Origin of the sequence: Streptomyces sp. CCM_MD2014 (assembly GCF_000772045.1) — a bacterium.
GTDB lineage: Bacteria > Actinomycetota > Actinomycetes > Streptomycetales > Streptomycetaceae > Streptomyces > Streptomyces salinarius.
Window position 1 is genome coordinate 2,171,952 of the sequence record NZ_CP009754.1, and the last position, 57,671, is coordinate 2,229,622.

The 57,671-nt window shown below is 71.1% G+C and carries 44 protein-coding genes and 1 pseudogene (2 of these 45 cut by a window edge); 17 read left to right on the top strand and 28 right to left on the bottom strand.

All coding sequences use genetic code 11. The features are described from left to right. Positions 1 to 2,037: the 3' portion of a GH92 family glycosyl hydrolase gene (locus tag NI25_RS09410; protein WP_061442022.1), read on the top strand. It extends 1,770 nt beyond the left edge of the window; 2,037 of the gene's 3,807 nt are visible here — the last part of the coding sequence; its start codon lies off the left edge, out of view; its stop codon occupies positions 2,035 to 2,037. A gap of 602 nt (positions 2,038 to 2,639) precedes the next feature. Then, positions 2,640 to 3,569, top strand: a complete 930-nt coding sequence (locus NI25_RS09415; protein WP_233520706.1) for an FG-GAP repeat domain-containing protein — start codon at positions 2,640 to 2,642, stop codon at positions 3,567 to 3,569. A gap of 91 nt (positions 3,570 to 3,660) precedes the next feature. Here NI25_RS09415 and acnA read toward each other — a convergent pair whose 3' ends face one another. Then, on the bottom strand, positions 3,661 to 6,378 hold the full coding sequence (gene acnA, locus NI25_RS09420; RefSeq protein ID WP_061442024.1) for an aconitate hydratase AcnA: 2,718 nt from the start codon (positions 6,376 to 6,378) through the stop codon (positions 3,661 to 3,663). Between the two features lie 295 nt (positions 6,379 to 6,673). Here acnA and NI25_RS37435 point away from each other — a divergent pair, with 295 nt between their 5' ends. Together NI25_RS37435 and NI25_RS09425 are read left to right on the top strand one after the other, a co-directional pair. Continuing rightward, the gene (locus tag NI25_RS37435) at positions 6,674 to 6,871 is read left to right on the top strand and encodes a DUF4236 domain-containing protein (RefSeq protein WP_076976921.1); all 198 of its coding nucleotides are present in this window, start codon (positions 6,674 to 6,676) and stop codon (positions 6,869 to 6,871) included. A gap of 86 nt (positions 6,872 to 6,957) precedes the next feature. Next, positions 6,958 to 8,487 (top strand): helix-turn-helix domain-containing protein, encoded by a 1,530-nt coding sequence (locus tag NI25_RS09425; RefSeq protein ID WP_061442025.1) that lies wholly within the window; start codon positions 6,958 to 6,960, stop codon positions 8,485 to 8,487. Between the two features lie 595 nt (positions 8,488 to 9,082). Here NI25_RS09425 and NI25_RS09435 read toward each other — a convergent pair. Continuing rightward, positions 9,083 to 9,832 (bottom strand): SDR family oxidoreductase, encoded by a 750-nt coding sequence (locus tag NI25_RS09435; RefSeq protein WP_061442027.1) that lies wholly within the window; start codon positions 9,830 to 9,832, stop codon positions 9,083 to 9,085. A gap of 14 nt (positions 9,833 to 9,846) precedes the next feature. Beyond that, positions 9,847 to 10,596, bottom strand: coding sequence for an SDR family NAD(P)-dependent oxidoreductase (locus NI25_RS09440; RefSeq protein WP_061442028.1), 750 nt, complete (start codon positions 10,594 to 10,596; stop codon positions 9,847 to 9,849). A gap of 118 nt (positions 10,597 to 10,714) precedes the next feature. On the opposite strand from NI25_RS09440, the gene NI25_RS09445 reads away from it, so the two are divergent. Both NI25_RS09445 and NI25_RS40100 read left to right on the top strand, forming a co-directional pair. Then, entirely contained in the window at positions 10,715 to 11,314 is a 600-nt protein-coding gene (locus tag NI25_RS09445; protein WP_061442029.1) for a TetR/AcrR family transcriptional regulator, read from the top strand. Positions 11,315 to 11,586: 272 nt separating this feature from the next. After that, positions 11,587 to 11,856: a hypothetical protein gene (locus NI25_RS40100; RefSeq protein ID WP_061442030.1), complete on the top strand. Its 270-nt coding sequence runs from the start codon at positions 11,587 to 11,589 to the stop codon at positions 11,854 to 11,856. Between the two features lie 325 nt (positions 11,857 to 12,181). On the opposite strand, the gene NI25_RS09455 is transcribed toward NI25_RS40100, so the two are convergent. After that, positions 12,182 to 12,499 (bottom strand): hypothetical protein, encoded by a 318-nt coding sequence (locus tag NI25_RS09455; protein WP_061442031.1) that lies wholly within the window; start codon positions 12,497 to 12,499, stop codon positions 12,182 to 12,184. A gap of 94 nt (positions 12,500 to 12,593) precedes the next feature. Between NI25_RS09455 and NI25_RS09460 the strand changes: the two genes are divergently transcribed. After that, the gene (locus NI25_RS09460; protein WP_061442032.1) at positions 12,594 to 13,451 is read left to right on the top strand and encodes a LysR family transcriptional regulator; all 858 of its coding nucleotides are present in this window, start codon (positions 12,594 to 12,596) and stop codon (positions 13,449 to 13,451) included. Positions 13,452 to 14,130: 679 nt separating this feature from the next. On the opposite strand, the gene NI25_RS09470 is transcribed toward NI25_RS09460, so the two are convergent. After that, on the bottom strand, positions 14,131 to 14,676 hold the full coding sequence (locus NI25_RS09470; RefSeq protein WP_061442033.1) for a hypothetical protein: 546 nt from the start codon (positions 14,674 to 14,676) through the stop codon (positions 14,131 to 14,133). A 650-nt stretch (positions 14,677 to 15,326) separates the two neighbouring features. Then, a pseudogene (locus NI25_RS09475) lies at positions 15,327 to 23,243 on the bottom strand (DNRLRE domain-containing protein); the annotation flags it as partial. 305 nt (positions 23,244 to 23,548) lie between these two features. On the opposite strand from NI25_RS09475, the gene NI25_RS09480 reads away from it, so the two are divergent. Both NI25_RS09480 and NI25_RS39660 read left to right on the top strand, forming a co-directional pair. After that, positions 23,549 to 24,061 carry an MmpS family transport accessory protein gene (locus NI25_RS09480; protein WP_078884572.1) on the top strand — a complete coding sequence of 171 codons (513 nt, stop codon included), beginning with the start codon at positions 23,549 to 23,551 and terminating at the stop codon, positions 24,059 to 24,061. Between the two features lie 243 nt (positions 24,062 to 24,304). Beyond that, on the top strand, positions 24,305 to 24,664 hold the full coding sequence (locus NI25_RS39660; RefSeq protein ID WP_061442034.1) for a hypothetical protein: 360 nt from the start codon (positions 24,305 to 24,307) through the stop codon (positions 24,662 to 24,664). Positions 24,665 to 24,699: 35 nt separating this feature from the next. Here the strand turns inward: NI25_RS39660 and NI25_RS09490 are convergent, their stop codons facing one another. The 5 genes from NI25_RS09490 to NI25_RS09510 all read right to left on the bottom strand — a co-directional run bounded on the left by NI25_RS09490 (position 24,700) and on the right by NI25_RS09510 (position 28,037). Beyond that, entirely contained in the window at positions 24,700 to 25,002 is a 303-nt protein-coding gene (locus NI25_RS09490; RefSeq protein ID WP_148315117.1) for a hypothetical protein, read from the bottom strand. 354 nt (positions 25,003 to 25,356) lie between these two features. After that, positions 25,357 to 26,202: a cytochrome c biogenesis CcdA family protein gene (locus NI25_RS09495; protein ID WP_061442036.1), complete on the bottom strand. Its 846-nt coding sequence runs from the start codon at positions 26,200 to 26,202 to the stop codon at positions 25,357 to 25,359. After that, positions 26,199 to 26,966 (bottom strand): DsbA family protein, encoded by a 768-nt coding sequence (locus tag NI25_RS09500; protein ID WP_061442037.1) that lies wholly within the window; start codon positions 26,964 to 26,966, stop codon positions 26,199 to 26,201. The genes NI25_RS09495 and NI25_RS09500 overlap by 4 nt, the downstream gene beginning before the upstream one ends. A 58-nt stretch (positions 26,967 to 27,024) precedes the next feature. After that, positions 27,025 to 27,534: a hypothetical protein gene (locus NI25_RS09505; protein ID WP_061442038.1), complete on the bottom strand. Its 510-nt coding sequence runs from the start codon at positions 27,532 to 27,534 to the stop codon at positions 27,025 to 27,027. A 50-nt stretch (positions 27,535 to 27,584) separates the two neighbouring features. After that, positions 27,585 to 28,037 (bottom strand): hypothetical protein, encoded by a 453-nt coding sequence (locus tag NI25_RS09510; protein ID WP_061442039.1) that lies wholly within the window; start codon positions 28,035 to 28,037, stop codon positions 27,585 to 27,587. A 547-nt stretch (positions 28,038 to 28,584) separates the two neighbouring features. On the opposite strand from NI25_RS09510, the gene NI25_RS09520 reads away from it, so the two are divergent. Then, positions 28,585 to 29,436, top strand: coding sequence for a DUF2637 domain-containing protein (locus NI25_RS09520; protein WP_061442041.1), 852 nt, complete (start codon positions 28,585 to 28,587; stop codon positions 29,434 to 29,436). A 145-nt stretch (positions 29,437 to 29,581) separates the two neighbouring features. Here the strand turns inward: NI25_RS09520 and NI25_RS09525 are convergent, their stop codons facing one another. Beyond that, entirely contained in the window at positions 29,582 to 30,025 is a 444-nt protein-coding gene (locus NI25_RS09525) for a DUF6299 family protein (protein ID WP_061442042.1), read from the bottom strand. Positions 30,026 to 30,266: 241 nt separating this feature from the next. On the opposite strand from NI25_RS09525, the gene NI25_RS09530 reads away from it, so the two are divergent. Further along, positions 30,267 to 30,458, top strand: coding sequence for a DUF5999 family protein (locus tag NI25_RS09530; RefSeq protein ID WP_061442043.1), 192 nt, complete (start codon positions 30,267 to 30,269; stop codon positions 30,456 to 30,458). 75 nt (positions 30,459 to 30,533) lie between these two features. Here NI25_RS09530 and NI25_RS09535 read toward each other — a convergent pair whose 3' ends face one another. Genes NI25_RS09535 through NI25_RS09545 form a run of 3 tightly spaced genes read right to left on the bottom strand, consistent with a single transcriptional unit; the run spans position 30,534 to position 32,962 of the window. Beyond that, on the bottom strand, positions 30,534 to 31,361 hold the full coding sequence (locus NI25_RS09535) for an alpha/beta fold hydrolase (protein ID WP_061442044.1): 828 nt from the start codon (positions 31,359 to 31,361) through the stop codon (positions 30,534 to 30,536). A gap of 27 nt (positions 31,362 to 31,388) precedes the next feature. Beyond that, positions 31,389 to 31,787, bottom strand: a complete 399-nt coding sequence (locus NI25_RS09540) for a RidA family protein (RefSeq protein ID WP_061442045.1) — start codon at positions 31,785 to 31,787, stop codon at positions 31,389 to 31,391. Then, positions 31,784 to 32,962 (bottom strand): acyl-CoA dehydrogenase family protein, encoded by a 1,179-nt coding sequence (locus tag NI25_RS09545; protein ID WP_061442046.1) that lies wholly within the window; start codon positions 32,960 to 32,962, stop codon positions 31,784 to 31,786. The genes NI25_RS09540 and NI25_RS09545 overlap by 4 nt, the downstream gene beginning before the upstream one ends. 162 nt (positions 32,963 to 33,124) lie before the next feature. On the opposite strand from NI25_RS09545, the gene NI25_RS09550 reads away from it, so the two are divergent. The 3 genes from NI25_RS09550 (at position 33,125) to NI25_RS09560 (ending at position 36,657) form a co-directional block, all read left to right on the top strand. Further along, positions 33,125 to 34,801, top strand: a complete 1,677-nt coding sequence (locus tag NI25_RS09550; RefSeq protein WP_061442047.1) for an AMP-binding protein — start codon at positions 33,125 to 33,127, stop codon at positions 34,799 to 34,801. Between the two features lie 15 nt (positions 34,802 to 34,816). Continuing rightward, on the top strand, positions 34,817 to 35,674 hold the full coding sequence (locus NI25_RS09555; protein ID WP_061442048.1) for a PaaX family transcriptional regulator C-terminal domain-containing protein: 858 nt from the start codon (positions 34,817 to 34,819) through the stop codon (positions 35,672 to 35,674). Positions 35,675 to 35,757: 83 nt separating this feature from the next. Then, on the top strand, positions 35,758 to 36,657 hold the full coding sequence (locus NI25_RS09560; RefSeq protein WP_061442049.1) for a sulfotransferase family protein: 900 nt from the start codon (positions 35,758 to 35,760) through the stop codon (positions 36,655 to 36,657). Here NI25_RS09560 and NI25_RS09565 read toward each other — a convergent pair. Continuing rightward, on the bottom strand, positions 36,645 to 39,050 hold the full coding sequence (locus NI25_RS09565; RefSeq protein WP_061442050.1) for a bifunctional salicylyl-CoA 5-hydroxylase/oxidoreductase: 2,406 nt from the start codon (positions 39,048 to 39,050) through the stop codon (positions 36,645 to 36,647). The two genes, NI25_RS09560 and NI25_RS09565, sit on opposite strands and share 13 nt — an antisense overlap. 4 nt (positions 39,051 to 39,054) lie before the next feature. After that, positions 39,055 to 39,882: an enoyl-CoA hydratase family protein gene (locus NI25_RS09570; RefSeq protein WP_061442051.1), complete on the bottom strand. Its 828-nt coding sequence runs from the start codon at positions 39,880 to 39,882 to the stop codon at positions 39,055 to 39,057. Between the two features lie 193 nt (positions 39,883 to 40,075). Between NI25_RS09570 and NI25_RS09575 the strand changes: the two genes are divergently transcribed. After that, entirely contained in the window at positions 40,076 to 40,516 is a 441-nt protein-coding gene (locus NI25_RS09575; protein ID WP_199560871.1) for an ATP-binding protein, read from the top strand. Here the strand turns inward: NI25_RS09575 and NI25_RS09580 are convergent. The 3 genes from NI25_RS09580 to NI25_RS09590 form a co-directional block, all read right to left on the bottom strand. Then, complete coding sequence (locus tag NI25_RS09580) at positions 40,476 to 41,915, bottom strand: amino acid permease (RefSeq protein WP_061442052.1); 1,440 nt, start codon at positions 41,913 to 41,915, stop codon at positions 40,476 to 40,478. The two genes, NI25_RS09575 and NI25_RS09580, sit on opposite strands and share 41 nt — an antisense overlap. A 128-nt stretch (positions 41,916 to 42,043) precedes the next feature. Continuing rightward, positions 42,044 to 43,051 carry an ornithine carbamoyltransferase gene (gene argF, locus NI25_RS09585; RefSeq protein WP_061442053.1) on the bottom strand — a complete coding sequence of 336 codons (1,008 nt, stop codon included), beginning with the start codon at positions 43,049 to 43,051 and terminating at the stop codon, positions 42,044 to 42,046. A 92-nt stretch (positions 43,052 to 43,143) separates the two neighbouring features. Then, positions 43,144 to 44,367, bottom strand: coding sequence for an arginine deiminase (locus tag NI25_RS09590; protein WP_061442054.1), 1,224 nt, complete (start codon positions 44,365 to 44,367; stop codon positions 43,144 to 43,146). Between the two features lie 229 nt (positions 44,368 to 44,596). Between NI25_RS09590 and NI25_RS09595 the strand changes: the two genes are divergently transcribed. After that, positions 44,597 to 45,856 carry a cation:proton antiporter gene (locus NI25_RS09595; protein WP_233520707.1) on the top strand — a complete coding sequence of 420 codons (1,260 nt, stop codon included), beginning with the start codon at positions 44,597 to 44,599 and terminating at the stop codon, positions 45,854 to 45,856. A 53-nt stretch (positions 45,857 to 45,909) separates the two neighbouring features. On the opposite strand, the gene NI25_RS09600 is transcribed toward NI25_RS09595, so the two are convergent. From NI25_RS09600 to NI25_RS09630, 7 genes are all read right to left on the bottom strand, one after another. Further along, positions 45,910 to 48,483 carry a polynucleotide kinase-phosphatase gene (locus tag NI25_RS09600; protein WP_061442055.1) on the bottom strand — a complete coding sequence of 858 codons (2,574 nt, stop codon included), beginning with the start codon at positions 48,481 to 48,483 and terminating at the stop codon, positions 45,910 to 45,912. Beyond that, entirely contained in the window at positions 48,480 to 49,961 is a 1,482-nt protein-coding gene (locus NI25_RS09605) for a 3' terminal RNA ribose 2'-O-methyltransferase Hen1 (RefSeq protein WP_061442056.1), read from the bottom strand. The genes NI25_RS09600 and NI25_RS09605 overlap by 4 nt, the downstream gene beginning before the upstream one ends. A gap of 164 nt (positions 49,962 to 50,125) precedes the next feature. After that, a complete protein-coding gene (locus NI25_RS09610) occupies positions 50,126 to 51,049 on the bottom strand; it encodes an LLM class F420-dependent oxidoreductase (RefSeq protein ID WP_061442057.1) in 924 nt (307 codons plus the stop codon). Positions 51,050 to 51,130: 81 nt separating this feature from the next. Further along, positions 51,131 to 51,601, bottom strand: coding sequence for a DUF6099 family protein (locus tag NI25_RS09615; RefSeq protein ID WP_061442058.1), 471 nt, complete (start codon positions 51,599 to 51,601; stop codon positions 51,131 to 51,133). A gap of 196 nt (positions 51,602 to 51,797) precedes the next feature. Next, the gene (locus NI25_RS09620; RefSeq protein ID WP_061442059.1) at positions 51,798 to 52,160 is read right to left on the bottom strand and encodes a nucleotide pyrophosphohydrolase; all 363 of its coding nucleotides are present in this window, start codon (positions 52,158 to 52,160) and stop codon (positions 51,798 to 51,800) included. Next, positions 52,157 to 53,407 (bottom strand): ATP-binding protein, encoded by a 1,251-nt coding sequence (locus NI25_RS09625; protein ID WP_061442060.1) that lies wholly within the window; start codon positions 53,405 to 53,407, stop codon positions 52,157 to 52,159. Before NI25_RS09625 ends, NI25_RS09620 begins: the two co-directional genes overlap by 4 nt. A 176-nt stretch (positions 53,408 to 53,583) precedes the next feature. Further along, positions 53,584 to 53,976: a cell division protein SepF gene (locus tag NI25_RS09630; RefSeq protein WP_164412024.1), complete on the bottom strand. Its 393-nt coding sequence runs from the start codon at positions 53,974 to 53,976 to the stop codon at positions 53,584 to 53,586. A 209-nt stretch (positions 53,977 to 54,185) separates the two neighbouring features. Here NI25_RS09630 and NI25_RS09635 point away from each other — a divergent pair, with 209 nt between their 5' ends. Then, entirely contained in the window at positions 54,186 to 57,317 is a 3,132-nt protein-coding gene (locus NI25_RS09635) for an FAD-binding and (Fe-S)-binding domain-containing protein (protein WP_061442062.1), read from the top strand. A gap of 142 nt (positions 57,318 to 57,459) precedes the next feature. Here NI25_RS09635 and NI25_RS09640 read toward each other — a convergent pair whose 3' ends face one another. Next, on the bottom strand, positions 57,460 to 57,671 hold the end of the coding sequence (locus NI25_RS09640; protein WP_061442063.1) for a DUF7144 family membrane protein. The gene runs 253 nt beyond the window's last position; 212 of the gene's 465 nt are visible here — the last part of the coding sequence; its start codon lies beyond the right edge, outside the window; its stop codon occupies positions 57,460 to 57,462.

Genomic DNA, 57,671 nt, shown 5'->3' on the forward strand with positions numbered 1-57,671 from the left:
TTCGACAGCAAGGTGACCGGCGGCGACTCCAACGGCGTCAAGGGCCACCTGCGCTTCGACGCCGGCCGGGACCGCACCGTGACGCTGCGCATCGCGACCTCGCTGATCGGCGTGGACCAGGCGAAGGACAACCTGCGCCAGGAGATCCCGAAGCGCGCCTCCTTCGACAAGGTCAAGCGCGCCGCCCAGAAGCAGTGGGACCGGATCCTCGGCAAGGTCGAGGTCGAGGGCGCCACGCGGGACCAGCTGACCACGCTGTACTCCAGCCTCTACCGCCTGTACCTGTACCCGAACGCGGGCCACGAGAAGGTCGACGGGAAGTACAGGTACGCCTCCCCGTTCTCCAAGGCGGTCAAGGAGGACACGCCGACCGAGACCGGCTCGAAGATCGTGGACGGCAAGGTCTACGTCAACAACGGCTTCTGGGACACGTACCGGACCACCTGGCCCGCGTACTCCTTCCTCACCCCCTCCCAGGCCGGTGAGCTGGTCGACGGCTTCGTGCAGCACTACAAGGACGGCGGCTGGACCTCGCGCTGGTCCTCCCCCGGCTACGCGGACCTGATGACCGGCACCTCCTCCGACGTGGCCTTCGCCGACGCCTACGTCAAGGGCGTCGACTTCGACGCGAAGGCGGCGTACGACGCGGCCCTCAAGAACGCCACCGTCGTGCCCCCGTCCTCCGGTGTGGGCCGCAAGGGCATGGAGACCTCGCCCTTCCTCGGTTACACCGGCACCGAGACCCACGAGGGCCTGTCGTGGGCGCTGGAGGGCTACCTCAACGACTACGGCATCGCCAAGATGGGCGAGAAGCTCTACAAGGAGACCGGCGAGAAGCACTACAAGGAGGAGTCCGCCTACTTCCTCAACCGCGCCCAGGACTACGTCAACCTCTTCGACGCGAAGGCCGGCTTCTTCCAGGGCAAGGACGCCGAGGGCAACTGGCGCGTGGACTCCGAGAAGTACGACCCGCGCGTGTGGGGCTACGACTACACGGAGACCAACGGCTGGGGCTACGCCTTCACCGCCCCGCAGGACAGCCGGGGCCTCGCCAACCTGTACGGCGGACGCAAGGGCCTCGGCGACAAGCTCGACGAGTACCTGTCGACCCCGGAGACGGCCTCCCCCGAGCTGAAGGGCTCCTACGGCGGGGTCATCCACGAGATGGTCGAGGCGCGCGACGTCCGCATGGGCATGTACGGGCACTCCAACCAGGTCGCCCACCACGCCCTGTACATGTACGACGCGGCCGGGCAGCCGTACAAGACGCAGAAGAACATCCGCGAGGTGCTCCAGCGGCTGTACACCGGCAGCGACATCGGCCAGGGCTACCACGGGGACGAGGACAACGGCGAGCAGTCGGCCTGGTTCCTCTTCTCCTCGCTCGGCTTCTACCCGCTGGTGATGGGCAGCGGCGAGTACGCCGTCGGGTCCCCCCTGTTCACGAAGGCCACGGTGCACCTGGAGAACGGCCGCGAGCTGGTCGTCAAGGCGCCGAAGAACAGCACGAAGAACGTCTACGTGCAGGGTCTGAAGGTCAACGGCAAGCGCTGGAACTCCACTTCGCTCCCCCACTCGCTGCTCGCCAAGGGCGGCGTGCTGGAGTTCGACATGGGCGCCAAGCCGTCCTCGTGGGGCACCGGGGAGAACGCCGCGCCGCCGTCGATCACCGAGGACGACGAGGTGGCGACGCCGCGCGCCGACGCGATCACGGGTGAGGGTGCCCTGTTCGACAACACGTCGGGGACGGACGCGAGCGTGACGTCCGTGGACCTGCCCGTGCCCGGCAAGGGCGCCGAGGCGGTCCAGTACACACTCACCTCGTCGGCGGACCGCACCAAGGCCCCGACCGGCTGGAAGCTCCAGGGCTCGGCCGACGGCACCACCTGGAAGACGCTGGACGAGCGCTCGGGCGAGTCCTTCGCCTGGGACCGGCAGACGCGGGCGTTCTCGGTGAAGTCGCCGGGCTCGTACGCCGAGTACCGGCTCGTCCTGGACGGCGAGCACACGCTGGCGGAGGTGGAGCTGCTGGCGTAGGCGCGGTACGCGCGGGACGGGCGGCGGGTTCGGGCTTCGGCCGGAACCCGCCGCTCGCTCGTGCCGGCCCATTCCCCCTGGGCGTGCACGTGGCACAGAACGCACGGGCACGGTCGGCGGCCGCCGAGACCGCGTCACGCATCGTCAGGGGAACGCTGTGCGGCCATCCGTCGGCAAACGCGTCACCGGCGGGGCGGTCGCCTGACGGCACGGGCGATGCCCTCGGCCACGACCGCGTGCGGTCGTACGGCAGGCGGCTCGCGGCCTGCGGGATCAACGCGCTCTGCGTCAACACGTCAACGTCCACGAGACCGAGGCGCATCTGCTCACCGGCCGGATCGGCGAGGTCGCCCCTTCAACGGGCACGAGGGCGGGGACGCGGTGCGCGTGCGGCGCCAACTGGCTTGGCCGGCGGGGGTGTGGGGGTCCGACTGAGGCGGCTTCGGTGCCCTTTCCGCGCGTTTGCGGTGGCTTCCCGTGTCAATTTCATCTAATCCGATTGACATGTAAAAGCCATGTGTAAGGATCACGGAGTTATCGGGATCATGCTGTGCCCTACCCCGGCACCCGATCCCTTCGGCATGACCATATGGAGGACCCACGTGGCCAAAAGCTCCGGCCTGAACACGCGTCGCGCCCTGGCGCGTGCCACGGCTGCGGCGCTCACCGCCGCACTGGTGGCGACCGGTGCGGGCAGCGCCGTCGCCGCGGACGGCCCTGGACGTTCCGCGTCGAAGGCTCCCGTCGACGTGAAGGCGTCCGACGCCTCGAAGTTCAGCACCTCCGCCGAGGAGGACTACGCACCGATCAACGGCCTGTACGGCGTGGACTCGGCCGGCGACATGTGGGCCTACGTGCCCAACGGCGAAGGCGGCCTGGACTCCCGCCTCTACAACGGCTACGGCTGGGAGAACTCCCGCTTCATCACCCAGGTCGACCACGACGCCGACGGCTTCTCGGACGGTATCTGGGACGTCACCGGCAGTCAGCTCTACTACACCGAGTGGGGCACCGACCAGCAGCTCTTCGTTGGCAACGGCTGGAACATCTACGACCGGCTCCTCTCGACCGGCAACCTCGGTGGCGCCGCCGCCGACGACCTGCTGGCCCGGGACAAGTCCGGTGTGCTGTACCTGTACCTCGGCTACGGCAACGGCAAGCTGACCCAGCGCTACCGGGTCGGCGGCGGGTGGAACGCCTACACCCACATCGCCGGACAGGGAGACCTGACCGGTGACGGCAAGAACGACATCGTCGCCAAGGACTCGTCCGGCGTGCTGTGGCTCTACAAGGGCACCGGCGACTACAAGGCGCCGTTCACGTCCCGCACCCGCATCGGCGGGGGCTGGAACACCTACAACAACGTCGTCTCCGTCGGCGACATCGACATCGACGGCATCACCGACCTGGTCGCGCGCGACAAGAACGGCGCGCTGTACCTGTACAAGGGCACCGGCAACGCCGCTTCCCCGTACAAGTCCCGGGTGAAGATCGGCAGCGGCGGCTGGAACACGTACCGCCTGATGTTCTAAAGCCGTACGCGACGCCTCTGCGAGGCGGGCAAGCGCGAGGGCCGCACCCCCGTCACCGGGGATGCGGCCCTCAACCGTTGTGCGCCGCCGCCTACTTGCGGATCAGGCTGCGCAGCACGTACTGCAGGATGCCACCGTTGCGGTAGTAGTCCGCCTCACCCGGGGTGTCGATGCGGACGACCGCGTCGAACTCGACGCCGGTGTCGGTGGTGACCTTCACCGTGCGCGGGGTGGTGCCCTCGTTCAGCTCGGTCACGCCGGAGACGGAGAAGGACTCCTCGCCGGTCAGGCCGAGGGTGTCGGCGGTCTGGCCCTCCGGGAACTGCAGCGGCAGCACGCCCATGCCGATGAGGTTCGAGCGGTGGATGCGCTCGTACGACTCGGCGATGACGGCCTTGACGCCGAGGAGCGCGGTGCCCTTGGCGGCCCAGTCGCGGGACGAGCCGGAGCCGTACTCCTTGCCGGCCAGGACGACGAGCGGGATGTTCCGCTCGATGTAGTTGCGGGAGGCGTCGTAGATGAACGACACCGGACCGCCGTCCTGGGTGAAGTCGCGGGTGTAGCCGCCCTCGGTGCCCGGCGCGATCTGGTTGCGCAGGCGGATGTTGGCGAAGGTGCCGCGGATCATGATCTCGTGGTTGCCGCGGCGCGAGCCGTAGCTGTTGAAGTCGCGGCGCTCGACGCCGTGCTCCGTCAGGTACTTGCCGGCCGGGGTGTCGGCCTTGATCGCACCGGCGGGCGAGATGTGGTCCGTCGTCACCGAGTCGCCCAGCTTGGCGAGCACGCGGGCGCCGGAGATGTCCTCGACCGGGGCCGGCTCCATGCCCATGCCCTCGAAGTACGGGGGCTTGCGCACGTAGGTGGACTCGGCGTCCCACTCGAAGGTGTCGCCGGTCGGGATCGGCAGCGCCTGCCACTGGGCGTCGCCCGCGAAGACGTCGCTGTAGGACTTGGAGAACATGTCCTCGCCGATGGCGTTGGCGACGACGTCGTTGACCTCGGCCTCCGAGGGCCAGATGTCCTTGAGGAAGACCGGGTTGCCGTCCTGGTCGGTGCCCAGGGCCTCCTTGGTGATGTCCACCTTCATGGAGCCCGCGAGCGCGTAGGCGACGACCAGCGGCGGGGACGCCAGGTAGTTCATCTTGACGTCGGGGTTGATCCGGCCCTCGAAGTTGCGGTTGCCGGAGAGCACCGAGGTGACGGCGAGGTCGTGCTCGTTGACGGCCTTGGAGACCTCCTCCGGCAGCGGGCCGGAGTTGCCGATGCAGGTGGTGCAGCCGTAGCCGACGAGGTTGAAGCCGACCTTGTCGAGGTAGGGGGTCAGGCCCGCCTTCTCGAAGTAGTCGGTGACGACCTTGGAGCCCGGGGCGAGGGTGGTCTTGACCCACGGCTTGCGGGTCAGGCCCTTCTCGACCGCCTTCTTGGCCACCAGGGCGGCGGCGACCATGACGTACGGGTTGGAGGTGTTGGTGCAGGAGGTGATGGCCGCGACCGTCACCGCACCGTGGTCCAGCTCGTACGAGGTGCCGTCGGGGGCGGTCACGCGGACCGGGTTGGACGGGGTGCCGTTCGGGGCGACGGCCGGGGAGTCGGAGGCCGGGAAGGACTCCTTGCCCGCCTCGTCCACGACGTCCACGTAGTTGAGGACGTCGGTCTTGAACTGCTGGGCGGCGTTCGCGAGGACGATGCGGTCCTGCGGGCGCTTCGGGCCGGCGATGGAGGGGACGACCGTGGAGAGGTCGAGCTCCAGCTTCTCGGAGAAGTCCGGCTCGGCCTTCGGGTCCAGCCAGAGGCCCTGCTCCTTGGCGTACGCCTCGACGAGCGCGACCTGCTGCTCGCTGCGGCCGGTCAGGCGCATGTAGTTCAGCGTCTCGCCGTCGACCGGGAAGATCGCAGCGGTGGAGCCGAACTCCGGCGACATGTTGCCGATGGTGGCGCGGTTGGCGAGGCTGGTGGCGGCCACGCCCTCGCCGTAGAACTCGACGAACTTGCCGACGACACCGTGCTTGCGCAGCATCTCGGTGATGGTCAGCACCAGGTCGGTGGCGGTGGTGCCGGGGGTGAGCTCGCCGGTCAGCTTGAAGCCGACGACGCGCGGGATGAGCATGGAGACCGGCTGGCCGAGCATCGCGGCCTCGGCCTCGATGCCGCCGACGCCCCAGCCGAGGACGCCGAGGCCGTTGACCATGGTGGTGTGCGAGTCGGTGCCGACCAGGGTGTCGGGGTAGGCCTTGCCGTCGCGGGTCATGACGACGCGGGCCAGGTGCTCGATGTTCACCTGGTGGACGATGCCGGTGCCCGGCGGGACGACCTTGAAGTCGTCGAAGGCGGTCTGGCCCCAGCGCAGGAACTGGTAGCGCTCGCGGTTGCGGCCGTACTCCAGGTCGACGTTCTGCTTGAAGGCGTCGTTGGTGCCGAACTTGTCGGCGATGACGGAGTGGTCGATGACCATCTCGGCCGGGGAGAGCGGGTTGATCTTGTTCGGGTCGCCGCCCAGCTCCTTGACGGCCTCACGCATGGTGGCGAGGTCGACGACACAGGGCACGCCGGTGAAGTCCTGCATGATCACGCGGGCCGGCGTGAACTGGATCTCCTGCGACGGCTGGGCCTGCGAGTCCCAGCTGCCGAGGGCGCGGATGTGGTCGGCGGTGATGTTCGCGCCGTCCTCGGTACGGAGCAGGTTCTCCAGCAGCACCTTCAGGCTGTAGGGAAGGCGCGCGGAGCCCTCGACCTTGTCCAGCCGGAAGATCTCGTACGACTCGTCGCCCACCTGCAGCGTGCTGCGGGCGTCGAAGCTGTTCGCCGACACGACAGTCTCCTTCATTCATGTGCGCGTACCACCGCATCCTGCCGCCACGCCCCCTGGCCGATCCGCTAAGGTAGGGCTAAGTTAGGTAACCCTTACCAGGGTGGTGGCTGCGGTACGCCTCGGCAGATATCTCGATGTCGAGATAACTCTAGTACATGGGGGCGGCCCGGTCATGTCCGGGCACCGTGTGGCGTGCGCCCCATCCCGGGTGACCCGCGCGGCCATCAGTACGCCGGACGGGGGTATCCGACTTGCGCCGGGAGTGCCGGCCCGGCACGACTCGGAAGGAGGCGCGATGCCACTCACGTTCCGCAAGAGCTTCCGGATCCTCCCGGGAGTGCGGCTGAACATCAACAAACGCTCGTGGTCCATCACGACCGGAGGCCGGAACGGCCCGCGCCACACCCGCAGCAGTACCGGACGTCGTACGACATCGATGGATTTGCCGGGACCTTTCGGGTGGCGTCGCACGACGACGAGCAGGCGCCGCTGAGCCGCGACCGGGGGTTTCTTGACGTGACGTCACCCGAACAGACCCCCCGAGAGGCGCGATCTCATATCTGAGATAGCCTCAACCTCATGGCAGACGACTACCTCGTACGCATCGGCAGGCTCATCCGTGACGCCCGGCAGCACCGCGGCTGGACGCAGTCACAGCTTGCGGAGGCGCTCAACACCAGTCAGAGCGCCGTCAACCGCATCGAGCGCGGCAACCAGAACATCAGCCTTGAGATGATCGCCCGGATCGGCGAAGCGCTGGACAGCGAGATCGTCTCCCTGGGGTACGCGGGCCCGATGCACCTGCGTGTGGTCGGCGGCCGTCGCCTGTCCGGCGCCATCGACGTCAAGACCAGCAAGAACGCGTGCGTGGCCCTGCTGTGCGCCTCGCTGCTCAACAAGGGGCGCACGGTGCTGCGCCGGGTCGCCCGCATCGAGGAGGTCTACCGCCTCCTGGAGGTGCTCAACTCCATCGGCGTGCGCACCCGCTGGGTCAACGACGGCACCGACCTGGAGATCGTGCCGCCCGCCGAGCTGGACATGGAGGCCATCGACGCGGAGGCGGCCGTCCGCACCCGCTCCATCATCATGTTCCTCGGCCCCCTGCTGCACCGCATGGACCGCTTCCGCCTGCCCTACGCCGGCGGCTGCGACCTCGGCACCCGCACCATCGAGCCACACATGATCGCGCTGCGCCGCTTCGGCCTGGACGTCGCCGCGACCGAGGGCCACTACCACGCGGTGGTCGACCGCACGGTGCGACCGGACCGTCCGATCGTCCTGACCGAGCGGGGCGACACCGTCACGGAGAACGCGCTGCTGGCCGCCGCCCGCCACGACGGCGTCACCGTCATCCGCAACGCCTCCTCCAACTACATGGTCCAGGACCTCTGCTTCTTCCTCGAAGCCCTGGGCGTCCGCGTCGAGGGCATCGGCACCACCACCCTCACCGTGCACGGCATGCCGGTCATCGACGCCGACGTGGACTACTCCCCCTCCGAGGACCCGGTCGAGGCGATGAGCCTGCTGGCCGCCGCGGTGGTCACGGAGTCGGAGCTGACGGTGCGCCGGGTCCCGATCGAGTTCCTGGAGATCGAGCTGGCGGTCCTGGAGGAGATGGGCCTCGACCACGACCGCACCCCGGAGTACTTCGCCGACAACGGCCGCACCCGCCTGGTGGACCTGACGGTGCGCCCGTCGAAACTCGAAGCGCCGATCGACAAGATCCACCCCATGCCCTTCCCGGGCCTGAACATCGACAACGTCCCCTTCTTCGCGGCCATCGCGGCCTCCGCCCAGGGCCAGACCCTCATCCACGACTGGGTCTACGACAACCGCGCCATCTACCTCACCGACCTGAACCGCCTCGGCGGCCGCCTCCAGCTCCTGGACCCCCACCGCGTCCTGGTCGAGGGCCCCACCCGCTGGCGCGCCGCCGAGATGATGTGCCCGCCGGCCCTGCGCCCCGCGGTCGTCGTCCTCCTGGCGATGATGGCCGCCGAGGGCACGTCGGTGCTGCGCAACGTGTACGTCATCAACCGCGGTTACGAGGACCTGGCGGAACGGCTGAACTCGATCGGGGCACAGATCGAGATCTTCCGGGACATCTGAAGGCTCTGCGGGACAACGGCGCGAGACCCCTTCTGACCTGCGCGGTGCGGGGCAGGAGGGGCTCGCAGTTTCCTACGCCAAGGAGCAGAAGTCGCGCATGTGCAGCTGACCGCCGCGGTGGTGACGGAGCTGGGCTGTCGCGGCCCCCTGGCACTCGCCGAGCAACTTGCCACCCTCGCGGACGGGGCGGCCAGCCGCGTCATGGTGCTGAACGAGACGCACTACGGTCGGCACGCGCGGGCGGCGGCGGAGATCCTGCTCGCCGAGGCTCTGCCAGGAGGAAGGGAGCAGGGCTGCCGAGACAGACGCCGTCGCAGCGCTGCGGACCCACGAGACCTTCGGCGGCCACACTGTTCCTCGACCACGGGATCACCACCAGGTCGGCGGGTGGCCCGACGGACGGAATCCCGAACACGCCGACCGCGATCGCGGCGGGCACGCTGAGGGGCCCGCGCACCCACGCTCTGGAGCGACGCCTTCAGCGGCCGGGGCCCCTTCGGAGCCAACACCCCCGAAGAGGCCGAACTCATGGTGGCGGCCGGGAAGTCCGCCAAGTCACCTCGCCGCCCAGGGCGAGGGCCTCGATGGTCAGTTGTCAGTAGGCGAGTTGCCCGATGCCTCCGTCGACCCGCAGTACGGTGCCTGCGGTGTAGGCGGATTCGTCCGAGGCGAGGTAGACCGCCGCCTTCGCCAGTTCGGTGGCGCTTCCCAAACGATGGAGAGGCACGGTCTGCCGGAGTTCCTCGTAGAGGGCGGCCTGGCGCTCGGGGCCGAGGGGCGCGAAGGCATTGGTGATCGTCGGACCGGGACTCAGTCCGTTGACTCGGATGCCGCGGTCCTTCAGCTCGTGGGTGAGCCCGCGCGCGTAGGAGAGCAGGCCTGCCTTGGCCGCGCCGTAGACCGTCGCGTTCTCGTGTCCGATGTACGCGGAGACGGAGCCGACGAGGATGACCGAGGACTGGTCCGAGAAGAGCGGCAGCAGGTCCCTGATCAGGAAGAAGGGTGACTTGAGGTTGGTCGTGAGGAGCCTGTCGAACGCCTCCTCGGTCCATGCCTCGATCGGGAGGTGGGTGACGTCGGCGGCGTTGCTCATCAGGATGTCGAGCTTCGGCCATTCCTCCCTGAGCCGCGCCGCGAGCGCCGCTTGGCCGGGTACGTCGCCGGCGTCACTGGCGATGGCGAGCAGCGGGCCGTCCAGTTGCCGGGCCGCCGCGTCCAGCTTTTCCTGCGAGCGGCCGGTGATGGCGACAGTCGCTCCCTCGGCGAGGAACTCGCGGGCCGTTTCCAGGCCGATGCCGCTCGTCCCCCCGGTGATCAGTGCGTGCTTTCCTGCAAGGCGATCCATTGTTCCGCCTCCCTTCAGATCGCGGTGCGGCCACCGTCGGCGGCGACGATCGCCCCGGTCATGTAACTGGCCCGGTCACTGGCGAGAAAGGCGACCACGTGGGCCACCTCGGCCGGGTCGGAGGTGCGCCCGAGTGCGGTGGCCAGGCCCATGCCGCCCATGTCCGGCCCCATGGCCGCGACCACCTTCGAGGTGCGCATCGGGCCCGGCGCGACGGCGTTGACCCGCACGTTCGACTTGGCGAATTCCGCCGCCCAGGTACGGGTCAGCGATTCGAGCGCCGCCTTGGTGGCGCCGTAGACGGCCATGCCCGGCATGCCGAGGCCGGCTGCGGTGGAGCTGACATTGACGATGCTGCCGCCGCCGCTCGCGGCCATCCTCTGCGCGAGCAGGGCGGTGAGCAGGAACGGGGCCCGCACATTGACCGCGAAGGCGGCATCGAAATCGGCGAGATCCTGCTCGGCGGTCGGGGCGAACGTCATGACGCTCGCGTTGTTGATCAGGATGTCGACGGCCCCGGCGTCCTCGACCAGCTGGCGCACGCCCGCCGCGTCGGACACGTCGGCCGCGACGAAGCGCACCGTCCCGGCGGACTCGCCACCGGCTGCGCGAAGGTCTTCCACCACCTGGGCGCCGCGCCTTGGATCGGTGCCGGTGAGGATCAGGTTGGCGCCGCCCGCGGCCAACGCCTTGGCCGTCGCGTGCCCAAGTCCGCCGATCGCACCGGACCCGGTGACCAGCGCCGTCCTGCCTGCGAATTGCATAGCTCAGCCCTTCGTGTCGACCGGCACGCGGCCGACTTCTGTGCGTCCGTTCAAGAACTCCTTCAACGGAAGCTACGACTTCTTGAACACGCAGTCAAGAAGTCGTAGTATCGAGCACGTGGCACGAACCGGACGCCCCCGCGAGTTCGACAGGGAACAGACGCTGGAGCGCGCACTCGAACTGTTCTGGTCCCGGGGGTACGGGGCGACGTCGATCCAGGACCTGGTCGACGCACTGGGCATCGAACGCGGCAGCCTCTACGGAGCGTTCGGCGACAAGCGCCGCTTTTACCTGGAAGCCGTCAGGCTCTACTGGGAGGTGTACGAGCGGCACCTGATCGCCGCGCTCGACACCGGCCCGCTCCTGCCCGCCCTGCGTGAGATCCTGACCCATCCCGCGCGGCTGGACGAACTGATCTCCGACGTGGGTGTCCCGCAGGGCTGCCTGGTCGGCAACACGACCGCCGAACTCGTCCCCCATGACAGTGAAGCCACGGAGATCGTCACCCGCTCATACCGCCGGTTCACCGACATCCTGTCCGGCGCGCTCCGCCGCGCACAGGCCGCCGGAGAGGTCACGGACGCCCACTCCCCCGAGGCCCAGGCGCAGCTCCTGCTCTATGTCGTCCAGGGCCTCTCGCTCGTATCCAGGGCGGGTCTCGACAAGGCGGCAGCCCTGGCAGCGATCAACACGACCGTGGACGGACTGAGGGCGTAACCGCCCCCTCCCCGGCGAGCGAGGATTCCTTCGCCGTCCACGTCCACCGGTCGTCCCGCCGCCCACTTGCCGTGCGGCGACCAGGGCGGGGGCAGCACGACGGAGTGTCGCTCCAGCATCCGCGTTGCCGCCACCGACCGAGTATGGACACCGATGTCAGTGCCGGGCCCTGGTTTGGTCGCGTGACCTCCGAAAAGCTACGCGAGCGACTGGCCCGTTTCCGCGATGGAGCGGTCCAACTGGACATCCCGGCCGACGAGGTTGACCGGTGGATGGACATGGTATGGCCCTGCGCGGTCCTGTCGACGCGCGACGACGGCCCGGTCGCCGCCCGGTTCGGCGGCCCCGTCCTGCTGCCGGTCGGCACCCCGCCCCCCCCGTTCCCGTACGTCGCGTCCATCGACCTCGCGGCGCTGCCGCAGGCCTCGACCGATCTGCCCCCGCCGGACGACGGCCGCCTACTCCTCTTCGCCTGGCCGCGCGGTGTCCGAAAACGTCGGGGACTGGGTTCTGCTCGCGAGCTGGAGCCCCGGCCTCGGTGACGTGCCGGCCGGATCCAGCGTCCACTGGGCGATCCAGCGCAAGGACCTGGAGGCCGGACGCTTCGACCGGACGTTCACCGACGTGTACTGGAACCCCTGAGCCGGCCGGTTGGGGGGGCGGCGGCGCCCGTCAGCCTGGCCGGTGTACGGGGCTGGAGTCTGGCAGCGGCGGTGAGGGCCGGTCCACCCCCACCGCCGCCGTTCCCCTCACTCGACGGCCTCGGTCGAGCACGGCGACCGCGGTCCCGCGTCGGGAGAACTCAACGCGGCGCGCCCGATCCCATGCCGGCGCCGGTGACCGGGCCGGCTTTGCCGACGTGGCCGCTCACGCCAGCGGCTCGTGGTTGACCCAGATCGCCTTGTACGGATGGCGGCTCTGCCAGCGCTTGATGAGGTCGACCGCCCCGGGCATGCTGAAGATCGCGTTCAAGGCGTCGAGGTCGCGCACGCGCAGTTGCAGGATGGCGCTGGCGATGGCCACCGGGGCGTGGTCGTCGCCCGGGACGCGGATGTGATGGCGGGTAGCGACCGACTCGACCAGACCGGATCCCTTGGCGAGCCCCTCGAACTCCATGAGGTACTGGTCCAGCTCGCTCGCGGGAATCGGTTGGTCGAACGCAACGATCATCGTGTGGTGAATCATGCCCCCACCGAACAGGAATTTTCCGGATCGGTCCAAGATCTATTCGTTCACATTTCATGCCTGCCAGGAATGGAACGGCCGATAGTCTTGTGCCATGGCCGAGCTGGAAACCCGCGAACTGGAGTACTTCATCGCCGTCGCCGAGGAACTGCACTTCGGCCGCGCCGCGGCCTGCCTGGCGATCGCGCAGCCGGCCCTGTCCAAAGCGATCCGGCGCTTGGAATCCCGGCTCGGAGTGAAGCTCCTGGAACGCTCGAGCAGGCATGTCGCGCTCACCCCCGCCGGCGAAGCTTTGCTGCACCACGGCAGGCACGCCCTGAACGCTGTCAGCGCGGCTGCCGAGAAGGCACGCCGGGCCGGTGACCAGCAAGCCCGTCTGCGCCTGGTGATCAAACCCGGCGGTGATGCGAACCTTCTGTCCGGAATCCTGGCCGCCTACGCCGGTCGGCCCGACGCCCGACAGGTGGACATCCTCTTCGGCGGAGCCACCGACCGAGCCGACTACGTCCGCGACGGCCGCGCCGATGTCGCCCTGCTGTACGCGCCCTTCGACGACATGACCGGCCTTGACCACGAAACCCTGACGGTCGAAGGACGTGTCGCGATCCTGCCGCCGGACCACCGGCTCGCCTCTCGCCCGGAGATCACTCTCGCCGACCTCGCCCAGGAGACACTGCCGCGCTGGAAGGGCGTGCACTGGACCGGAGTACCCGAGGCCAGGCCGGGGCCCGAGGTCACGGACGCGGTCGAAGCCATGCAGATGATCAGGCTGGGACGCGCAGTCGCGGTCCTGCCGCGCTCGCTGGCCCAGCCCATGCACCCCGACCTCGTCCACCGCCCCGTCATCGATGCCCCCAACAGTGAACTCGTCCTCGCGTGGTCCCAGGACGACTGCCGCAGCATGGTCGCCTCCTTCGTCGCTGCCGCTGTGGATGCCGCAAGGGCGACCTGAGGAGGCGGGTGCGAAGTGGCCGCCGCGGATCGTCGGCATGACCTCATGGTCTTCGAGGCCGACCTGATGTCCCGGGGTGCCTTCAGGACCTGGGGGGGGCTGTTCCGCACTCGGCCCGGACGGCCTTGCCGGGGCCGAGGCGGTCGCGTACGCACCAGTCGCCGGGCGAGTGCGTCGACGAGGAGCAGGCCCCGACCGCCGTTCTCGTCCGTACCGGGGTCTGCCGCGTCGGCTGAGCAGGGTGAGTGTCGGTCACCTCGACCCGGATGACGCGTCGGCCGTGGTCGTGGGACAGGAAGGGCGACGTCCCGCCCGGGGACGCGGCCGTACAGGGCCCCGTTCGCCGCGAGTTTTCGGCAACGACGAGGACGACGGTGTCGTGCGCCCCGGTGCCGTGCGGGTGGCCCCACTCGGTGAGTTGGTGCGCGGTGAGCAGCCGGGCGAGTGACGCGTCTGCGGCCACTACGAGCCCCGGGCTCCTCGCCGGTCACCCACCCATTGGCGCGCCAGGTGCGTCCGGCGTGGGAGACGGTCTCTCCGCCGGTGCAGACGTTCCCGGCGCTCCAGGTGACGCATTCAGGATGAGACCGCCGACGGCGGCACCACACGCGGTGGCCGGCCGCACTCGAGGACATCGAGTGCGGCCGGCCAGGGCACGTCGGTGGTGAGGCCGGCCCTCCTAGCGGTTCGTCACGAGGTAAACCCGTGCACTATTGCTCGAGTCCTCCACGACGGCGACCTTCTTGTCGGTCTCGGGCCCTGATTCCGGCACCGGAATCCAAGCCCCGGACAACGCGTCCGACACCGCGATGTCCCAGCCCGCTTCCCGGAGCTCGTGAGAATTGAAGGGACTCCATCCCCGTGTCAGATCCGAGGGACTCCCGCCGAGGGCACTCAGCCAATTCCGGGCGTTCGGATCCGGCACCCGCATTCGCACATAGAGCGTCCCGCCGGACCGCGGCAGAACCTCCCGGTAACGGACCCCTGTCGCGCCCTCCGGAAGCACCACGCCGTACTCCTTCAGGAGTGCAGCAGGCGGCCGTCCCGTACGCTCCGGAGAAATCGACGTGGTTTTCACGCGCCCGGTGGCACCGTCGGCCCCGGCGCTCCCGAGCTCCTGGGCGGTGCCCCCGCCGGACTCCGTCGTGCCGCACGCGGCAAGTGCCAAGGCCAGGACTGCCGCCGCACCCACCGCACGGCGCCTCACCCGTGTCACAGTCGTCATGGCATGCCTCTCATGGTGGCGGAACCATATACGTCGAAGTCCTGGGCGAGCCCGACGGTATGGAGGTGTGCCACCTCTGCCTGCTGTACATCGATGTCGACCCACAGGAAGCTCTGTTTCAGGTCGTTGCGCTTCTCGCTCGGTACACCCCAGTCGTACCGCTTCCGCACCTGGACGGTGTACGTCATCCCGTACTTCCGCTGATTGCTCCCTGTGACCCTGAACTGGAAATTGTTCAGGGCGTAGTACCAGTCGAGACTCGACTCGCCGTCCTCCTCGTCCGCTCGAGTCCTCAACCAGCCCGAGTCGAAGGTGGCGTTTCCTTCAATCCGCTCCTTTTGGAGATACTTCGTCACATCCTCCCTGAAACGCGGGATATCACGCAGCATGGCCTCGGGATCAACCTCGTACGCATCGCCGGAGTTCCCGAGCCAGTGGGACAGCAGGTCGTATGCGTTGTCCCAGTCCTGGACCCACGTGCCGAGCTTCACCCAGTACATCTGGTTCAGGACGTCCCGGTCGCGGTCTGTTGGTTCTTCCTTGTCGTAGACCCGGTCCTCAGTACTGGCCAGCGGCGACGGCTCCTTGTAGTCGACATCCCAGCCACCGGCAGAGTTCATGCTGCAGGTGTACCCGGGCTCATCGCACTCGGCGAGACGATGCCCGTCGAGTTCGGTGAAGGTGGTGGGGTTGCCGCCGGTGAAGGCGTACCGGTTGCCCGTGAACGGGTCGGTTCCCAGGCCCATGTCCGCGAGGGCGCCGTTGTACATGTCCCGGGTGGTGAAGCGGTTGAGACCCGGGCTGTAGTCGCGGAAGCCCATGTCGTAGGTGCCGGACTGGGCGTCCCAGCGCTTGGCGTTGTAGCGGTAGGGGTTGTACGCCTCCTTGGTCGGGTCGCCCGCGTCGGGCTTGTCGATGCCGGTGAACTCGGACTCGTCGTCGGAGCCGTAGGCGGTGTAGCCGTAGGTGGCCTTGGTGTCGCCGTTGTCGTCGGTCAGGGTTTCGACGTCGGTGTGGCTGTTGTAGCCGTAGTAGCCGTCCTCGGTCGTCCCGTCGGTGTTGTGCTTGATCTGCGACAGGCGCTCGCCCCACGGGCTGTACTGGTAGGACTTGGTCAGCTCGCCGGCGACTTCCTCGTTCAGCACTTCGGTGGACAGGCCGAGATAGGTGAAGTCGGTGGTCTTGCCGTCCGCCGTCTTCGAGGCGGTGCGGTCCAGCGGGTCGAAGGTGTACGTGGTGGACTTCATCGCGCCGGTGTCGTCCATCTTCTGGGACTCCACGACGTGGTCGAAGCCGTCGTACACGCTCCGGGAGATGACCTGCCCCTGCGACGTCACCGACTGCTGGCGGCCGAAGGGGTCGTAGGTGTAGTCGGCCGTGACGCCGGAGGCCGTCGCGGTCAGGAGGCGGTTGCGGTCGTAGTGGTAGGCGGTCGTCGTGCCCTTGACCGTCTGGCTGACGACGTTGGCGTTGTCGTCGTGGACGTAGGTTTCCGTGCCCGCGCCGTTGCCCGTCTTGACGGACGTGGTGAGCCGGTCCGCCGGGTCGTAGGAGTAGTCGGTCGTGGAGTCGAGGTACGCCGCGTGGTTGTCGGCGTTCATCTTCTTCGCGACGTCCTGCGCCTTGTTGCCGTTGGGGTCGTAGGCGTAGGTGTGGGAGGCGACCAGCGTGGTGCCGTCCGCCTTCTTCTCCGTCGTCGACCTCAGGGCGCCGTCGAGGTAATAGGTGTAGTCGACGGTGTTGTCGTTGGCCTTGGTCTCCTTCAGTTTCTGGCCACGGGCCGTGTACGTGTACGACGTCACCTTCGGGTCGGTGTCCGTCGCCGTCTTGCCGACCGACACGGTCTTCACCAGTTCGCGCAGGTCGTAGGTGTACTGGGAGAACTGGCTGGGGTGGGTGACCGTCTCCGGCTGCCCGTTTGCGTCGTACGTGTACGACGTCGCCTTCTTCTCCGTGCCGGACAGGGACTCCGTGACCTTCTGGACCTGGTTGAGGCCCGTGTAGGCGACCGTGTAGGCATCGGTCCGCGCCCCGGACGACGTGTCGTCGATCGAGGTCAGGTTGCCGTTGACGTCGTAGCCGTAGGTGAACGTCTTCTGTTCGGTGTCCGTGTCGGCGGAGTTGTCACGGACCAGCTTGACCGCGTCGGCCACCGCGGTGCCGGTGCTGCTCTGTTCCAGCTTCAGTTCGGTGTCCTCGCCCCGCTTGAGGGCGTAGTCACCGAGGGCGACCCAGGTACCGGGGCCGGTCGTCTGGTTCTTGGTGACGGCAGGTTCGGTGGTCGTGCCGTGGGTGAGGGTGTACTCGGCGGCCGTGGCGGCGCCGGTCACCTCCGGGTACTTCACGTACGCGGTGTACGTGCCGTCCTCGGGGATGTCCAGCGTCCACGTGAAGGCGTCCGTGCCCGTGCCGGCGGCGTGGGTGCGGTGGTCGTAGCCGTGCTGGCCGGCGCCGTCCCCCTGCGTCCAGGTGCCGGTGGCGGCGGTGCTCTGGGTGTCGGAGTTGTCCACCAGGACCACCGACCTGCCCACCGGGACACCGTCGTCGGAGCGGGACTCGAGCTTGCCGTCGGGGTAGTACGACCACGACATCGTGCGGTTGGAGGAACCGCCCGCCGATGTGAGGGTGCGGGCCGTCTGCTGGCCCAGGTCGTTGTAGTCGTAGGTGGTGGCGATGGACCACGGGTCCGTGGAGGACCTCACCCAGCCGTTGTCGAAGTAGTCGAACACCGTGGTGTTGCGGACCGTCTGTCCCTCGGAGGGCGGCAGTGAGGTCTTCGCCACCCGGCCGACCTTGTCGTACACGGTCTCGGTGTAGACGTTCGGGTCGTTGTGGCGGGCGTCCGCCGGATCGTAGGGCTGGTACTGCTTGACGGGCCGGTTCAGCGCGTCGTATTCGGTGCGGGCGGTGAAGGCCGTGGTCGTGTCCGCCGCGACGGCCCGCGGGGTGATCACCTTGGTGGTGTTGCCGACCTCGTCGTACTCGTACCGGGTCGTGCGGTAGGTGACCGTCGTGGTGCCGCTGTGCGGAACCTTGACCTCTGCGGTCTTGCCGCGCTCGTCGTAGGTGATGAGCGTGGTGTTGTTCTCCGCGTCCGTGGTCGAGGTGACCAGGGAGTCCTTGTCGTAGGCCCGCTTGGTGGTGTTGCCCGCGGCGTCCGTGACCGAGGTGACGCGGTGGTTCAGGTCGTAGGCGGTCTTGGTGGTGTAGTCGGTGGTGTCGGCCGTGGCGTTCTTCTTCGGGTCGACGACCCTGGTGGTGTTGCCGACGTCGTCGTACCCGAAACTGATCGTGTCGCCGTCCGCGTTGACCACGGAGGTGAGCTGGTAGATCTCGTCGTAGTGGTTCGTCGTGACGTAGTCGGCCGGGTCCGACGCGGTCAGCGTGCCCTTGGGCTCGGTGGTCGTGGTGAGGTGGCCGGCCTTGTCGTAGGTGTAGGTGGTCCTGCGTTCGTCCGAGGTGGTGGTGTCCTTCGGCGCGGTCGCCGAGGTGATCTGGTCCGCGGCGTCGTACACGGCGGTGGACACCGCTCCGTTGGGCGCCGTCGACGTGGTGACGTTGTCGTTGGCGTCGTACTCGGGGGCGGGCGTGGTGATCAGGTCGCCCTCGTCCTGGTCCTTCGGCACCGTGCCGACCAGGGGCCGGCCGAAGGTGTCGTACGTCTGCGTGGTCACCTTGTCGTAGGCGTCGGTCACCTTGGTGACCTGGCCGCGCTCGTCGTAGACGAACTCCGTGGTGTGGGCCAGCGCGTCGGTGATCGTCTCCGGATAGCCGGTCGCGTCGAAGGCCCCGTACGTCGTCGGGTTGCCGTTGGCGTCGACGGCCTTGGTCAGCTGTCCGTAGGCGTCGTAGTCGTAGGTCGTCGTGTAGTCGCCGGCGGTGGCCGTCGCGACGCCCTTGGGGTCGGTGACCGTCTTCAGGTTGCCGAAGGTGTCGTAGCCGAACTGCCAGGCGCGGCCCTCGGGCGAGGTCTTGCGCCACAGGTCGGCGGCGAAGCCGTCGGCGCGGGTCTGGTAGTCGTACGTGACCGCGTTCGCCGGGTGGGTGCCGGGGGCGCAGTCCGTGGCCGGCGGGACGCCGTTCTTGTTGTTCTCGGCGTCACGTGACCAGAGGGGGTAGCCGGTCTTCTGGTCGTAGCAGTAGGCGGTCTTCGCGCCGTTGGCCTCCTCCAGGTAGGTGACGTTGTTGTCCGCGTCCCAGCTCGTCTTCGTGGTCTGGGACTTGGCGTTGGTGGTCTGGACGGGGCGGCCGTAGTCGTCGGTGACGTACTTCGTCGCGTGACTCTCGGCGTCCGTCACGGTGGCGTCCGTGAACTTGGGGTTCGCCGTGTTCGCCGCGTAGGTGAAGCCCGTGTCACCGCCGAGGCGGTCGGTGAGGGTCTTCGTCCACCAGTGGTACTTCGGGTCGTCGCCGGTCTGCGGCGCGTAGTACGCCAGGCCCGTGCCGTTGCCGCGCGGGTCGGTGGCGGTGACGAGCTTGACGTTCTTGTTGCCCTGGGTGGCGTCGTAGGTGAAGGCGAACACCTTCGGCTGGGCGGAGCCCGCGCCGTCGGTCAGCCTGGTCAGCAGCGCCTTGTCCGAGTACTCGAAGGCCAGCTTGCGGCCCGAGACGTCGGTCATGGACCGGACGTGGTCCGCGACCTTCGGGAACGGCGCGTCGGCCTTGTCGTAGTAGTCGACGGTGAGAGAGGTCCGGCCCGCGGGGTCGGTGATGTACTTGAGGAACTTGGTCGGCTTGTTGTTGGACTTGCGTTCCTCCTACGTGTACGTCTGCGTGTTGCCGTTCTTGTCGACCGTCGAGGTCAGATAGCCGTCGCAGCCGAAGAGGAAGCGGGTGCCGTCCGGGCGCAGCAGGGTCCAGGCGTCCGGGACGGGATCCTTGGTGGGCTTGCAGTCCAGGCCGGCCTTCATCGTCAGCCGGTAGTGGACGCCGGCGGGAGCCTTCCAGGTGCCGTCGTCCTGCAGACGGAAGACGTGTGTGGTGCCGTCGCCGTCGGGGAGGCGGACCTCGGTGGGGTTCGGGTTGGGGTGGAAGTCCAGGGGCGCGCCCAGGCGGACGGGACCGGCGAGTTGTGCGGACCAGCCCGCGCCCGAGACGGTGTCGGACGTGTCGAGCGAGTTGTAGGAGAAGCGCGCGAACGTCGTCAGGCCGCGGCCCGGGTTGGTGAACGCGTTGTAGGACCACACGCTGTTGCCGGAGGCCAGGTTGTTCATGACCGTGGAGCCGGCGCCGGTGTTCTTGCCGGTGTAGGAGTAGAACTTCTCCAGGCCCAGCTGGTTGGAGGTGGGGTCCTCGACCGCGACGCTCTGCTTCAGCGGCGGGATGCCGTTCGTGCCGGCCGACAGCCAGCTGCCGTCGGCACTCTTGCGGACGTCCCAGCCCAGGACGTACTCGCCGCGCTTGTTGCCCGAGTCGGAGTTGACCGGTGTGGAGACCTTCGCCTGGATCGTGGCCGACTTGCCCGGCAGCAGGGCCGGGATCGGCGTGGCCAGCTGGTTGCCGCCGGTGGTGACGTCGGTGCCGTCGGGGAGCTTCCAGGTGTAGGACAGCTCCCGCTCGCCCGCCGCCCACTGGGCGGAGGTGGTGTTGGTGACCGTGAAGTCCACCGTGTAGGTGGTGTTCGGGGTCATCCGGGACGGGGTCTGCGGGGCGTAGTACGTGTCCTCGGTGGTGGAGTCGACGTAGATGACCTGCATGTACGGGCGCAGCTGCGGGTCGGCGGCCTCGGCGGACAGGAACAGGGTGCGCTCCTGCGGGCCGGATGCGGACTCGTCCTTGAGCTTCACCGCGACGCCCTTGTTGCCCGCCGGGTCGTCGATCCAGCTCTGCATCAGGCCGGTGGCGTCCCACCAGTGGCGGCCGACGTCCGACACGCTCGCCACGGTGTCGGAGACGGCGGCGGACATGTCACCGCCGGCGCTGCTCCAGGCGGTGGTGGAGGTCGCGTTGTCCCACGTGGCCTGGGTTTCGGAGAAGTCCCGCGTGAGAGCGTGGAGTTCGTAGATCGCGCCGTCGGTGTCGGTGGTGGTCTCCGCGCCCCACATGTACATGCGGTTGTTGATCACCGTGGCGGTGGACGGGATGTCGTCCGTGGGGAACTTCAGCACCGCCCGGGTTTTGCCGTAGGTGCCGGAGTTGTTGCCGACGCTGAGCCACCTCTGGTCGACGTCCCAGGAGCGGATGGCGTCCTGGTTGGTGGACGGCTGGGCGGAGGACAGGGTGGTGTCGGTGACGCCGCCCTGGCTGCCCTGGATGATCTTCATCGTCCGGCCGGCCTTGGGGATGCCGACGATGCGGGTCGGGGAGCCGAGCAGTTCCCCGCTCCGCGTCTTCACCGCGATCTGGTAGTAGTACGACTTGTCGATCTCGTTGGCGGCCGAGTCGGGCGTCGGGACCGCGGTGGTGTCCGTGTAGGTGGTCTCCGACGCGCTGATCGGCGCGATCAGGGTCGCCGCCGACGGGGTGAACGCCTGCTGGGTGGAGCGGTGCAGCTGGTACTCCACGATGTCCAGACCCGCGTCACCGGTGGTGTTGGAGTACGCCTTCCAGGACAGCTCCGGGCCCGTGGAGTGCACCACCGTCGGCGAGTTCAGCGACGTGCCGACCTTGCCGTAGGTCACCGTCAGCCGCGGGACGGTCGACGTCTCGCCACCGTAGGCGCCGTCACCGGCCTCGTAGCGGGGGCCGCCGAGCGGCCCGGTGGACGACTCGTCCTTCGCCATCAGCACGAAGCCGTGGTTGGCGGCGGTGCCGCTCACCCACTTCTGGACCGTGTCGGCGACGGGGAACTCGTGCCACTGGTTGTACTCGCCCTTGTTCTTCACGATCTGCGCCGGGTTCACCAGCCGCACCGCGTCCGCGAGCACCGCGGTCGAGGACGACGCCGGTCCGTCACCGAGGACGACCTTGCCGACCGTGCCCTTGGCGAACGGCAGCTGACCGCCGCCGTTCAGCGACGCCCAGACGCCGTTGGTGCCGGCCGTCTGGTCGACGGTGAAGGTCTGGGTGCCGTCCCGGTGCGTGACCGTGTACGGGGCGTTCGTCGCCCGGTCGAAGGCCGCGACGTAGTGCACGTCGACGCGGTAGGTGCCGCTGTCGGTGACCTTCGGCTGCCAGGTGTAGGTGTCCCCGGCGACGGTGTCCTTGTTGTAGCGGTAGTCGTCGCCGATCGCGTACTGCGTCAGCGTCGACCCCGACGGCGGCCACGAACCCTTCGCCGCCGTGGTGCCCGCGTCCCCGTCGTCCACCTGGACGCTGGTGCCCGACAACTCACCGACCAGGCCGGACGTGTTGGACCAGGTCGCCGTCGACTCGTCCCAGGCGCCGGTCGCACGGTGCGCCTCGATGGTGACGTCGTTGCCGTTCGTCGTGTGCGACTGGTCGAAGTAGACGCCCAGCCGGGCGCCGTCGATCTTCACCCCGTCCGGGATCTCGTCCAGCGGGAACTTCAGCAGCGAACGGGAGGTCGCCGACGCGGACGTCTTGCCCGCCGCCAGCTTCCAGGAGGAGTTGAAGTTCACCCCCGGCTGGTCGGAGAGGACCATGGTGTCCTGCGAACCCGACGGCGACGGCGCGATCGTGATCGTCGGGTCGATCACGACCGGATACTGCCGCTCCTTCGCCGCCAGCCACTTCGCGTCCGGCGTGACGGTCAGCGTCCAGCCGTCACCTGCGCGCTGGAGCTTCTGCGTGACGTCGGCGCTGTACGCGTACCCGTACGGCGACGACGCCGACTTCTTCGCGTCCGTCATGTACGGGGCCGGGATGATCAGCACCGGGGTGTTGGGCAGCTCCCCGAAGAACGCGATCGAGCCGTCCTCGCGGGCCTTCGGCGTCAGCCCCTCCGTGTCCAGCGTGAACGTGTACGTCACGGGACCTTCGGGCCGCTCGGACAGGGTGATGTTCTCCTTCACCCGGCCCGGGCCGACCACGTAGGACAGATCGGCGCCGCCGACCGCGTCCTTGTAGGTGACGGTGGAATCCTCCGCCTGCGGCTTCAGCCGCCCACTCGCGCCCCGCAGACCGAGAGTGACCGACTGGCCCCCGTCACCGGCCTCGAAACGCAGCAGCCGGTCCGGGTCGGACCCGAACCAGCTGCGACCGGTGTTGGCCCTGTTGGCGAAGTCGAATCCCTTGGCCCTGGTCTCGGCCACCCGGGTGTCGATCGTCTTCCAGGACTTGCCCGCCGGGTCCTTGTAGGAGGTCGGCGCGGCCGTCAGTTCCGCCTCCACCCGCCCGTCGGACAGCTGCCAGAAGCGGGCCGTCAGGGTGCGGTGCGAGGTCAGTTCCTTGACCCTCTTCGCCTTCGGCGCGTTCTTCCCCTTGGGGAGCTTCTGCCGGTCGGCCATGCCGAGACCGCCGTACGACGGCGGCTCGGGGGTCTCCTTGTCGTCGTCCCCGAGCCAGTCGGAGACGGTGTCGAAGAATCCCTTGTCACCGTCCTTGCCGGAATTCGACGGTGGAGCCGCATAGGCGACTTGCGGCAATAGCGTCCCCGCAATCGCCGCGGCCACCAGACAGGAGAAATATCTCCTGTAAGGCACCTTCACGTGCATACCTTTCGCCATCGGCGACCCACTCCGCCGAACGCGAATCGGGCGCGCCGAACGAGCCGTCGCGGAGAGTTCCGCACGGCTTGGTGCATAGCTGTGCGGCACCCGGCGAGCAGGTGAAACATCGGCTCGCGGGGCGCGGCGGCGGGATTATCGACCGGGTGACTGACGGCCTGTCAAGCGAAGGTTCAAATCGGGCAATTGACTGACGGAAAGGCTACTCTTTCGCCCGCGTTTGTCCGCTCGATGGCGTCGCCGACCCGCCATGGTGTATAACCGCCCCGCAATTGATCCGGACCGTCGAAAGCCGAGCCCCGTACATGTCAGCCAAGGATTCCGCGGAGAGCGCGGAGAACACCGGGAGCACCGAAAGGCCAGAGGACTCGGACAGCTCGGCGAACCCGGAGACCCCGGAGGTCACGGCGACTGGTGGCGGCCGGGCCGGCGTCCTGATCGCCGCCGTCCTGCTGCTCGCCTGCGCCGGGCTCGTCGGCTACGGACTGCTCGACACCGAGGACGAGCCGAAGCCGTCCGTGACCCCCGCCGCCGCCGTGACTTACGAGGTCACCGGCGACGGCACGGCCGAGATCTCCTACCTCGGCCCGGACGAGGACGGCAGAGCCACCGTCGTGCGGGACGCCGAACTGCCCTGGAAACAAACCGTCCAGGTGCCGCTCGGTGAGACCCCCACCGTGGCCGTCGTGCTCGGCGAGGGCGGCGGACAGGCGTCCTGCACGCTCGCGATCCGCGGCAAGCACGTGCAACGGGCAACGGCCATCGGCGAGTTCGGGCGCGCCACCTGCACGGGTGAGCTGCCCGCCGCCGGCACTTGATCACGTACTCGTACTCATACTCGAAGAAGGAGAGGTCGGCAGTGCCACGCAGGTGATCACGGTCGAGGCCCGTGGCTCCTACACCGCAGTCACCGCGTGGGCCAAGGGGTCCGCCGACTGGAAGGCGCAATTTCTCCACCGCTTCCGGGCGGGCCGGGTCCAACGGGGTCACGAACGGGCGACGCGGCGGCAGGGCACCTGGATGACCCCCACCGGGACGTACACGATCACCGAAGGTTCGGCGTGGAGGCGAGCAGCACGAGCACGCCGTACCACGTCGTCACGGACGACGACTGGTGGGTGGAGGACCCCGAGTCGAAGCTCTACAACTCCATGCACGGCGCACAGGGCGCGGACTTCCCGCTGACCGAGTCCGGCGACCGAGGCAGCGAACCCCTCATCGACTACCCCACCCGGTACGCCGAAGCGCTCGTGATCAACTTCAACCGGCGGCCCGCCGTCCCCGGCCACGGCGTCGGCATCTTCCCCCACGTCAACGGCGGCGGCGCCACGGCAGGATGCGTCTCAGTCCCCCGGGCCACCACGGACCGACTCATGGACTGGATCAAACCGTCCGCCCACCCCCGGATCGCCATCGGCTGACCTTCCTGAGCCGTTCTGCGGCCGGGCGCCGGGCGTCAGAACTGTCCGGCGACGCCGACCACTCGGCAGACGCAGCCGAGGATGATCGCCGCGAAGACGGCCTTGGACAGCGGACGTCGAGAGAGCGACGTCACGGCCACCACTGCCGAGAAGGCAGCGATACCGGCACACAGCAGCGCTCCGAAAGCCCCGTCGTTGTCCCGCCGTCCCGGGAACGCGGCCGGGTTGTCCGCTTCGACCGTCATGGCGAAGCTGAACAGCACCAGGGCCGCCGCCACCGCGTACAGCACGGCGGCAGCGCAGGACTTGACGACGGAAGACGCTCGTGTGGTCGTCATCGGCCAGTGGGTCCGCACTTTCGGGTGGAGCGAGTCGAACACGCCAGGAGATGATCCCATAACGTGGCTGAAGAGGCAGGTACGGACGCGGACGATGCCGGTGCTTGGGCTGCCCGACGGGGCGTGGGGTGGTCCCGTGTACGGGGATCCGGCGATGTGGCCGGGGCTGCCCTACGCGTTGCTCTTCCTCGAGTGGGAGGGATGCCGGGCGTGGCGGTGCCCCGGACGAAGTAGCGCCGGCCGAGGAGGAAGACCAGGAGGAGCAGGGCAGTCGGCCTCACATTATCTTTTCTGATCGGATCGACACCGGCAGTGATCCATCGGCTTGTGCGACTCAGGACCGGAACCCGTCCCTCACCGGTCCCGTCGGCGTCGTGCTTCACCTGCGGCGGGCCGGAGCAGCATCAGCAGTGCGGTCGCGGCCGCAGCGCCGGCCAGGATCAGCAGGACCGCCCGGTCGGACACCGCCGCGCCGATGTCCGACAGCCGTTCCTCCAGGGCGAACTCGGTGTCGGTGCTGAGCACCGACGGCAGTGCGGAGGTGCCGTCGAAGGCCAGGAACGCCACCCCGAGCGCGACGAAGAACAGGCCGCCGATCAGGGCGGTGCTGTGCAGGGTCAGCGGGCCCGCCCGGAAGGTCCGGCCCCGCAGCCAGCGTTTGCGGCCCAGGTCGAACCGGTCCCACAGCAGGGCGAGTACGAACATCGGAACCGCCATGCCGAGCGCGTAGACGGAGAGCAGTACGCCGCCGTGCAGGGGGTCGCCGTCCACGGCGGCCACGGTCAGGATGCCCCCCAGGATCGGCCCCGCGCAGAAGCCCGCCAGCCCGTAGACGGCGCCCAGGGCGAGGACCGACAGGGCCGAGCCCGAACGGCGCCCGCCCGCGGCCCGCGCCATCCGCCGGGAGCCGAAGCCCAGTCCGGCGATCTGGGCGACGCCCAGGGCGATGACCGTCCATCCTCCCGTCGTCACCAGTGCGTCCCGGTGGCCGTAGAAGAGGCGGCTGGCGAACGAGCCGGCCACGCCGAGCGGGACGAGGGTGGTGCACAGCCCGGCGTAGAACAGGCCGGTGCGCGTCACCAGTCGGGTGCGGCCGGTGAAGGAGTAGGCGAAGAAGGCGGGCAGCAGCAGTGCGCTGCACGGACTGAGCAGGGCCAGGAGTCCGCCGAGGAAGGCCATCGCCAGGCCCACCTCACTCATCGTCCGGCCGCCTTGGCCGTGTCCGCCGCGGTCTCGACGGCTTCCTCGAAGGTGTCCGTGGGCTGGGCCCCCAGGATCGGCTTGCCGTTGACCAGGAATGCCGGGGTGCTGGTCACGCCGAGGTTGTAGCCCTCCTCCTGGTCGGCGCGCACGGCGCTGCGGGCCTGGTCGGAGGCCATGTCGGTCTGGAAGCGCTCGATGTCGGCGACGCCCGCCTCGCGGGCCATGGCGATGAGGTTCTCGGCGTCGAACGCGCCGGAGTTGCGCTCGCGCGGCTTGCCGTAGGCGACGTCGTGGAACTCCCAGAACTTCTTCTGCCGCCCCGCGGCCCAGCCGGCCAGCGCGGCGCGCTCGGACTCTTCGCCGAAGATGGGGAAGTTGCGCCACTCGATGCGCAGGATTCCCTTGTCGACGTACGAGCGCAGCAGTTCGGGCTTGGTCTCCCGGGCGAACCGGCCGCAGAACGGGCACTGGAAGTCGGAGTACTCGATCAGGACGACGGGGGCGTCCGCACGTCCGACGGCCAGCGGGTCGGAGGCGTCGCGGCGGGCGAGGGCGAGCAGGCTCTCGTCGGCGGGTACGGGAGCGGCGGAGCCGGTCACGGCCGCGGGCCCGCCTGCCTTCTCCTCGCGGTCGTCCGAGCCGTCGAGCGTGAGGGCGAAGGCCGCGGTCACCGCGGCGGCGGTGAGAACCGCGGCGGCCGTGACGGTCCGCCTGCGGTTGCGGCGGGACGGGGACGGGGTGGATCCGGTCGATCCGGTCATGGGGCACCTCAGACGTTGAGGGAGGGAAGGGGAAAAGGGTGTGGGACCGGGCCTCGGGTCAGGCGGAAGCCGTGACCGGGCACTCGGTCTGCAAGGACAGGCGACGCAGCGCGGCTTCCGCCAGCAGACCTGCCGACAGGACGGCCAGCAGCGGCTGCAGCGGTGCCCAGTAGCTCAGGGCGCCGGAGGCTCCCAGGAGCACGAGGACGAGTTTGTTGCAGACGGGGCAGCCGACCGCGAAGAAGGACAGCACCCCGCCGATCGCCCCGAGACGGCCGCCGTCGGCGGCTCGCGGCTCCGGGGCGGACGAGGGCTCACGCACGGCGGGCCCGCGCACGTAGGTGCTCAGCACGATGCCGGCCAGTGCGGCCGTGACGGCGAGGGCCGGGTAGTTCCACCACTGCACGGGGACTGACCGGCCGAACAGGGGGTTGGGCACCACGTCGGTGGGCGCGCCGACCAGGATCGCCGTGGCCAGGGCACCTGCGCCCGCCACGGTCCACTGTCGGGACCGCCAACCACGCAGTGCCTCACCCGCCCGCCGCCAGGAGCGCCGGGAAGAGGACATGCCGAATGACTCCGTTTCCGAGGATTCAGGGACGCGGCCTACGGGCCGGTCTAGATCCGCAGAACGGAGTGGAGGGTCGCCGGGGGCGGATCGGGGCCGCCTGCCGACGCCACGAAGTGCTGTGACACGAGAGGCGCGGGATCGGTGTCCGGGGACGCGAGACCGGCGCGGCCGCCGGAAGTGGACGGCGGCGGCGGATTCTCGGCCCGCTGCGCTCCGTGGTCGCCGACGGCCTTCTTGCCGCACGGGGCCGCCGCACCGTCCGACGGTTCGGCGACGGTGTCGAAGGCGGCGACGGCATGGGCGGCCTCGGCTGCATCCGCTGCGTTCGCTGCATCCGCTGTGGTCGCGACGGTATGCAGCAGCTCCGCCGTGGGCGGGAGCGCGTCCCGTCCGCCGCGTTCCGCGTGCCCGAAGACGCACAGCAGCGTCACCGCGCCCACGAGCAGCGCCAGCACACCGCGGAACCGGGCGTGCGCCCGTCCGTGTGCCGCTCGCTTCATCGCCGCTCCCGCGCTGTCACGCCGTCCGTGGTCACCGCCAGCCTAGGTCACCCGCACCGGGGGCCGGCCACCCAGGGGCCGGGGCCCGCCGGCTGCGGCCTTCCAGCGGACTCCTCGCGGCGGCGCGCCCGGCCGGGTGACCCGAGGAACCTTTGACGCTTTTCGTACAGGGCCACGATAGAACCGGTGTGAATTCGAGATTGGGTAAGTATCGCAGAAATCGTTCACTCGACTGCCGCGCATCCGACGGAGTAGGCAGACGTTACTTCGGATATGACCGAGGAACACGGGGAATTGACGGCGCTTGGCCCGTCCACCTACAGGCCCGGCAGAGCTCACTGTCCGTCACCGGCGGACGGAACTCCGACCAGAGGACGGCATCCCGTCCCTCCCCGTGTGGCCGAGCCGGTCCTGCAACGCTTCCTGGACGTCATGACCGAGTTGGAGAGCGGCCTCGCCGAGCGGTGGGACCGTACGCAGGGCTCCCTGACGTGCACCCGGGCAGAGTGATCCGCACCTCGTGTACGAAGAACACACTCATCCCCGCATGCCGTACGGCGAGGGACCGTTCCGCGCCACGGGCACGGGCCGGCACCGGGCGCCCGAGCAAGCCTTCCAGGAGACGCTGGTCCCGCCCGAACCCGGCTGGGACCCGGCCGAGGAGCTCGCGTTCCTGCTCCAGGACGCCATGGAGCAGCAGACCGGCGTGCCCTCCCCCTCCGCCACGGACGCATCGGCGCTCGCACCCGCCCCGGGCACACCGCTGAGCAATCTCCAGGAGATCACGGCGGAGCTGCCCCCGTTGAGGGAGTCCCCGACGAGTCACCGCAGGGTCCGCAGAGGGAGAAGGGTGAGCCGGCTGCGCGCCGCGAGCCTGTTCGTCGCCGCGCTGGCCGCGGTCATCGCCGCCTCCGTGAGCCTGTTCGGCGGCATGGTGGCGTACGAGCCGTTGCGTCTGGCCGCCGTGACCCGGACCCGGGGCAGCGTCGTGTCCTGGTGGCCCCTGCTGGTCTACGGCCCCTGGCTGGTGGCGTCGCTGGCGGTGCTGCGGGCCGCGCTGCACCAGCGCCGCGCGGTGCACTCCTGGGCCGTCGTCCTGCTGTTCTCGGCCATCGCGATGTTCCTGTGCATCGTCGAGGCGCCCAGGACCGTCAGCGACGGCGCGGCGGCCGCCCTGCCCGGTCTGGCCTCGCTGGTCTGCTTCCAGCAGGTCGTCCGGCAGATCACGCTCACCCGTCCGCCGCGGCGGGCTGTGCCGCGCCACCGGCAGCGCGCCGCGGTCACACCGGGTGACGATCCGTCGGGCAAGGCGCTCTCCGACGGGGTGTCCCTTCCGCAGCAACGGCAGAATCAGGTGCGCTCGCCGCGGCCGGGCACCCGCCCGGGGAAAAGAATCTGACCCGGAGCGCAACGAAACGGTCGGAACGGGATTCCCTTCCCTCCACGGGACGCGAAGGACGCCGAGGACGCGAAGGAAAGGGAATTCCGGCTGTCGTCGTGGGGCGCTTTTCCGGACGGGTTCGGACACCCGCCGTCGCGAGAGGTCAGGACGCCGTCAGGGTCACGTCCTGCGCCTGGCGGGCGTGGAAGCTCGGGAGCGGCACGATTCCCATGGGGCGCAGCTCCATGAGGGTGGCTTCGACGTGGGCCGCGCCGGGCTCGAGGACGACCGTGTCGGGCTTGCCGGTGTTGACCCAGCGGTGCTCCAGTCCGTCGCAGACCGCGCGGGTGCCGCCGATGCCGTACCGGACGGACGGGTCGCTCTGGCTGACGTTGGAGCTGACGAAGACCGGGCCGGTGCCGCCGGTGCAGCGGTAGGTGCCGGAGAGGGTGACACTGCCGTCGGCGGCGAGGCGGCCGATCGGGTCGACGGTCACCGACTCCGCGACGAGGCGGACGTCGTCGGGGGCGGCCGGGGCGGCGGGGGCCGCGAGCAGGAGCAGGGCGGCGCCGGTGGCCGTGGCGAGGGCGGCGGATCGTACGCGCATGGGGGAACCTCCCGGTGGGTCGGAATGATGGATTCCACTGGTACCGGGCGGAGGGGCGGGCGGCAGTGACCGTCACCCCTTCGGTGGCGAGTCCGCGTCGGCCGTCGTGGAACCGTCGCCGGCGTGTCCGGGTGTTGTCACGCTTGCCACCGGGGCCTTGGCGGGGACTCGCCGGCGGGCGCACGGTCGGTACACGCGACGGTCCCGACGACGGGACGGTCTCCCGACACGGAGGTGCGCCATGTGTACCCACCGGCCTTCCTGCCCCGCAACCGACGCCCGCGCGCACGTCGTCGCCACCCACCCGGAGCAGGGGTGGAACCTGCTGTGCGACGGCACGCTCGTCTTCGACGACACCGGCGAACTGCGGCCCGACGGCCTGGTCGTCGCCCCGCACCGGGTGCCGGGCGGACATCCGGCGACGGCCGCCTGACCCCTTTCGCCCCGCCGGGACCGGCAGCGGTCGAAGGGCTGATGAAGTCAACGAGGGCGAGCGAAGTCGGCGGGGTCAGCGCTTCCCGGCGACGAACTCCCGCAGCAGGGTGGCGAGCAGCTCCGGCTGGTCCTCGGGGATCAGCGTCCGGGTGTCCTCGATCTCCACCAGCCTTCCCCGCGGGAGGAGTTCGGCCAGGCGTCGGCCGTGGGCGCGGGGCATCATCAGGTCCTCGGTCGCCCAGACGACGAGTGCGGGCCGGTCGAACCTCCGCAGGCCCTGGGCGGCTTCCAGGAGTTCGTCCCGCCGCACGTGCGTGCCGTAGTGCCGGAAGTCGCGGCGGATCGCCGGGTCGGTGCGCAGCGGGTGCAGCCAGCCGTCGACGACCGCGTCCGGCACCGGCCGCTTGGTGAGGGCGCCGATGCCGACGGGCAGGCGGCGCAGCGGTCTGAGGCCCAGGACGCGGACCAGCGCGGACACGCCGCCGGGCGTCCGGCAGGCGACGCCGATCAGCTTTCCCGGCAGGCCCGGCGGGTAGTTGTCGAACGCCTCGCACGCGACGAGGGCCAGCCGGGCGAGGCGCTCGGGGTGCCGGGCGGCCACCGTCTGGGCGCGTCCGCAGTCGTTCTCGACGAGGGTGACGTCGGTGAGGTCGAGGCGGTCGAGGAACTCGGCGATCAGTTCGTTGACCAGGTCGGGGGTGGGCGGCCGGCGCATCGGGCGGCGGTGGGCGCCGTAGGGCAGGGTCGGCGCGATCACCCGGTGGTCGGTGCGCAGGTCGGCGGCGACCTTGCGCCAGACGGTCCGGTCGTGGACGAGGCCGTGCAGGAGGACGACGACCGGGCCGTCGCCGCCGGTGTCCTCGTACTCGATGGTTCCCGCGCTCAGTTCGATGTCCGGCATGCCGGAATGGTAGGGGCGTCGGGTGCGCTACGGCAGTACGGCGAACCCGTCGAGTTCGACCAACGCCCTTTCGTCCCAGAGCCGTACGACCTCCACAACCGCCATCGCCGGGTAGTCGCGGCCCGCCAGCTCGCGCCAGGTGCGGCCGAGGTCGGCGGCGTGGGTGCGGTAGGCGGCGACGTCGGTGGCGTAGACGGTGACGCGGGCGAGGTCGGCGGGGGTGCCGCCGGCGGCGCGCAGGGCGGTGAGGAGGTTGGCGAGGGCCCGTTCGAACTGGGCGGGGAGGGTGTCGCCGGTGATCTTGCCGTCGGTGTCGAGGGCGGTCTGGCCGGCCAGGAAGACGACGCGGGTGCCGGTGGCGACGACGGCGTGGGAGAAGCCGGTGGGCGGGGAGAGTTCGGGCGGGTTCACCCGTTCGGCGGTCATGCTCCGGCCTCCTCGGTGGTGGTGTCATGGGTCCGCTGCGTCTGGTACGTCCGGTACAGCTCCTTGGCGACGATGCCGCGCTGCACCTCGCTCGCGCCCTCGTAGACGCGGGGTGCGCGCACCTCCCGGTAGAGGTGTTCGAGGAGGTGGCCGCGGCGCAGGGCGCGGGCGCCGTGCAGCTGGACGGCCTTGTCGACGACGTACTGGGCGGTCTCGGTGGCGAGGAGCTTCGCCATCGCCGCGCGCCGGGGGACGTCCGGAGCGCCCGCGTCGTACGCCGTCGCCGCCGCGTACACCATCAGGCGGGCCGCCTCGGTGCGCAGGGCCATCTCGGCGACCTGGTGGGAGACGGTCTGGAGGTCGCACAGCTTGCCGCCGAAGGCGTCGCGGGCGGCGGTGTGCGCGAGGGTCGCGTCCAGGGCGGCCTGCGCCATGCCGACGGCGAAGGCGCCGACGCTGGGGCGGAACAGGTTGAGGGTGCCCATGGCGACCCGGAAGCCGCGGTCCGGTTCGCCCAGGACGTCGTCCGCGGTGACGGGCACGGCGTCGAAGGAGAGGGCGCCGATGGGATGCGGCGAGAGCATGTCGAGCGGGGTGCCGGTGAGGCCGGGGCGGTCGGCGGGCACGAGGAAGGCGGTGACGCCGCGGGCGCCGGCGCCGGGAGTGGTGCGGGCGAACACGGTGTAGAAGTCGGCCTCGGGGGCGTTGGAGATCCAGCACTTCTCGCCCGTGAGCCGCCAGGCGGGGCTTCCCGCGCCGCTCCCGGCGTCCGATTCCGCCCTCAGCGACAGCGCGGCCGCGTCCGAGCCCGCGTCGGGCTCACTGAGGGCGAAGGCGGCCACCGCGCTGCCGTCGCTCACGCCGGGGAGCCAGCGGGCGCGCTGGGCCGCGGTGCCGTGGGCGTGCACCGGGTGGGCGCCCAGACCCTGGAGGGCGAGGGCGGTCTCGGCCTCGGTGCAGGCGCGGGCGAGGGACTCGCGCATCAGGCACAGGTCGAGCGCGCCGGAGGTGAACAGGCGGGGCAGCAGGCCGAGGGCGCCGAGCTCGGCTACCAGGGCGCGGTTGACGCGGCCCGGCTCGCCCTTCTCCGCGAGCGGGCGCAGCCGTTCGGCGGCGAGGGTGCGCAGCTCGTCGCACCAGGTGAGTTGTGCCGGTTCGAGCGAGAATGCGGTCATCGGCCGTCCCTTCCCCTGCTCCCCTGCCCTGCCTGCGCCCGGCTTCCGGCCCGCCGGACGGGCCGTCGGTCCACGACCGAGGTTATCGCGCCCCGTTGACTGTCGTCACCAACACGATACGCTCGTTGCGCGAGCCCACCACGACAAAGGGGGCGAACCGCCATGGCCGATCCGCGCCACGCGGACCCGCACCGCTCCGCCCACGTCGACACCTTCGCGCGGGACCACCTGCCGCCCCCCGAGCAGTGGCCGGAGCTTGTCTTCGAGCTGCCCGAGCTGCGCTACCCGGCCCGGCTGAACTGCGCCGCCGAGCTGCTCACCGGCCCGCCCGACGACCGCCCGGTCTTCCGCACCGCGTCCGGGGACACCTGGACCTACGGCGGGCTGCGGGAGCGCGTCGACCGGATCGCGCACGTGCTGACCGGCGACCTCGGTGTCGTCCCGGGCAACCGGGTGCTGCTGCGCGGCCCCACCACCCCGTGGCTGGCCGCCTGCTGGCTGGCGGTGCTGAAGGCGGGCGCGGTGGCGGTCACCGTGCTGGCCCAGCAGCGCCCGCACGAGCTGCGCGCCGTCTGCGAGATCGCCCGGGTGCGGCACGCGCTGTGCGACGTCCGGGCGGTCGACGACCTCGCCAAGGCGGAGATCGCCGGCCTGCGCATCACGACCTTCGGCGGGGACGCTCCGGACGACCTGCGGACCCGTACGGCGTCCGGCGCGGTGCCCGGCACGCCGTACGAGGCCGTCGACACCGCCGCCGACGACGTGGCGCTCATCGCGTTCACCTCCGGCACCACGGGGCGGCCCAAGGGCTGCATGCACTTCCACCGCGACGTGCTGGCGATCGCGGACACCTTCTCCGCGCATGTGCTGAAGCCGCGACCGGACGACGTCTTCGCGGGCAGCCCGCCGCTCGGCTTCACCTTCGGGCTCGGCGGTCTCGTGGTCTTCCCGCTGCGGGCCGGGGCGAGTGCACTGCTGCTCGAACAGGCGGGGCCCAAGCAGCTGTTGCCGGCGGTCGCCGAGCACCGGGTGTCGGTGCTGTTCACCGCGCCGACGGCGTACCGGGCGCTGCTGGACGAGCTGGACGCGTACGACGTGAGCAGTCTCAGGCGCTGCGTCTCGGCGGGCGAGAACCTGCCCGCGGCCACCTGGCGGGCCTGGCACGAGCGCACCGGCCTGCGCATCATCAACGGCATCGGCGCCACCGAACTGCTGCACATCTTCGTGTCCGCGGCGGACGACGCCATCAGGCCCGGCACGACGGGCGTTCCGGTGCCGGGGTGGCACGCGCGCGTGCAGGACGAGCGGGGCGGGCCGGTGCCCGACGGGGAGCCGGGGCTGCTGGCGGTGCGCGGGCCGGTCGGGTGCCGCTACCTCGCCGATCCGCGGCAGCGCGAGTACGTGCGCGACGGCTGGAACGTCACCGGGGACACTTACGTCCGCGAACCCGACGGGTACTTCCGGTACGTGGCCCGCGCCGACGACATGATCATCTCCGCCGGGTACAACATCGCGGGGCCGGAGGTGGAGGACGCGCTGCTGCGCCATCCGGACGTGGTGGAGGCGGCCGTGGTGGGCCGGCCCGACCAGCGCCGGGGACAGGTCGTCGTGGCGCACGCGGTGCTGCGGGAGGGGGCCGCGCGGGACGCGGACGCGCTGCGCGCGTTCCTGCGGTCGGAGCTGGCGCCGTACAAGTGCCCGCGGGAGATCGTCTTCCTGGACGCGCTGCCGCGCACGGCGACCGGGAAGCTCCAGCGCTACCGCCTCCTGGACGCACCCGACCCCAATCCGGCCGCCGTTCCCGGTGCTCGTCCGGATCCCCTGGGCGGCCGGGCCTGAGGCCGACGACATAAGATGATCAACGTGTCCGACCAGCACGTGCAGTACGCCCCGAGGTCCCTCATCGTCACGCTCTACGGCGCCTACGGCCGTTTCGCGCCGGGCCCGGTGCCCGTCGCCGAGCTGATCCGGCTGCTGGCGGCGGTCGGGGTGGACGCGCCCTCCGTACGCTCGTCCGTGTCCCGGCTGAAGCGGCGCGGTCTGCTGCTGCCCGCCCGTACGGCCGAGGGCGCGGCCGGTTACGAACTCTCCGCCGAGGCGCGCGAGTTGCTGGACGACGGCGACCGGCGCGTCTACGCCACCGCGCCCCGTGAGGACGAGGGCTGGGTGCTCGCCGTGTTCTCCGTGCCCGAGTCGGAGCGGCAGAAGCGGCACGTCCTGCGCTCGCGCCTGGCCGGTCTCGGCTTCGGCACCGCCGCACCCGGCGTGTGGATCGCCCCGGCCCGGCTGTACGAGGAGACCCGGCACGCCCTGGGACGCCTGGGTCTGGACTCCTACGTGGACTTCTTCCGCGGTGAGCACCTGGGCTTCGCGCCGACCGCCGAGGCGGTGGCCCGCTGGTGGGACCTGGCCGCCATCGCCAAGGAGCACGAGGCGTTCCTCGACCGGCACGCGCGCGTCCTGCACGCGTGGGAGCGCCGCGCGGACACCCCGCCCGAGGAGGCCTACCGCGACTACCTCCTCGCCCTGGACTCGTGGCGGCACCTGCCCTACGCGGACCCGGGGCTGCCCGCCCGGCTGCTGCCCGAAAACTGGCCGGGCACGCGCTCGGCGGCCGTGTTCCGGGCGCTGCACGAACGGCTGCACGACGCGGGTGCCCGTTATGCGGACATGGGGCCCGTCACGGGACCAACTCCACCTTCCGGGCAGTGATTCACATCACATTTTAGCGGGATGAGCGAACCCTCAGCCCTCTCAGATCCTCTTCTCAGGTTTCTCACCTACCGTGCGGACGCATGAGTCTCGCGCGCAACTTGAACCGGGCCCTCACCGTCACCACCGGCCTCCAGGTACGGAGAGCACCCCAGGCGGCGAAGGGGAAGCAGGGGAAGAAGTCCGCCGCGGCCAAGCCCGCGGCACGGCAGCAGGCCGACTACCGATGTCCGCCGGCCGGGGAACTGCCGACCGAGCGCCTGCTGCGCCGGCCCGTCTTCATCATCTCGTCCATCCGTTCCGGCTCCACCCTGCTGCGCATGATGATGGGCGCCCATCCTCGGCTGCACGCCCCGCACGAGCTGCACATCGGGCGGCTGGAGGTCGCCTGCACCAACTGGCACTCCGAGCGTGCGATGGGCGAACTCGGCCTGCGGCGCGGCGACCTGGAGCACCTGTTGTGGGACCGCGTCCTGCACCGCGAACTCACCAGGTCCGGCAAGGACCACGTGGTCGAGAAGACCCCGGCCAACGCGTACATGTACCGGCGTCTCAAGGACTGCTGGCCCGACGCGCGCTTCGTCTTCCTGCTGCGCCACCCCGCGTCGATCGCCCGTTCCTGGCACGAGAGCGACCCCGTGAAACGGCCGCACGAGACGGCCGTCACGGATGTGCTGCGCTACATGACGGCCGTGGAGGAGGCCCGCACGGCCGACGCCGACGGCTTCACCGTGCGCTACGAGGACATCACCGACGACCCGGAGCGCGAGATGCGCCGCCTGTGCGCGTACCTCGACGTCGACTACGCGCCGGCCATGCTGAACTACGGCAGGAAGAGCAGCGCCGAACTGGTCAGGGGCCTGGGCGACTGGCGCGAGAACATCCGCACCGGCACCGTGCAGCCCGGCCGCGCGCTGCCGCGGGAGGACGAGATCCCTCAGCGGCTGCGTCCGATGTGCGCGGCCTGGGGCTACACGTCCTGACGCGGGCCGTGCAGCGTCAGCCGCGGTTTGGGGGCGTCGGTGCGTCCGGTGCGCGGCGGTCGGCTGCCCGCCCGGTACGGCGCCGGCCAGACGGCGCCCGGCCCGTCGTAGCCCTGCTCGGCGGCGGCGTGCAGCGTCCAGTGCGGGTCGTAGAGGTGGGGGCGGGCCAGCGCGCACAGGTCGGTGCGTCCGGCCAGGATCAGCGAGTTGACGTCGTCCCAGGAGGAGATCGCGCCGACGGCGATCACCGGCACCCCCGCCTCGTGCCGGATGCGGTCGGCGTACGGCGTCTGGTACGACCGCCCGAACTCGGGGCGTTCACCGGACACCACCTGGCCGGTGGACACGTCGACGGCGTCGGCGCCGTGCGCGGCGAAGGCCCGGGCGATCTCCACCGCCTCCTCGCCGCTCGTGCCGCCCTCGGCCCAGTCGGTGGCGGAGATCCGTACGGTCATGGGCCGTTCGCCGGGCCACACCTCGCGTACGGCGTCGAAGACCTCCAGCGGGAAACGCAGCCGCTTCTCCAGTGAGCCGCCGTAGGCGTCGGTGCGGTGGTTGGTGAGCGGGGAGAGGAAGCCGGAGAGCAGATAGCCGTGGGCGCAGTGCAGTTCGAGCAGGTCGAAGCGGGCGTCGGCGGCCCGTTCGGCGGCGGCCCTGAACTGCTGACGTACGTCGGTGAGCTGGGCCCGGGACAGTTCGCGCGGGATCTGGCTGCCCGGCCGGTACGGCAGCGGGGAGGGGGCCACGAGGGGCCAGTTGCCGTCGGGCAGCGGTTCGTCCATGCCCTCCCACATCAGGCGGGTCGAGCCCTTGCGGCCGCTGTGGCCGAGCTGCACGCCGATCGCGGTGCCGGGCGCGCTGTCGTGCACGAAGTCGGTGATCCGCCGCCACGCCTCGCCCTGGCGGCCGGTGTAGAGGCCCGCGCAGCCGGGGGTGATGCGGCCCTCGGGGCTGACGCACACCATCTCGGTCATCACCAGGGCGGCCCCGCCCAGGGCCCTGGCCCCGAGGTGGACCAGGTGGAAGTCGCCGGGGACGCCGTCGGTGGCCGAGTACATGTCCATCGCGGAGACGACGACGCGGTTGCGCAGGGTCAGGCCGCGCAGCCGGAACGGGGTGAACATCGGCGGTGTGCCGGGCGGGCAGCCGAACTCGCGCTCGACGGAGTCGGTGAAGCCGGCGTCGCGCAGCCGCAGGTTCTCGTGGGTGACCCGGCGGCTGCGGGTGAGCAGGTTGAAGGCGAACTGGCGCGGTGGCTGGCCGAGGTACCGGGCCAGGTCCTCGAACCACTCCAGGCTGGCCTTGGCGGCCCGCTGCGTGGACGCGACGACGGGGCGCCGCTCCTCCTCGTAGGCGGCGAGTGCCTGCGGGAGGGCGGGCTGTTCCTCCAGACAGGCGGCGAGCGCGAGGGCGTCCTCCACGGCGAGTTTGGTGCCGGAGCCGATGGAGAAGTGGGCGGTGTGGGCGGCGTCGCCGAGCAGGACGACGTTGCCGTGCGACCAGCGTTCGTTGACGACCGTGCGGAAGGTGGTCCACGCGGACTTGTTGGACCGCAGGGGGCGGCCGCCGAGGGCGCCGGCGAAGATCTTGGCGCAGCGGGCGGTGGACTCCGCCTCGTCGAGCTCGTCGAAGCCGGCCGCCCGCCAGACCTCCTCGCGCATCTCGACGATGACGGTGGAGGCGTCGGGTGCGTAGGGGTAGCCGTGCAGTTGCATCACGCCGTGCTCGGTCTCGGCGATCTCGAAGCGGAAGGCGTCGAAGGCGAAGTCGGCGGCGAGCCAGATGTAGCGGCAGCGGTGGGGCGTGAGCCGCGGCCGGAAGACGTCGCGGTACGCCTCGCGGGTGGCGCTGTGCACGCCGTCGGCGGCGACGACGAGGTCGTGGGTCCGTGCGAGGCGGTCCGGGGGCGGTGCCTCGGTGCGAAAGCGCAGGTCCACGCCGAGGTCGCGGCAGCGGTCGTGCAGGATCTCCAGGAGGCGGCGGCGGCCGAGGGCGGCGAAGCGGTGTCCTCCGGAGGTGTGGCGGGTGCCTCGGTGGACGATGTCGATGTCGTCCCAGCGGACGAAGTGGGCCTTGAGTGCCTCGTAGACGACGGGGTCGGCGTGCTCGATGCCGCCCAGGGTCTCGTCGGAGAGGACCACGCCGAAGCCGAAGGTGTCGTCGGGGGCGTTGCGCTCGTAGACGGTGATCTCGCGGTCGGGGGCCAGGCGTTTGAGGAGGGCGGCGGTGTAGAGGCCGCCGGGGCCGCCACCGACAATGGCGATGCGGTGAGGGTGGTTGCGGTTGTCCCGCGGGTGCGGGTTCGTTGTGGCTGGTCGCGCCCCGCGGCGGAGCCGCTGATCGACACAGCCCCGCGCCCCTGAGGTTGGCGTGCTCCCCCGCGTTGACAACATCTCCCTACCTCCCTTGCCACTTCGGGGGGCGTTTTTCCGTGAAGGACGCGTGGAATTCGGCGTAGTCGTCGCCCGTCATCAGGAGGGCCTGCGTGGACGCGTCCAGTTCGATCGCTGCCGCGAGCGGCATGTCGAGCTCCGCCGTCAGGAGGGCCTTGGTCTGGGCGTACGCCAGCGCCGGTCCGTCGGCCAGGCGGCGGGCCAGGGTGTGGGCGGCCTCGTCGGCGCGACCCTCCTCGGTCAGTTCGCTGATCAGGCCGATGCGCTCGGCCTCGGGCGCGCGGACCGTGTCGCCGAGCATCAGCAGGCGGGTGGCGTGACCGAGGCCCACGACGCGGGGCAGCAGGTACGCGGCGCCCATGTCGCCGCCGGACAGGCCGACGCGGGTGAAGAGGAAGGCGAAGCGGGCGGAGGGGTCGGCGACGCGGAAGTCGGCGGCCAGGGCGAGGACGGCGCCCGCACCGGCGGCGACGCCGTGCAGGGCGGCGATCACCGGGAACGGGCACTCCCGCACCGCCCGCACCACCTGGCCCGTCATCCGGTTGAAGTCGAGCAGCGTCGCGGTGTCCATGGACAGGGTGGCGCCGATGATCTCGTCCACGTCGCCGCCGGAGCAGAAGCCGCGCCCCTCGCCGGCCAGCACCAGGGCGCGCACGGACCGCCGGCGGGACAGCTCGGCGAGCAGGTCGCGCAGGTCGGCGTAGGCCTCGAAGGTGAGCGCGTTGAGCTTGTCGGGGCGGGCGAGGGTGACGGTGGCGACGCCGTCGGTGATCTCGACACGCAGGTGCCGCCAGTCGGGGGTGGGGGCGGCCGAGCCGGTGAAGGGACTCATGACACTCGAAGTTATCACCCATCCGTGACTGTCGTCACGAGTGCGCGATAAAGCACGGAGGGTGCCGGAGGCACCGTGTCGAGGGGCGAAGGTCCCGAGGGGTGCCCGTCGAACGGCTCTGCCGGGTGGCGCCGTACCATTCATAAGGTCGAAAGCAGGACAGGACGCCCCTGCTCCACGAAACGGACCTGCCGTGCACGATCACTCCCCCGCACCCGCCTCCTGGCGCATCGCGCTGCCGCACTCCGCCGCGGCCGTGCCGGTGGCGCGTGCGCTGGTGCGCAACGCCCTGGCCGAGCTGGAGCACACGGCCGACGGGGACACCGCGGAGCTGCTCACGGCGGAGCTGGTCGCCAACGCCGTGGAGCACACCTCGGTGGGCCGGACACCGATCGAGCTGGTGGTGGAGCTGAGGCCGACCGGCTGCCAGGTCGAGGTGCACGACCCGGACCCGTCACCGCCCGCCGACCTCACCCGGCCGGACGTGGAGCCGCCCGACCCGTGGCGCGAGGGCGGGCGCGGTCTGCTGCTGATCCGCGCCCTCAGCTCGTCCTGCGGCCACCGGCCCACCGGGGCGGGCAAGGCGGTCTGGTTCAGGCTTCCTGCGGTACCCGCTCAGCGTCGTCCGCACTGACGGCGGCCCGGGCCAGGCGGGAGTGGCGGCGGCCGTAGGCGCCGTAGACCAGCAGGCCCACCGCGAGGAAGACCGCGAACTGCAGCCAGGTCGCACCGCCCGTCTCGTACATCAGGTACAGGCAGAAGCCGACCCCGAGCAGCGGCGTGACCGGGTACAGCGGGACCCGGAAGGTACGGGCGAGTCCCGGTTCGCGGCGGCGCAGGGTGATCACCGAGACGTTGACGGCGGCCATCGTGGCGAGGGTGCCGATGGTGCACAGGTTGACCACCGCGTCGAGCGGGGCGAAGGCGGCCGGGAGGGCGAAGACCACGCCGACGATCAGGGTGCCGGCGACGGGCGTCGCGGTGCGCGGGGAGACCTTCTCGAAGACCCGGGGGATCAGTCCGTCCCGGGACATCGACAGCAGGATGCGGGTCTGGCCGTACATCACGGCGAGCACCACCGAGGCGATGGCGACGACCGCGCCGAAGGCGACCACGCCGCCGCCGATCGCGGAGCCGGTGACCTCGTCGACGACGTAGGAGAGCGCGGCGGGCCGGTCGCCGACCTGGTCGCCGCCGACGGCGCCGATCGCGGCGACGGCGACCGCGCAGTACAGCAGGGTGACCAGGCCGATGCAGACCAGGATCGCGACGGGGATGTCCCGGCGCGGGTTCTTGGCCTCCTCGCCGGCCGTGGTGATCGCGTCGAAGCCGATGTACGAGAAGAAGGCGGCCGTGGTGCCGGCGCCGATGCCGCCGAGGCCGGCCGGGGAGAACGGGGTGAGGTTGCCGTCCTCGAAGGCGTAGAAGCCGATGGCGCAGAAGGCGAGCAGGACGGCCAGCTTGAGGACGGCCATGGCGGCCGTGGCGCGGGCGCTCTCCCGCACCCCGCGCACCAGCAGCACGCAGGCCAGGGCGATGACGATCACCGCGGGCAGGTTGACGGCGCCGCCGTCGCCGGGGCCCGCGGACAGGGCGTGCGGGAGCTGTACGCCGAGGACGCTGTCGAGCAGTTCGTTGACGTACTGGCTCCAGCCGACGGCGACCGCCGAGACCGACACGCCGTACTCCAGGAGCAGGCACCAGCCGACGAGGAACGCGGTGCGCTCGCCGAGCCCCGCGTAGGCGAAGGAGTACGAGGAGCCGGAGACCGGGATCGCGCCGCCCAGCTCGGCGAAGGAGAACGCGGTGAACACGCAGGTGATCGCTGCCAGGACGAAGGAGACGACGACGGCCGGGCCGGCCTCGGCCACGGAGTCGGACAGGCCGACGAAGATGCCGGTGCCGACGATCGCGCCGACGCCGAAGCAGACGAGCTGGAACAGCCCCATCGTGCGCTTGAGGCCGTGGCCTTCGCGGTCGGCGCCGGATTCGGCGACCAGCAGGTGGGGGGACTTGACGCGGGAAGCGGGCATTGCGGGTGGTGCTCGTTTCTGGTGGTGCGGGGGGGCGCGACGGTGGTCGCGGCCGGCGGCACCGGAAGGGGTGGCTCCGGAACCGCCGGTCAGCATAGGTCCTGGTCGGGCGGGCTGTGAAGAAGAAGTCAGGCGAGGGTGGCCACGAGGACGGCCTTGATGGTGTGCAGACGGTTCTCCGCCTCGTCGAAGACGACGGAGTGCTCCGACTCGAAGACCTCGTCCGTGACCTCCAGGGAGTCGAGCCCGTGGGCCTCGAAGATCTCCTGGCCGACCTTGGTGCCCAGGTCGTGGAAGGCGGGCAGGCAGTGCAGGAACTTGACGTCCGGGTTGCCGGTGGCGCGCAGGACGTCCATGGTCACGGCGTAGGGCGCGAGGGCCTTGATGCGCTCGGCCCAGACCTCCTTGGGCTCGCCCATCGAGACCCAGACGTCGGTCACGACGAAATCGGCGCCGCGCACCCCCTCGGCCACGGTCTCGGTGAGGGTGATGCGCGCCCCGCTGGTCCGGGCGAGCGCGTTCGCCCGGTCGACGACCTCCTGGGCGGGCCAGTAGGCCTTCGGGGCGACGATGCGCACGTCCATGCCGAGCAGGGCGCCGGTGACCAGGTAGGAGTTGCCCATGTTGAAGCGGGCGTCGCCGAGGTAGGCGAAGGTGATCTCCCGCAGGGGGCGGTCGCTGTGCTCGGTCATGGTGAGGACGTCGGCGAGCATCTGGGTGGGGTGCCAGTCGTCGGTCAGGCCGTTGTAGACGGGGACGCCCGCGAAGGCCGCCAGCTCCTCGACCTTGGCCTGGCTGTCGCCGCGGTACTCGATGCCGTCGAACATCCGCCCCAGCACGCGCGCGGTGTCCTTCACGGACTCCTTGTGGCCGATCTGCGAGCCGGCCGGGTCCAGGTACGTGGTCGAGGCGCCCTGGTCGGCGGCGGCGACCTCGAACGCGCAGCGGGTGCGGGTCGAGGTCTTCTCGAAGATCAGCGCGATGTTCTTGCCGGTGAGGTACCGCGTCTCGGTCCCGGCCCGCTTGGCGGCCTTCAGCTCCGCGGCCAGCTCGACCAGGCCGCGGAACTCCTCCTCGGTGACATCGAGCTCCTTGAGGAAGTGGCGGCCGGCGAGGGCGGTCGGGACTGTCGCCATGGGGGCACTCCAGAGGTGCGGGGTCGGGGACTGACTTCTGGAAGTCTATACGAACTTCTGAATTTCTATACAGAAGGCTCCGCCCTGCCCCTCTACACGGCCCCCCGCTCCACCGGGCAGCTCATGCAGCGCGGCCCGCCCCGGCCACGGCCCAGTTCGCTGCCCGGGATCTCGATCACCTCGATGCCCTGTTTGCGCAGGTGCGTGTTGGTGGTGGCGTTGCGTTCGTAGGCGACGACGACGCCCGGTTCGACGGCCAGGACGTTGCAGCCGTCGTCCCACTGCTCGCGCTCGGCGGCGTGCACGTCCTGGGTGGCGGTGAGGACCCGGATCTCACCGAGCCCGAGGGCGGCGGCCATCGCGCGGTGCATGTGCTCCGGCGGGTGGTCGGTGACCTTCAGGTCCTTCTCCCCGGCCCCCGGCTCGATGGTGTAGGAGCGGAGCATGCCGAGCCCGGCGTACTGGGTGAAGGTGTCGCCGTCGACCATCGTCATCACCGTGTCCAGGTGCATGAAGGCACGCCGCTTCGGCATGTCGAGGGCCACGATGGTCCGCGCCGACCCGGCGGCGAACAGCTTGTGGGCCAGCATCTCGACGGCCTGGGGCGTGGTGCGCTCGCTCATGCCGATGAGCACGGCGCCGTTGCCGATGACCAGTACGTCGCCGCCCTCGATGGTGGAGGGGTAGTCGGCCTGCCCCTCGGACCAGAGGTGGAAGGTCTCGTCGCGGAAGAGCGGGTGGTGCCGGTAGATCGCCTCGAAGTGCACCGTCTCGCGCTGCCGGGCGGGCCAGCGCATGGCGTTGATCGACACGCCGTCGTAGATCCAGGCCGAGGTGTCCCGGGTGAAGAGGTGGTTGGGCAGCGGGCCGAGCAGGAAGTCGTCCAGTTCCATGGCGTGGAAGCGCACGGAGGTCGGCTCCGGGTGCGCCTCCAGGAACTCCCGCTTGGTCATGCCGCCGACCAGCCACTCGGCCAGTTCACCGGCGGGCAGGGTCTCGAAGGCGGCCCGGAGGTGGTCCGTGGCCAGCACTCCGTACTCCTTCTCGTCGAAGACCCGGTCCAGGACGAGCCGCCGCGCGGCCGGCACGTCCAGGGTCTCGGTGAGCAGGTCGCCGAAGAGGTGCACCGCCACCCCGCGGTCGCGGAGCACGTCGGCGAACCCGTCGTGCTCGGCGCGCGCCCGGCGCACCCACAGCACGTCGTCGAAGAGAAGGGCGTCCTTGTTGCTGGGGGTGAGCCTTTTGAGCTCGAGATCCGGCCGGTGCAGGATGACGCGGGTGAGCCGCCCGGCTTCGGAGTCGACTTGGAATCCCATGTCTCCATCCTGACCACTCGGACGCGAGTTCACCCCCTGCTTTCACGGTCCCGTGACCACAGTGCGCCCTCCGGGTGCCCCCGTGCGACGCCGGGGCGCCCCGGCGGTGCCGCGTAATGCCTGGCGACGGCCGGAGCGCCCGGCCGCGCGTCAGGGGGGAGACCTGTTGAGCTCCGGTATCGCTTCCAGTCCAGATGCTCTGAGTCCGGATGCGTTGATCACCCATTTCGTGGGTGCGTCGGCGCTCGTCCTGGTGGCCGCCCACAGCGGCGGCTGGCTGGCCCGGCGGCTCGGGCAGCCGTACATCGTGGGCCAGTTGGCGACGGGCATCGCGCTCGGCCCCTCGTTGCTCGGCAGCACGGCCCCCACGGTGTACGAGGCTCTGTTCCCGGCGGCGATCGGCCCGGCGCTGACCGGTCTCGCGCAGTTCTCGCTGGTGGTGTTCCTGTTCGCGGTGGGCTACGAACTGGACCTGAAGGTGCTCGGTGTCCGGGCGCGCAGCTCGGTGACCGTGGCGCTGGCCTCGTTCGCGGTGCCGATGGCCGTGGGCAGCGGCTGCGCGCTGCTGTTCCGGGGCACGCTGCACGACCTGGGCATGCCGCTGGACCTCTCCCCCGCCATGGTGGTCTTCGCCGGGGTCGCCCTGGCCACGACGGCGGTACCGGTGCTGACGGCCATCGTGCGCGAGAACGGGCTGTCCCGCACGGTTCCCGGGGTGCTGGCCGTCTCCGCCGCCGGGGTGCTGGACGCGCTCTGCTGGACCGTGCTGGCGGGTGCCCTGCTGAACGCGGGCGGCGGCGCCGGAGCGGCCCTCGACTGGCCGTGGCGGGTGGGGCTCACCCTCGGCTACGTCGTCCTGATGGCGTGCGCGGCCCGGCCGCTGCTGCGCCTGCTGCTGTGGCGGACCCGCCTGGAGCCCTCGCTGCGGATGGCGCTGCTCATCGGTTTCGCGCTCGGTTCGGCGTGGGTCACGCACGCGCTGGGGCTGCACGTGATCTTCGGTGCGCTGCTCGCCGGTGTGGTCGTCCCGCGGGAGGAGGGCGGCACGCTCGACCCCGACCTGCTGCGGCCGCTGCTGTCCGTGGCCTCGCTGCTGCTGCCGTTCTTCTTCGTCCTCTCGGGCCAGTCCGTGGCCCTGAACAACATGACAGGCACGGGCTGGGCCGCCCTGTCGGTGGTGACGCTCCTCGCGGTCGTCACGAAGGTCGGCAGCGGGGCGGTGGCGGCCGGCCTGGGCGGCCTCGACCGGCACGACGCGCGGACGGTCGGCATCCTGCTCAACACCCGGGGGCTGACCGAGCTGATCGCCCTCAACGCGGGCCTGGACGCGGGCCTGCTGAGCGCCCCGCTCTACACGGTCCTCGTCTTCATGGCCCTCGCCACGACGCTCCTGACCCAGCCGCTCCTGCGGCTGAACGCCCGGATCGCCACACGCGAACGCCGGCCGGAGTCGGCCCGGTCCACGGCGGTGAAGCCGTACGCCGGGTGACACCGGCCGGCGCACGCCCGCACCGCCGCGGCCGGATCACCGGACCACGGAGGTCACAGCCGCGGGTCCACCGGCTCCGACTCCAGGGCCAGCACCCCGAACACCGCCTCGTGCACGCGCCACAGCGGCTCGCCGTCCGCGAGCCGGTCCAGGGCCTCCAGGCCGAGGGCGTACTCGCGGATCGCCAGGGATCGCTTGTGGTTCAGGAAGCGGTTCCGGAGGCGGGCGAGGTGGTCGGGGCGGGTGTACTCGGGGCCGTAGATGATCCGCAGGTACTCCCGGCCGCGGCACTTGATGCCGGGCTGCACCAGGCGACCCTTCCCGTCGCGTACGAGGGCGCCGACGGGCTTGACCACCATGCCCTCGCCGCCCCGGCCGGTCATCTCCAGCCACCAGTCGACGCCCGCCGCCACCGACTCGGGGTCGCCGGTGTCCACGTACAGCCGGCGGGTGGTCTGGAGCAGGCCGCTGCCGTCGTGCTCGACGATGCGGTCGATGAGGGCGAGCTGCTCGTCGTGCGGCAGTGCGGCCAGGCTGCGGCCCTGGACGGCGAGGATCTGGAACGGGGCCAGGCGGACGCCGTCCAGGCCGTCGGTGGGCCAGCAGTAGCGGCGGTAGGCGTCGGTGAAGGCGGCCGCGTCGGCGGACCGGTCGCGCTGGCGGTCGAGGAGGTCCTGCACTTCGACGCCGCGCGCCGCGGCACCCTCCAGCGCGGTCAGCACGCCCGGGAACACCGCGCCGGAGGCGGCGCCCACGGCGGCGTACTGGGAGCGCAGCAGCCCGGCGGCCTTGAGCGACCACGGCATCAGCTCGGTGTCCAGCAGCAGCCAGTCGGTGGCCAGTTCGTCCCACAGACCGGCCTCCCCGATCGCCGTGCGCAGCCGGTCGAGGATCTCCTCGGTGGCGGACGCGTCGTCGAGGAAGGGGCGGCCGGTACGGGTGTACAGGGACCCGGTGATGCCGCCGTCGACGCCGAAGCGGGCGCGGGCCGCCTCCGCGTCGCGGCAGACCAGGACCACCGCCCGGGAGCCCATGTGCTTCTCCTCGCACACCACCCGGGCGACGCCGTCCGCCGCGTACTGCGCGAAGGCCTCCTTCGGGTGCTCCAGGTAGCCGTCCACGCCCGAGGTGGCGGTCGGTGCCATGGTCGGCGGGAGGTACGGCAGCAGGCGGGGGTCGGTGGCGAAGCGGCTCATGACCTCCAGGGCGGCCGCCCCGTTCTCCTCGCGCACGGTGATCCGCCCGGCGTGCCGGGTCTCCACCACCCGTCGGCCCTGGACGTCGGCCAGGTCCAGCGGGCGGCCGTCGTGCCCGCCGGGTGCCTCGGCACGCAGCGGCCTGGCCGGCTCGTACCAGACCCGCTCGGCCGGTACGTCGACGATCTCCCGCTCCGGCCAGCGCAGCGCGGTGAGCCTGCCGCCGAACACGGCGCCGGTGTCCAGGCAGATGGTGTTGTTCAGCCAGGTGGCCTCCGGGACCGGGGTGTGGCCGTAGACGACGGCCGCGCGGCCCCGGTAGTCCTCGGCCCACGGGTAGCGCACGGGCAGGCCGAACTCGTCGGTCTCGCCGGTGGTGTCGCCGTACAGGGCGTGGCTGCGGACCCGGCCGGAGGTGCGGCCGTGGTACTTCTCGGGCAGACCGGCGTGGCAGACCACCAGTCTGCCGCCGTCGAGGACGTAGTGGCTGACCAGGCCGTCGATGAACTCCCGCACCTCGGCGCGGAACTCCTCGCTCTCCCCCTCCATCTGCTCGATGGTCTCGGCGAGTCCGTGGGTGTGCTGGACCTTGCGGCCCTTCAGGAAGCGGCCGTACTTGTTCTCGTGGTTGCCGGGGACGCACAGGGCGTTGCCCGACGTGACCATGGACATCACACGGCGCAGCACGCCCGGGCTGTCGGGGCCGCGGTCGACCAGGTCGCCGACGAAGACGGCGGTGCGGCCGTCGGGGTGGACGCCGTCGGTGTAGCCGAGCTTGGCGAGCAGGGTCTCCAGTTCGGCGGCGCAGCCGTGGATGTCACCGATGATGTCGAAGGGGCCGGTGAGGTGGGTGAGGTCGTTGAACCGCTTCTCGGTGACGACGGTGGCGTGCTCCACCTCCGCGACGCCGCGCAGCACGTGCACCTTGCGGAAGCCCTCGCGCTCCAGGTGGCGCAGGGAGCGGCGGAGTTCGCGGGTGTGGCGCTGGACGACCCGGCGGGGCATGTCGGCGCGGTCGGTGCGGCCGGCGTTGCGCTCGGCGCAGACCTGCTCGGGCACGTCGAGCACGATGGCGATGGGCAGCACGTCGTGCTCCCTGGCCAGGCCGATCAGCTGACGGCGGGCGTCCTGCTGCACGTTGGTCGCGTCGACGACGGTGCGGCGGCCGGCGGCGAGCCGCTTGCCCGCGATGTAGTGCAGGACGTCGAAGGCGTCGCGGCTGGCGCTCTGGTCGTTCTCGTCGTCGGCGACCAGGCCCCGGCAGAAGTCGGAGGAGATGACCTCGGTCGGCTTGAAGTGGCGCCGGGCGAAGGTGGACTTGCCGGAGCCGGAGGCGCCGATCAGCACGACGAGGGAGAGGTCGGTGACGGGCAGGGCGCGGGCCCGCGCGGGGGTGGCGTCGGTGGTGCCGGTGGTGTCCGCGGTGCTCATGCGGCCTTCGCCTCCTTCTCGGTCGCGGTGCCGGCCGGGGTGTCGAGGGTGAACAGGGCCAGCTGGGTGGGCGGGCCCACCTCGGGGTCGTCGGGTCCGACGGGGCGGAACTCCACGTCGTAGCCGTGCCGCTCGGCGACCGCCCGGGCCCAGGTGCGGAACTCCTCGCGGGTCCACTCGAAGCGGTGGTCCCGGTGGCGGACGTGACCGGCGGGCAGGGTCTCCCACCGCACGTTGTACTCGACGTTGGGGGTGGTGACGACGACGGTGCGGGGGCGGGCCGCGCCGAAGACGGCGTACTCCAGGGCGGGCAGCCGGGGCAGGTCGAGGTGCTCGATCACCTCGCTCAGCACGGCGGCGTCGTACCCCGTCAGACGCTTGTCGGTGTAGGCGAGGGAGCCCTGGAAGAGCCGGACGCGGGCGGCCTGCCGCTCGCCCATGCGGTCCAGCTTGAGCCGCCGGGAGGCGATGGTGAGCGCGCGCACCGACACGTCCACGCCGGCGATCTCGGTGAACCGCGGCTCCTTGAGCAGCTCGCGCACCAGCTGTCCCTCGCCGCAGCCGAGGTCGAGGACGCGGGCGGCGGCGCGGTCGCGCAGCGCGGTGAGGATCGCCTCGCGGCGCTGTACGGCGAGCGGGGTGGGCTTCGCCTCCTGCTCGGCCTCCGCCTCGACGGCGTTGTCGATCTCCTCGACCTCGCTGTCGTCGGTCTCGGCCAGCCGGATCAGCTCCAGCCGGTCCATCGCCTCACGGGTCAGGGACCAGCGGCGGGACAGGTAGCGGCTGGTGATCAGCTTCTGCTCGGGGTGGCCGGGCAGCCAGCCCTCTCCGGCCCGCAGCAGCTTGTCGACCTCGTCCGGGGCGACCCAGTAGTGCTTGGCGTCGTCGAGCACGGGGAGGAGGACGTACAGGTGGCGCAGGGCGTCGGAGAGGGTGAGGGTCTCGGACTCCAGCACGAGCCGGACGTAGCGCGAGTCGCCCCACTCGGGGAACTCGGTGTCCAGGGGGACCGCCTCGACGGCGACCGCCCAGCCGAGCGGCTCGAACAGGCGCCGTACCAGGTCGGGGCCGCCGCGGGCGGGCAGCGCCGGGATCTCGACGCGCAGCGGGAGCGGCCGGGCGGCGCGCTCGGGGCGGGCCTTGCACACGCCGCGCATGGCGCTGGAGAAGACGTTGCTCAGCGCGACGGCGAGCAGCGACGAGGCCGCGTACGGGCGGTCGTTGACGTACTGGGCGAGGGCGGCGTCGGGGGCGCCGCCGCGGCCCTTGCCCTTGCCGCGCCTGACCAGCGCCACCGGATCGACCTCCAGCAGCAGCGCCGCCGTGCAGCGCTGTTCCTCCGCCTCGGGGTAGAGCACGTGAGCCGTGCCGAAGGAGGTGGAGAACGCCTGCGCCTTCTCGGGATGCTTGTGCAGCAGGAAACCGAGGTCGGTCGCGGGGTGCTCGGCGTTGCCGGTGGTGGTGATGGTCAGGAACATGGGCCTCTCCGGCCGGGTCGGCGGTGCAACGGACGACTGCTGACGCCGTACGCGCGGGAGCCCCCGGGGCGGTACCCCGAGGGCTCCGGCGAAGCGACGGTCATACGATCGCACAGGGCGGGTGACCGGCGCCTTCGGTTATTCGGCCGTGCGGCAGGGACGGTTCAGGTCAGCTGCGACTGGACCTGGGCGGAGATCAGCTCCAGGTGGTCCAGGTCGTCGAGGTCGAGGATCTGGAGGTAGATCCGCTGGGCGCCGGCCTCGGCGTAGCGGCCGATCTTCTCGACGACCTCGGCAGGGGAGCCCGCGAGGCCGTTGGCCTTCAGCTCCTCGACCTCGCGGCCGATGACGGCGGCGCGGCGGGCGACCTCGGCGTCGTCCTTGCCGACGCAGGCGACGAGGGCGTTGGAGTAGGTGAGCGCGTCGGCCGCGCGGCCGGCCGCCTCGGCGGCGGCGCGCACCCGGCCGAACTGGCGGGCGGTGTCCTCGAGGGAGGCGAACGGCATGTTGAACTCGTCGGCGTACTGGCCGGCCAGCCGCGGGGTGCGGGTGGCGCCGTGGCCGCCGATGAGCACGGGCACCTTGGCCTGCGCGGGCTTGGGCAGCGCGGGCGAGTCCGTGAGGTCGTAGAACTTCCCGTGGAAGTCGAAGGTCTTGCCGGTCTCGGTGGCCCACAGACCGGTGACGATCGCCAGCTGCTCCTCCAGACGGCCGATCTTCTCCTTCGGGAAGGGGATGCCGTACGCCTTGTGCTCCTCCTCGAACCAGCCGGCGCCCAGGCCCAGCTCGACGCGGCCGCCGGACATCTGGTCGACCTGGGCGACCTGGATGGCGAGGACGCCGGGCAGCCGGAAGGTGCCCGCGGTCATCAGGGTGCCGAGGCGGATGCGCTTGGTCTCCCGGGCGAGGCCGGCGAGGGTGATCCAGGCGTCGGTGGGGCCGGGAAGGCCGTCCACTGCGCCCATGCGGAGGTAGTGATCGCTGCGGAAGAAGGCGTCGAAGCCCAGGTCCTCGGTGGCCTTGGCCACGGTGAGCAAGGTGTCGTAGGTGGCCCCCTGCTGGGGCTCGGTGAAGATACGGAGATCCATGTCTTCCATCCTGCCTGCTCGGCGCGGGTGTCGGGCACAGGCTCCGGTCGCGGCGCGCGGAACGCGGGACGCCGTGGAGCGCTAGCCCGCCTCCCGCTCCGGTAAGTGCGCGTCGCGGTCCGCCAGTTTGCGCAGCATCTCCAGGACCCGGTCCCGTGACTCGTCGGCCGCGTCGATGGCCTCCATGCACTGCCAGTACGTTGCCTCGTCGGCGGCGGCGCAGGCGACGCCCACGAGGGCGATGCCGGTCTCGCCGAGCAGGGTGCCCAGGCGCATCAGGGCCTGCCGGGCGTCGCCCAGTTCGGTGAGCTGGGCGGCGCGCAGCTCACCCGGGGGCAGCTGCGGCGTGCCCAGCACGCCGCAGCCCCGGCCCGCCAGCTCGGTCAATCCGATGGCCTCGCCCCGCAGTTCCGGTGGTCCGTACACCGCCAGCCGGCTGCCGATCGCCTGGGCGAGGGCCTGCACCTGCCACACCTCCGCCAGGACCTCCGGCACCTCGCCGCCGGCGGCCAGGGCGCGCCCACTCGTCACGATGAGCCGCACAGCGTCCATGCGCTGCCCCCGTCTGTTCCGACGCGCGCGCGGCGCGTCCGCCCGAACTCCGTTGTCCACTACCCAGAGTGAAGGCGTGTGGGGCGAAAAGCTAGAGGAAGGCGGAAATCTTCGGACACCATATTGATTTCTGTCCTGATCCCGACTGCGGAGAGTGATAACGGAGTCGTTGACTCCTCCCCGCTCAGCCTCCCGGTCAGCCTTCCGGTTCCCCCGCCGCGGGGGGTGCGCCGGGCACGGGGAACCGGGATTCGTTCCGCTCGATCTTCGCCTCCAGCGCGGCCAGCGGGTCGACGCCGAGCACCTCGCAGAACTGGAGGAGGTACGCCAGGACGTCGGCGACCTCGTCCCGGACCCGGTGGGCGGTGTCCGGGTCGGACATCACGCGGGCCGACTGCTCCGGCGTCAACCACTGGAAGATCTCCAGGAGTTCGGAGGCCTCCACGCTCAGGGCCGCAGCCAGGTTCTTGGGCGTGTGGTACGGCTGCCAGTCGCGGGCGGCGGCGAACTCGGCCAGCCTGCGCCGCAGGGCCGGAAGGTCACGGGGATGATCGGTCACGGCTCCAGGTGTACCACCGTGACGCCGCCCGGCCCCTCCCCTGCCGCCGTCCCCGCGTCACCGGCCGTCCCGACCGCTCCGGCCGCCCACGAGGCGTCGGCGACCGCTCCGACGAAGCGGATGTGCCCGCGGTCGCACATCCGCGCCGCCAGCCGGAGCAGTTCGGCGCGCTGGGCCGCGTCCAGCCCGCGGTCGAAGCCGTCGGCGAGGACGGTGAGCGTCTGCAGGGCGGCGGGGACCTCGCCGGCCGGGTCGACCTCCAGCACGCCGGGGCCGGTGAACAGCACGAGCGCGAGGGCGAGGTAGCGCAGTTCGCCGTAGCCGAGGCGGGCGAGGCCCGTGCGGGTGCCGTCGCCCCGGTCGATCAGCGCCCGGACCACACCGCCGACGTCCGGTTCGGCCAGGACGTCCGCGACGGGACCCGCGCATCCGGTGCGTACCGCCGCGACGAACTGCGCGTGCCGCCGGCCGCACTCGACTCGGGTGCGCCACAGCACGTCGGCGAGGTTGTCGCAGCCGCCCAGCAGACGCCCCGAGCCGGTGGGCACGGGCTCGCGCATCCGGCCCGGCCGCGGGTCGCAGGCGAAGACGGAGCGCAGGGCGACCACCATCTGCTCGGCCGCCGCCAGCACTCTGCGCTGCCCGTCCGTCTTGCCGGCCACCCGCAGCGGCAGCAGCGGGGTGCCGAGCCGGTCGTCCGGCAGGGGGGCGCGGGTCACGGGCGCCGACCCGGCGGTGTGCCAGGCCGCCTGCACGGCACGGCGGCCCGGGTCGCGCAGGGCCGTCTCGAGGAGCACGACGCCGTCCGCCGACAGCCTCTCCCCCACGATGCGCAGTTCGGGCTCGGCCTGCACGGCGACGTCCAGGTGCACCGGTCCCTCGGCCCCGTCGGCCGTGCAGCCGATGCGGAAGCCCCGGCGGCGCTGGGCGTCGGGCCGGGCCCGCTCGGGCACGCAGGCACCGGGGTCCGGGAACACCGCGCCGAGTTCCGCGCCGCCGCCGAGCCGGGCCAGGGCGTCGTAGGCCCTGAGCGCGCTGGTCTTGCCGCTGCCGCTAGGCCCGGCGAGCAGGGTGAGCGGCCCGAGCCGCAGCACGGAGCGCCGGTGCCCGGCGAAGGCGGCCAGCCTCAACTGGGTGACGCGGGGCCGGTCGGGAAGCGCCACGACGGAGGCCGGTGGCGCGGAGGAGCGGGGTAATCCGGGCGGTGCCGGTGACGGGGAGGACGCAGGTGACGTTGACGCTGCCATATGCGGACCGTAGGACTCCGCCGGACGGCGAACCGTTTTGCCCGGACGGCTTTCCTACGATCGGGGGACCGCCCGGTCAGAACCGGGGGCGGCCCTCACTCTCCGGGATCACCTGCGCCCTCCGGGATCACCGGCGTCCTCCCTGGCCACCGGCATCCCCGGGGACCTCGGAGCCGTCACATCCCGGGGACTCCCACCGCGCCCTCCATCAGTCCGTTCACCTCGGTCCCCGCGGGGGTCAGCAGGAAGACGTTGCGGTCGACCCGGTGCATCCCGCTGGCCAGGCCGAAGACGACGCCGGTACTGAAGTCCAGGACGCGCTTGGCGACCTCGCCCTCGGCGCTGGTCAGGTCCAGGAGGACCGGGATGCCCGCCATCAGGGTCTCGGCGACCTCGCGGGCGTCCGCGAACACGTTGACCCGCAGCACGACGAACCGGCGGCGCCGCTCCGTCTCCGCCTCCGGCATCGCCCGGTGACCGACCGCCGACGGCCAGGCGTCGCGCCCGCGCAAGGGAACGACCTGGGCGAGCCCTTCCCACTGTTCATCGGTGACGTCGTGGCTGTTCACCGGCTCCCCCCGATTCCACTCGCCTTCATTGCGTGCACCAGCCAATTCTTACGCCAAGTCACCCGTTCGGCCCAACAGCGACACGGATGGCGACGCTCCGTGTCCGGTGATTGCCCGGTGCCGGGCGGGGTACTCAGCGACGGCCGTCGTGTCCGGGCGGGTGCCGCCGACGCGCCGGCGGCCGTACACCGCCACACGGAGGAGTGCCCATGGGTGCGCTGGACCTGCCCGAACCCGTCACGCGGGAAGGGGCACCGCCGCCGGTGGACACCGAGGGGCTGCGGGCGGCCCTGAGCGAGCGGGTGGACGGTGAGATCCGCTTCGACGCCGGGAGCCGGGCCGCGTACTCCACGGACGCGTCGAACTTCCGGCAGACCCCCATCGGCGTGGTCGTCCCGCGCACCCCGGAGGCCGGGGCCGAAGCGGTGGCCGTGGCGCGGGAGTTCGGCGCGCCCGTGCTCTCGCGCGGCGGCGGGACGAGCCTGGCCGGGCAGTGCACCAACGCGGGCGTGGTCCTCGACTGGTCCAAGTACTGCACGCGGGTGGAGTCGGTGGACCCCGACGCCCGCACCTGCGTCGTACAGCCCGGGATCGTGCTCGACGACCTGAACCGGCAGCTCGCGCCGTACGGCCTGCGGTACGGGCCCGAGCCCGCCACGCACCCCAACTGCACCATCGGCGGCATGATCGGCAACAACTCGTGCGGCGCCACCGCACAGGCGCACGGCAAGGTCGTCGACAACATCGCCCGCCTGGAGGTGCTGCTGTACGACGGCACCCGCTTCTGGTGCGGGGAGACCGGCGACGAGGAGTACGCGGAGATCGAGCGGCAGGGCGATCTGCGGGCGACCGTGTACCGGCGGCTGCGCGCACTGCGCGACACCTACGGGGACGAGGTGCGCCGCCGCTTCCCGGACATTCCGCGCCGGGTCTCCGGCTACAACCTGGACTCGTTGCTGCCCGAGTACGGCTTCGACGTGGCCGGGCTGCTGGTGGGCAGCGAGTCGACGCTGGTCACCGTCCTGCGGGCGGAGCTGGAACTGGTGCCGGTGGTGAAGGAGCGCTCCCTGCTGGTGCTGGGGTTCGACAGCATCGACAAGGCCGCCGACGCGGTGCCGGAGATCCTGCCGCACGAGCCGATCGCGCTGGAGGGCGTCGACGCCCGGCTGGTCCGCGACGAGCGGATCAAGCACCTGAACGAGGAGGCGCTGGCCGAGATGCCCGAGGGCAACGCCTACCTGATGGTGCAGTTCGGAGGGGACACCGTCGAGGAGGCCGACGCGCGGGCGCACCGGATGCTGGAGGCGGTGCGCCGCTCGGAGCACGACGCCGACTGCGCGTTCCTGGACGACCCGGGACACGAGCAGGACCTGTGGCAGGTGCGCGAGGCCGGGCTCGGCGCCACCGCGCACATCCCGGGCAGGCCCGACACCTTCGAGGGCTGGGAGGACTCGGCGGTCTCCCCCGACCGGCTGGGCGACTACCTGCGGCGCCTGCGGGCCCTGTTCGAGGAGTTCGGGTATCTGAGCGACACCGGCCCGAGCCTCTACGGCCACTTCGGGCAGGGGTGCGTGCACACGCGCATCCCGTTCGACCTCTACACGGCGGACGGGGTGGCGACGTACCGGCGGTTCATGGAGCGGGCGGCCGATCTCGTCGTCGAGTTCGGCGGCTCGCTCTCCGGCGAGCACGGGGACGGACAGAGCCGGGGCGAGCTGCTGTCGCGGATGTTCGGGGACCGGCTCGTCGAGGCGTTCGGGCGGCTGAAGGCGGTCTTCGACCCGCTGGACCGGATGAACCCGGGGAAGGTCGTCGCGCCGTACGGGCTGGACGAGAATCTGCGTCTGGGAGGTGACTGGGCCCCGTTCGAGCCGCGCGACCTGCGCTTCGGGTTCCCGCACGACGGGGGTTCGTTCTCGCAGGCGGCCAACCGCTGCGTCGGCGTCGGGAAGTGCCGGCAGCACACCAGCGACGGCACGGTGATGTGCCCGTCGTACCAGGTGACCCGGGAGGAGGAGCACTCGACGCGGGGGCGGGCCCGGCTGCTGTTCGAGATGCTCGACGGGCACGGCGACGGCGCGATCCGGGACGGCTGGCGTTCGGAGGCGGTCAAGGACGCCCTCGATCTGTGCCTGGCCTGCAAGGGCTGCAAGAAGGACTGTCCGGCGGACGTGGACATGGCCACGTACAAGGCGGAGTTCCTGTCCCACCACTACGCGGGCCGGCCGTGGCGCAGGCCGCGCTCGGACTGGTCGATGGGCTGGCTGCCCGCGCTCGCGCAGGTGGTGGGCCGCACCCGGCTGGGGCCGGTCGTCAACGCGCTCACGCACGCCCCGCTGCTGTCGAAGGCCGCGGTGCTGGTGGCAGGGGTGGCGGACCGGGAGGTGCCGCTGTTCGCGGACCGGACCTTCGAACAGTGGTTCGCGGACCACGAGCCGGAGGGCGACGGACACCGCGGCTCGGTGCTGCTGTGGCCGGACACGTTCACCAACCACTTCCACCCGCACATCGGGCGGGCGGCGGTACGAGTCCTCGAACACGCGGGCTGGCGGGTGCGGCTGCCGGGCGAGCCGCTGTGCTGCGGGCTGACCTGGATCTCCACCGGACAGCTCGGTACGGCTCAGAGGGTCCTCACCCGGACCGTGCGGGGCCTGGCCGAGCACGTCCGGTCGGGCGGCCTGGTCGTGGCGCTGGAGCCGAGCTGCACGGCCGTGTTCCGGGCGGACGCGGGCGAGTTGTTCCCCGGCGACCAGGACGTACGCCGGCTGGCCGAGCAGACGGTCACGCTTTCGGAGCTGCTGACCGAGCACTCCCCCGGCTACGAACCGCCGCGGGTGCCCGAGCGGTCCGCGCGTGCGCTGGCCCAGGTGCACTGCCACCAGCACGCGGTACTGGGCTGGGAGGCCGACCGGGAGCTGTTGCGCCGGGCCGGTGTGGACGCGGAACGGCTGGACTCCGGCTGCTGCGGGCTGGCGGGCAACTTCGGCTTCGAGCGCGGCCATCTGGACGTCAGCGAGGCGTGCGCGGAGCGGGTGCTGCTGCCCCGGCTGCGGGAGGAGGACGAGTCGACCGTCGTCCTCGCCGACGGGTTCAGCTGCCGCACCCAGATCCACGAGTTCGACAGCGGCGGCCACGAGGGCGTGCACCTGGCGGAGTTGCTGGCCTCGGCCCTGCCGGGCGGCCCCGAGGTCGCGGGCAGCGCGTACGGCGTCGCGCCGGGCGTCCGTCCGGGAGGCCCGAGCCGCCGGGCCCGGATGCTGGCCCTCGCGGGCACGGCGGCGGCCGCGGCGGGCACCGCGGGGGCGGCGGCGGTCCTGGCCCGGAGCCTGCGCCGCCGCTGAGCCTGCGCGGGGGGGGCTGCCGCCCAGGTGGCCCAGCCCGGTGTCCGGAAGCTCCCCCGGGCCAACCGCCCGGGCCACGGCGGTCACCGCCGCAGACGCGGGGTGACCGCCGTGGCCCGGGGCGACCGCCGGGGGCGCGGTCTCAGACGCGGGAGGAGCTCTCCTGCCGCCTGGCCAGGGCCCAGATCACGAACACGTCGATCGCCATCATGATCACGGACCAGACGGGCGAGTACGGCAGGAACAGGAACTGGGCGATCAGGCTCAGCGAGGCCAGGACGATGCCCGCCATACGCGCCCAGGCCATGTCCTTGAGCAGGCCGTATCCGGTGATGAACACGAGGGCGCCGAGGA

Bases quoted from the DNA above. Each gene is read 5' to 3' on its own strand.
- NI25_RS09440 (WP_061442028.1), bottom strand. From the start codon at position 10,596: ATGCAATTCGCAGGCAGGACGGCGCTGGTCACCGGGTCCGGTGCGATC.
- NI25_RS37435 (WP_076976921.1), top strand. From the start codon at position 6,674: ATGCCACTCACGTTCCGCAAGAGCTTCCGGATCCTCCCGGGAGTGCGG.
- NI25_RS09505 (WP_061442038.1), bottom strand. From the start codon at position 27,534: ATGTCCTCTTCCCGGCGCTCCTGGCGGCGGGCGGGTGAGGCACTGCGT.
- NI25_RS09565 (WP_061442050.1), bottom strand. From the start codon at position 39,050: ATGTTGTCAACGCGGGGGAGCACGCCAACCTCAGGGGCGCGGGGCTGT.
- NI25_RS09425 (WP_061442025.1), top strand. From the start codon at position 6,958: ATGGCAGACGACTACCTCGTACGCATCGGCAGGCTCATCCGTGACGCC.
- NI25_RS09490 (WP_148315117.1), bottom strand. From the start codon at position 25,002: ATGACGACCACACGAGCGTCTTCCGTCGTCAAGTCCTGCGCTGCCGCC.
- NI25_RS09545 (WP_061442046.1), bottom strand. From the start codon at position 32,962: ATGACCGCATTCTCGCTCGAACCGGCACAACTCACCTGGTGCGACGAG.
- NI25_RS09560 (WP_061442049.1), top strand. From the start codon at position 35,758: ATGAGTCTCGCGCGCAACTTGAACCGGGCCCTCACCGTCACCACCGGC.
- NI25_RS09635 (WP_061442062.1), top strand. From the start codon at position 54,186: ATGGGTGCGCTGGACCTGCCCGAACCCGTCACGCGGGAAGGGGCACCG.
- NI25_RS09590 (WP_061442054.1), bottom strand. From the start codon at position 44,367: ATGGGATTCCAAGTCGACTCCGAAGCCGGGCGGCTCACCCGCGTCATC.
- NI25_RS09610 (WP_061442057.1), bottom strand. From the start codon at position 51,049: ATGGATCTCCGTATCTTCACCGAGCCCCAGCAGGGGGCCACCTACGAC.
- NI25_RS09520 (WP_061442041.1), top strand. From the start codon at position 28,585: ATGCCGTACGGCGAGGGACCGTTCCGCGCCACGGGCACGGGCCGGCAC.
- NI25_RS09615 (WP_061442058.1), bottom strand. From the start codon at position 51,601: ATGGACGCTGTGCGGCTCATCGTGACGAGTGGGCGCGCCCTGGCCGCC.
- NI25_RS09625 (WP_061442060.1), bottom strand. From the start codon at position 53,407: ATGGCAGCGTCAACGTCACCTGCGTCCTCCCCGTCACCGGCACCGCCC.
- NI25_RS09540 (WP_061442045.1), bottom strand. From the start codon at position 31,787: ATGACCGCCGAACGGGTGAACCCGCCCGAACTCTCCCCGCCCACCGGC.
- NI25_RS09495 (WP_061442036.1), bottom strand. From the start codon at position 26,202: ATGAGTGAGGTGGGCCTGGCGATGGCCTTCCTCGGCGGACTCCTGGCC.
- NI25_RS09605 (WP_061442056.1), bottom strand. From the start codon at position 49,961: ATGTTCCTGACCATCACCACCACCGGCAACGCCGAGCACCCCGCGACC.
- NI25_RS09580 (WP_061442052.1), bottom strand. From the start codon at position 41,915: ATGCCCGCTTCCCGCGTCAAGTCCCCCCACCTGCTGGTCGCCGAATCC.
- NI25_RS09570 (WP_061442051.1), bottom strand. From the start codon at position 39,882: ATGAGTCCCTTCACCGGCTCGGCCGCCCCCACCCCCGACTGGCGGCAC.
- NI25_RS09470 (WP_061442033.1), bottom strand. From the start codon at position 14,676: ATGACGACTGTGACACGGGTGAGGCGCCGTGCGGTGGGTGCGGCGGCA.
- NI25_RS09555 (WP_061442048.1), top strand. From the start codon at position 34,817: ATGATCAACGTGTCCGACCAGCACGTGCAGTACGCCCCGAGGTCCCTC.
- NI25_RS09535 (WP_061442044.1), bottom strand. From the start codon at position 31,361: ATGCCGGACATCGAACTGAGCGCGGGAACCATCGAGTACGAGGACACC.
- NI25_RS09435 (WP_061442027.1), bottom strand. From the start codon at position 9,832: ATGGATCGCCTTGCAGGAAAGCACGCACTGATCACCGGGGGGACGAGC.
- NI25_RS40100 (WP_061442030.1), top strand. From the start codon at position 11,587: ATGGACATGGTATGGCCCTGCGCGGTCCTGTCGACGCGCGACGACGGC.
- NI25_RS09550 (WP_061442047.1), top strand. From the start codon at position 33,125: ATGGCCGATCCGCGCCACGCGGACCCGCACCGCTCCGCCCACGTCGAC.
- NI25_RS09600 (WP_061442055.1), bottom strand. From the start codon at position 48,483: ATGAGCACCGCGGACACCACCGGCACCACCGACGCCACCCCCGCGCGG.
- NI25_RS09480 (WP_078884572.1), top strand. From the start codon at position 23,549: ATGTCAGCCAAGGATTCCGCGGAGAGCGCGGAGAACACCGGGAGCACC.
- NI25_RS09525 (WP_061442042.1), bottom strand. From the start codon at position 30,025: ATGCGCGTACGATCCGCCGCCCTCGCCACGGCCACCGGCGCCGCCCTG.
- NI25_RS09530 (WP_061442043.1), top strand. From the start codon at position 30,267: ATGTGTACCCACCGGCCTTCCTGCCCCGCAACCGACGCCCGCGCGCAC.
- NI25_RS09455 (WP_061442031.1), bottom strand. From the start codon at position 12,499: ATGATTCACCACACGATGATCGTTGCGTTCGACCAACCGATTCCCGCG.
- NI25_RS09460 (WP_061442032.1), top strand. From the start codon at position 12,594: ATGGCCGAGCTGGAAACCCGCGAACTGGAGTACTTCATCGCCGTCGCC.
- argF (WP_061442053.1), bottom strand. From the start codon at position 43,051: ATGGCGACAGTCCCGACCGCCCTCGCCGGCCGCCACTTCCTCAAGGAG.
- NI25_RS09500 (WP_061442037.1), bottom strand. From the start codon at position 26,966: ATGACCGGATCGACCGGATCCACCCCGTCCCCGTCCCGCCGCAACCGC.
- NI25_RS09510 (WP_061442039.1), bottom strand. From the start codon at position 28,037: ATGAAGCGAGCGGCACACGGACGGGCGCACGCCCGGTTCCGCGGTGTG.